The organism is Streptomyces sp. NPDC018833, from assembly GCF_044390825.1.
Classification (GTDB): domain Bacteria; phylum Actinomycetota; class Actinomycetes; order Streptomycetales; family Streptomycetaceae; genus Streptomyces.
In genome coordinates this window covers 1-56,172 of record NZ_JBIRZM010000007.1, presented here as the reverse complement: position 1 = coordinate 56,172, position 56,172 = coordinate 1, and the positions used below count along the sequence as shown (strand labels likewise).

Genomic DNA, 56,172 nt, shown 5'->3' with positions numbered 1-56,172 from the left:
GCTCATCAGGTCCTTGATCATCTGTGTCTGCGGCTCGGTGAGGTCGCGGCGTGCCTTGTCCTGCTCCGATGCGCGGTAGTGGCCGACCAGGTCCTCCAGGCGTTCCTGGTGCACCGCGTGGCGGGCCTTCCAGGTCGCCGGATCGACGTGGGCTCGCAGGAGGTTGAGCTGGTCCAGGGCGGCGATCTGCAGGGGCAGTTGGTGCGGGAGTGCTCGGGCGTTCTCGCACCCCAGACAGGCCAGGAACGATTCCGCACAGGGCCCCGGCTGCGTGGTCGGGTTGTTGAGGTGGTCGACGCATCCCGTCAGTACGGTGTCCTGCTGGCCGGTGATCAGGCGCTGCAGAACCTTCGGGTCCAGGTCTGCCTCGCGGGCCGCTCCGTCCAGATCGGTAGCGGCGCGGGCGACCAGCGAGGCCGGCAGGACGGGGACACTTCGCCGCTCTCGGGCCGTGGCCACCTGGGCGCGCAGTGCGTCGGCGACAACGGTGCGGGACTGGGCGACGACCGCCTTGCTGCGGGCCAAGTAGTGGTCGTTCATGGTGGACCGGGTGTGCGCGACCGGGCGGCGCTTGCGTTCGATTCCGGTCTGCCGAAGCCGTCTGGCCTCCACCGGCTCGATCCCCTCCGCCGTGGGCTCCTTGGTGGGAAAGCCATGCTGAGCGGACCATCGGGCGATGTTCTTGGCATCGGCCCCGCGCGTCCAGCGTCCCTCTCTGGAGGCGCCCGTCGCGCGGAACCCGGCCAGAACCAGGTCATGACCACCGTGGCGGCGCGCCACCTGTGTCAGCTCCAGGAGCAGCTGGTAGACGCGCAGCGGGGAACGGAAGAGCCGAGGTTCTGGATCATCGTCCGCCAGGAGCGCGGCCAGGTCTTCCGGCACGTCTTCCACGGGGGTCACCATGTGCTCGCGCTCCGGGCCGCGCCGGGGCTTGGACGATTCGACCAGGGCAACCCCCGGGATGCCCTCGATCCCGGCGTCCGGCCGGTAGTGCGCCGCGGGCCACGCGGCCACCGTGCCGAAGTTCTCCGCTGTCAGCGCCGTCAGCAGCAGGCAGAACGCGGTCAACTCGTGGGAGTTCAGGCACAGCCACCGGGCAATCTCGCGAATCCCGCCCGCCTGCCTCACCGCCAGCACCGGCCAGCCACTGGCCGTACGCGGAATATCCCCCGTGCGGTCGAAGGCGTCCAGCAGGCTCGCGAGTTGATGATCTGCATCCTCGGGCCGCACCCGGCCAGCGCGAAAGCGCGCCAGGAGACCCTGCCCGGCCCGGACCCGGTCCCGTGCCACTCGAATGTCGTGCCGCACTGCGGTCATGATCCGCTGCATGGCCGCGTCGTCGTACGCGGGCACATCCACGATGTCCGTCACCTCGGGCAGCGGCTGCTCGTACAGGGCCGCCCGCGTCTCGTCCGACAACTGGTCGTCATCGCGCCACAGCAGACGCAGCCGGTAGAGGTGATCCCGTTGCGTGGCGTTGTTGCGCCCCTCCATATGCGTCCACAGCGCCCGCACGTGATCTGCGGTGACGTCGCCCGGCCCCCGGACGGGAGGGCTCTGGGCCGCGAAGAACCGGGCCAGCCAGGACAGCACCGCATAGAGGCCCTCAGCGGCGCCGAGCCGCGTCACCCCCGAACGGTTCGAGGTCCGGGCGGCGAAGGCCGACGCCAACCAGCGTTGCAGGCCCACAGCGATCACCACCCGCCGGCCTTTACGGTCGTGGATATCGGCGAAGTCGAACACCCGCGAACGCGCCCCCGACTGCTCGATGACGCGCACCGCCGTACCGCCCGATGCCTCAAGCATCCGCTCCGGCGGCTGCCACCCCACCGGCGGCATGGCCGCCTGGCGCCCGCCCCGTCCCCCGGCACTCATGCGGGTCCCTCGGCTGACGGCTGGACGCCAGGACGGGCGACACCCGTCAGCGTCCGCCCGCCCCGCTCGGCCACGGTACGGATCAACGCCTCGATACCCTTGGCCTCGTCGCCGTCCAGCAACTCCATCAGATAGTCGACCTGGAGCGCGGTGAACGGCTCCAGATACGTCTCCCGCGTCGTGGCCGGGTCCGCATGCCCCATCAACAGCGACAGCGCGTACCACACGCCGCCGAACATCTCCCGTATGTCCAGCAGTTCCTGCTCGGTGAACCCGTCGAGGTGCGGCTGCCACACCGCCGACAGCAACGAGTACCACTTGAGCGCGAACGAGTGCCGGCACATGTGCGGACGGCACCACAGCGGCACCAGCCCCTCGCCACCTGCTTCTGTCCAGACCAGCTGCACCCGCTCGTTGGCCGCGGTGAAGGTGTCCTCCCAGCCTTCCACTTTCTTCGGCAGGCCGTTCGGCGAGAGCCACACCGCCAGCGGCTCGAGTCCGGACGCGGTCCGACGGAACAGCAGACGCCGCTCGTCGGGGCCCAGCACGTCGACCGACAGCGAGCCCCCGCCCTCCAGATACAGCACCCGGCTTCGGGCGTTGTAGCCGCGGACCACCCGCAGGTACGCGAGCCGCTCGTAGCTGCCCCGCCGCTGGGCCCTGCGTATCGCCTCCGTCCGCGAGCCTTCCAACGGATCGGCGTAACCCTCGACGTCCCGCAGCACCGCACGCGGGATCCGGTACCACCGGCCCTCGTTCGCCCCCTTCAGGCATGCTGCTGCCAGCCAGGCCCGCGAAAGACGCGCAGTCGAAGAGCGCGGCAGCTCCACGTCAAGGACGCTGCCCCACTCCTGAAGACGCAGCCCGGTGCCGTACAGGCCGTTGACGAAAGCCGCGTCGCGATCCTCGTTCGGCCCGCGCCATCCGGCCCGCCGTGCACCGTCGAAGCCGTAACCGCACAAACCGACGTCACGCCACTGCTCGAAGGGCACCCGGAGCATCCACTTCACCTGACGCCGGCGGGAGCCCGACGGCCGGATGCCCTCCCGCCGACGGCCCCCGGGCCCGAGCTCCTGCCTGGACCGGCCGCTGGTACCCGAGGCCGGGGAGATCCCCGTCACCGGGTTGAGCAGCCCGTACTTGCTGGAAGCCCACGTGTAGAAGGTGTTCAGAGCGGCCCGGTCGGCGTCGAAACTCCCTGCCATGATCCGCTCGTTGTTGCGCACGTCCGTGAGCCGCCAGTCCTTGAACGCCTCCACGTCCCGGGCCGTGGCGTCACGCCAGCTTCTGCCGAACACCTGCAGGAAGTTCAGCCACACGACCAAGGTGTACGCGTACCGCCGCCAGGTTCTGATCCCACGTCCCGCCATCGGCGAGACACGAAAGAACAGATTCACGCCCGGATCAGTAAAGCCCGAGACCGTCACCAGCACCGGCGTGCCATGCTGAGCCCCGTTCCGCGACGCCCGCTCATGGAGGTCGCCGAACTCCTCCAGCACACCCCCGCCCAGGGCCGGCGGCGGCTTCAGGAAGTCGTAGAACGCAACACCCCAACGATCCGACACTTCTCCTCCAGAAAGATCCATGAGCAAGGTGGACGACAACTCTGGAGAGCCTAGAGAATGCCCAAGAACTGGATGTGGGACGAGAGCGAACAGCGGCTGCGCATCATCGACTTCGAGCGGACACAGCATGAACCTGCTGCCCGCCGGGACCTGAGCCGACTGCACTACCGGGTCCTGCATCATCGGCCCGATCTGGCCGCAGCCTTCTACAGCGGCTACGGACGACCGCTCACCTGCGAGGAGAAGCAGGCGCGCACGGCATACGCCGCACTCGATGCACTGGACTCCGTGTGCTGGGGCGCGACCCACCACGACATCGACCTGGTTGACGAGGCCCACACCATGATCGCGAACCTGCGGGCCGAGTGCACCCGCCGCTCAGAGGGGTGGTGACGGGCGTGCAGGAGGAAGCCGCCCTCGGCGACAAGATCCTTGCCAAGCTGCTGTCCGACCGCTACAGGGTCGACATCGCAGAGGCCAAGCTGGTTCCGATGGGCACCGAGACCGTCAACCGTCGCGTGGCTCTGACCGATGGGCGCCGTGTCTTCGTCAAGCAGTACCGGGCCTTGGCGGACCTGGAGCACGCCCAAGTGGCGTGGGACATGTCGGAGTTCTGCCGCGCCGCCAGAGTGCCCGTCCCTCAGGTCTGGCCTGACCGAGACGGGGATGTTCTCACCAGGTTCGAGGGTGTGGCCTGGGTGGTGACCGACGAGGCACCCGGACGGGTCGCGACCGAGCCGTTGACCTTGCCGCGCGCCCAGCACATCGGCATGATGCTCGGGCGCACGCATCGCGCCTTGGCCTCCTACCCGCCACCCGCACGCGTCCGCCAGACCCGATGGCGCACTGGGCACGTCGAAGACGCCCTCGTCAAAACCGAGGCGGCACTCGGCCGTGCAGGGGCACAGCACGACCCGCGCCTTGAGCAGCTTCGCGTCGAGCTCGCTCAGCGCCGTGACGATCTGTGCACTCAGGTGCCACGGTTGCGGGCCGGCCTCCCTGAGATTCTGATGGCCCAGGCCGCGCATGCGGACTTCACCCGCACCAACCTCCTGGCCCAGGAGGATGTGATCACCGCGATCCTGGACTTCCAGGGCGAAACTTGCTTGTTGGCCTGGGAGTTGGGGCGGGCCGCTTTTGACCCGCGCACCGTGGCGAACAGCCCGTCCTGGATGCTGTGCGCCCTGCGGATGATCGAGGCCTACCGTGCGGAGAACCCCAACCTGCCGCTCACTGACGTACGAGTCTGTGCCCGGATCGCGCTGCTGTACATGCTGTTCAGCTTCTACGGCGCCACGACGGCCGAGTACGGACTTCCCACCGAGGCGGACGTTGACCTTCAGCGGTACTGGGCCGAGCGCCAGGTCACCATCCGCCGACTCCTCCACCGCCTCGACGACCTTGAGACGGCTCTCAGCACCCTCGGGCAGGGTCGGTGATGCAGACCGTGGGGAGCACCTTCAGGAGTCAGCTGCGTCTCGCCAACGATGCTGCGTTCAGCGAGACCCGCTTCGTAGTGATCGACTTCGAGGGCACCACCCCGAAGGGAGCCTCTCCCGGACCGATTGAGATCGCGGCCCTGGGCCGGAAGCACGAGGCAAGCCGCGGTCCGGTACAAAGCGGCTTCTCGTTCCACGCGGCTGCTCGCCAAACGTCGTTCCGGATCTACGGGCGTATGGCCTCGACGCGCTGCTGGCCCACTACGGAATCCCCCAACCGCCGCATCGACACCGGGCCGTGGACGACGTGATCGTCACCGCCTCACTGTTCCGCACCCTGTTGACCGCATTGGTCCACTGGCCCGCCGCCGCCACACGATGGAGTGGCCATGGCATGAGGGCGAACGTGTGCCCGATCATCTCAAGGTCGTGCAGTCCTGGGGGTGGCTGTTCATCCACGCCGCCCACCCCCACCGCGCCGGCCCTGTTCCTCACTGACATTCGTACCACCGTCGAGGTTCGGGAAGTCCGGGTTCATTAGACGCTCGCGGTACTGACCTTGTTAGGTTGACTGGCCCTCTTCTTCCGAAATCAGAGCCTGAATGATCCACGTCGGAGCCGCCCACTCGCCGGGAACACGCCAAGTGCTCGCGAGATCAGTGCAGATGATCCAGGCTGGGAACATGTCCGGAATCTCGAACGGGTTCTTAGTGGCATCCCACTCACACCACAGGTCCATCGACTCGGACCAGCCGTCCGCGGAGAGTGTGAGGCTGGCGCTCCATCCTCCGTCGTCTGTGTCGGACGTCGTCACGTTCAGTGTGTGATCGCCGAGAAAGACCGTGAGCTCGCCCCCAACTTCAAGGTCCGTCACGGCTTCACTCGTGCCCGGCGCCAGGGCTATCCCAGGCACGAGCAGCAACGCCTCAAGGAATTCCTGAAATGCGGTTTCCGGTTCGTCGAAGGCTTTGTCCTGCTCGCCGAACGCCACGGCTTCGCCTGATTGCGACTGCGCCTTGATGACTGCGCCCCCGCTAAGAGTGAAGTTGATGACGTCGCGGACCACGACGCCCGGGATAGCCCCTGACTGGGGCCAGACAGTGCCGTTTTCCTCAATCAGCAAGCCGCTGTACTCGACCGCCGGGGAGAGGAAGACTTGCGCACTGACCACGCCTGTCAAGTGGTTGATCTTGATCTGATTAAGTCCGACGATGGCCTCCAGGCGCACCAAGTCCACGTCACTGATCTGGTCGACCAATGGGTTGTCGACGAGAGCGGCCGGTTCTTTGATGTCTCCGAGAACGATATCGCCGTCCGGGGTTCGTCCTCCCTCAAGTGGCGAGCCCACGGCGGCGCGGAGGAACCTGGAGATCTTCTCTACGAGGTCGGCGTCCGGCTCATCGAGAACGAACAGCGCCCTTTGGAGGTTCTGCAGTGGAACCATCCTGGGCTTGGCGAGCCCCCACGTCTCGAACGCCTTGTACACGTCGGCGTCGCTACCGACGATGACGAACTTGTCGGGGTCGTTGTTTGCCGTCTTCAGTACCTGCCGGAGCCATGCGCTGTCAGAGGCTCCAGTCTTGACCTTGTCCCTGACCCTGGCCGGCCTGCGCTGCAGCACCTGGTCCTTCAGTGCCTCGATGGCGACATCGCCGTCCAGTCGCAGGACACGCAACGATGGTCCGAGTGCGCGGATCTCGGACTCGACCTTGCGGATGACTTCTTCTCTTGTTGTGTGGGCAGAGCGTGCTTCCACCTCGACGCCAGCGTTGGTCAGGGCCTTGCTGGCCTTCCTCGTGATCGCCTCGAACTCCGTCCATGCACTGGCCGCATGTTCGGCGAGCTCCCAGACAACAGGCTCGGGAAGCCACACCTCAAGGTCCACCAAGTGCGCCCATCGCTCCCATTCCTTGAGCGTGTTCAGACGAAGCGCTCCGTGAGGAAAGGAATTGGCGTCGAACACGATCGCCTCAAGCTTCTCGCGCACCGACTGAGGGAGGAGCCGGGGATCTTCACCTGCGGATGCCATGAGGGAACTCTATGCGCGAGAGGGTGGAGTCAGCGGCCCGCAGATTAGACGGGGGGCTGCAGGGAGTGCGTCCAGACCCGATCTTTGCCCAAGTCGTGAGCTGCCTCCAGGCCCGTGCGCTTCCGCTGCGCGCCGCCGTCGCATTGACCGCCCTAAACATCGACCAGCCACCACACTGGCCGGCACAGCCGCGTTCGCGCCACACCGACAACGAAGAACGGGCCCCCTGCACGACACCCCGGCCGCCGAGACCGCTCCGGCCACCGCCGGGCGCTGAGAGCGACCTCGCCGGCCCGAGCTGAGTGAGACGGCCCTGTGCGCGGGCCCGGGCCGAACAGACTGATGACTGACGATCGCAGCGGGCCCCATCCTCAAAGGCGCCGCCTCTGCCGTCCGCTCCCTGAACCGGTGGAGTACTGATCGTTGCCGACTACAGCTGATGATCAGTATGTTCATCTCGTCGAGGGCTGGGACGTCGGGGACTTCAGGGGGGCCGGTGCTGGACACGCTCGTGACAACGGCCGCAGGTGCACTTTCCGCCACAGCGGGCGTGCTGGTCGGCGGGATCGTTACCCGCCGTGCTCAGGATCGCCAGTGGATACGTGACCAGCAGCTTGCCGCCTATCAGGAGCTGTTCAGCCACTACGCGAAGTTCACGATGGAGCTAAGGCGAGCGCATGGCGAACGGCGCGGCTGGGACTACGACTGGGGCGAGTGGAGCGCGGCCTTGATGCGCGTAAGCCTGGTCGCCCCCACGGAAGTTGCTGGGGAGGTCGACGTTTTCGGCCGCGCCATCGACTCCTTCCTGGACCAGGTGGAACGAGGGGAACGCACTCCCGTACGCAACCCACTGAGCCCGGAGGAGTTCGAGCAAGCCCGGCAGGTCCCCGCCCAGGCACAGGTGAGGCTCGTCAACGCCATACGGCGCTCACTGAGCAATGATCACAAGGGGCTGCTCTTCGGGATCGGCGGATAAGGCCCCATTTCGCCCCCTGGTCCACCGCTCATGGTGCCGAGGAAAACCACCAGCACCCCGGCGTGCCGCCAGACCTTCACCCTCATCGATAGAGCCACATGTTGAAGACTGGCCGAGGCTGACCCTCGACGACCCGCCTCGCCTCAGCGGAGGCCAGGGCCGCGCAGCTGGTCCGCAGCTCCGTCAGGCCGCAGCGTTCGTGGTCATGGACTTGGGTACATCGACATGCCCCATGGCCCGGTCGATCGTGATCTCGATGACCACGCGCTCCGGATCCGGGGCCGGCGTTCGCCCGTACCGCTTGCCGTAGCGCGTCACGGCGTCATCGACAGCGGCTGGGTGCGTGCGGACTACGGCCGTGCCCTCCAGTGTCGCCCAGCGTCCTCCGTCCACTTGGCAGACGGCGACGCGGGCTTGACCGGGCAACGCTGCCTGAAGGTTGGCTACTTTCCTGCTCGATTTGCGAGTGATAACCCGAGCGATACCGGCGTCGGTATCCACGGTGACCCCGACCGGCACGACATGCGGGCGGCCGTCCGGCCGAAGCGTTGTCAGGGTGCACAGGTGGTACTCGTTCCAGAACTCCAGGTAGTCATCGCCTTGGCGGTTTATCTCGGTGCGCATGGCCAGGAAGCCTAATCGCGAATGATGTCCAGGCTGTCTGAAAGTGGCTAGGGCCACACCTCGCCTCTCGGTGCAAGGATCGGGGGATTTAAGCACTGATGGCGATGTTTGCCCCATGTATTAGTGGTGAAAAAATCTCGGATCGGTAACGAACTTAGTGCCCCTCAGGATGCTTGGCGTGGGCGCGTCAGGTGCGAGAAATGCCAGTTCAAAACCATGATCTATATCTGGCTGTGCTGATTTGGTGCGATTTGTTGTGTGGGGGTAGTCGCGGCCTGAGAGGCGACTTCCGGCCAGATCCCGGCGTGAGCTTCACGTAGTGTCCGATGAAGTTCCCAAAGCCTGCCGAAGGCACTTGGTGTCGCGTCATTGCCTGTTCGCGCTAGCGACTTTCGATGGCGGGGAGTCTTGGGCGCGCACCCATGCGGCCCATGGGCCGGGGCGTTCGCAGCCTGGATCGACGTGCCCTCGATGACCGTGATCACTTTCGACTGCGTCGTGCGGCGGGGACTGGACCTGATTCGAAACGGGCGCGGTCGTCGCCCGGCTTCGTGGACGAGCCATCCACGGCTGGTACGAAGGGGATTACTGATGTGGTCGGGAAGAAGTGACCGCGACGCGGCTGAACCCAACGTGCCTGCGCAGGGCGCGGTGAGCCGTCGGCGGTTGGGGCGGTGGCGTACCGCTCAGAAGCGGACGGTGGAACGAGACCTGCACCGTCGGCTACGGCGAGAGCTTCAGGATCTCGGCATCCAGCCCCCTCTGGACGTGAAGGAGCTGTGCCGGGCGCTCGGCGAGAGACGGGGGCGCCCGATCGTCCTGCGGCCTTTTCCGCTGGAGAAGCCCGGACCGTCGGGGCTGTGGGTCGACACGCCGCAGATGGACGTGGTCCTCTTCCAGCAGGAAACGACCCCTCTGCATCAGGATCACATCATCCTGCACGAGGTGTTCCACATCATCGTGGCTGAGGACGAGCCGGCCGAGGAGGAGAAGGAAGCCCCGGACGACTTCGTCGAGGGGTGGGCCAGCATGATCCCGGTGCTCGACCCCGCGCTGATCCGGCGTGTGGCCCGTCGGTGCTCGTACGACGACGGGGAGGAGTGCGCTGTCGAGCTCTCGGCCACGATCATCCTGGAGTGGTCGTCGGTGCTTGATCACGTCACCCCGATGTCCGAGGACCCCTCGGTCCGACGTGTTCAGGCGGCGCTGGGCGACCGGCGAGGGTGGCTCTGACCCGTGACCGGAGTAATTCTCCTGGGCCTCGCCGCTGCCGTCGTCTGGAAGCTGTACCAGTGGTCGCGAGCACCCCATGACGCGCCGCTTCGTTCCGTCACGCTGTGCCTGCTGAGTGCCGCGCTGTCCTATCCGTTGGCCATGCCCGGCGGTGCCTCGGGCGTCGACACCGTGGCCGGGCACGGCACCGCGAAGCTGATCCAGAACGTGCTGCTCCTGCTCACGGTCTACTTCCTGATGTGCTTCTACCTGTACTCGGCCGACGAGCAGACCGGGCGGCTCCGCGCCAGGCGGGAAGCCCTGGTCGTGGCGGCCGTGGCAGCGGCGATCACGGTCGCCGCGCAGTCGGTGCCGCACGACGTGTTCGCCGGTTCCTTCAGCACGGCGGACATGACGATCCCCCAGATAGCCTTCTTCTACGCTGGCGCCGGCCTGTACCTCATGTACGCGCTCGGCGTCGCCGGCCGGTGGACTCGCCGCTATGCCCGCATGTCGCGGCGCCCGCACGCCACGGGCTTGTGGATGGCCGCCATCGGTCTCAGTGCGATGGCGGTGGCCTGCGCCGTCCGCGCGGTCTTCGTCGTCATCCGGTGGAGCGGCAAGACCGTGCCGCAGCAGCTCATGACGGGTGTCGCGTTCCTTCTCGTGGTGTCCATCCTGTTGTTCTTCGTGGGTGTCACCTATCCGGGGGCCCGCGCGAGGGTCACGTCGGTGCGGCTCTGGGTGCGACGTCGCCGTGACCACCGTCGGCTGGCTCCGCTGTGGCAACTGCTCGCCGAGGCCTATCCCGAGAACGTGTTGCAGCCCGCCTCCTCCGAACTGTGGGACCGGTGGCGGGCGCGTGGCGTGCACCGTCGCTACCACCGACGGATAGTGGAGTGTCGTGACGGGCTGGTTGATGTCAGCCCTTACCTGGCCGACGCGTCGGAGGACACCGAAGTGCTCGACCTCCCCCCTGCCGTGCTGGCGGACCGCCTTCGGCACGCCGTGAACACGATCGGAAAGGGAGCCCTTGCGACACGTCCGGCGGTACCGCTGGCCGTGCCCAAGGAGGACAACCGGGAAGCAGACGTCCGTCAGCTGATCGCCGTGTCGGACGCGCTGCGCCTGTCTGCCTAACCACCGAAGTCAAGGAGACCAGATGCTGATCACCGCAGGCCGAGTCCTTGTCGACTCCGGGACGTACCTGGAGGACGGCGCCATCCTCATCGAGGGTGACTCGATCACGGCGGTGGGACCGCGTGCGCGGATCGCGGAGCAGGCAGGCCCGGACGCGGTGCACGTCGCGTTCCCCAAGGGAACGGTCGTGCCGGGCCTCATCGACGCACATGTCCATCTCGCGTTCGATGGAGGCGCGGACCCCGTGGCCACGCTCCACGAGTCCAGCGACGAGACCCTACTGAAGGACATGCGCCGCCGTGCGGAGCAGCTCCTGCTCAGCGGCGTGACCACGGCCCGTGACCTGGGCGACCGAAACGGCCTTGCCCTCCGCTTGGACGAGGAGATCGCCCGCGGCGGCACGCCGGGCCCTCGGATCGTCTCGGCGGGGACGCCCGCGACCCCGCCCGGGGGACACTGCCACTTCCTCGGGGGCGAGGTCTCCGGCGTGGACGAGGTCCGCGACCTCGTACGGCACAACATCACGGCGGGTGCGGGCGCGATCAAGGCGATGGTCACCGGAGGCGGCCTGACCAAGGACGGGCCGAAGAGCTGGCAGAGCCAGTTCACCCCGGAGGAACTCCAGGCCCTGGTGGACGAGGCCCACCAGGCCGGCCTGCCGGTGGCAGCCCACGCGCACGGAACGGACGGCATCACCGCGGCCGTGGAAGCGGGCGTCGACACCATCGAGCACTGCACGTGGATGACGAACGACGGCTTCGACCTTCGCCAGGACGTCCTGAAGCAGATCATCGACCGGGACATCGCCATCTGCCCAGCCGTCAGCCCTCACTGGGAGATGCTCCCCCGTTTCTTCGGCGAGGAGCGGGCGGCGGCCATGTTCGATCTCGTACGGCAGATGGCGGAGGCCGGCGCCAAGCTCATCGCCGGAACCGACGCAGGAGTCCAGCGCGCGGGGTTCGACGGACTCGTGTCCGCCCTGTCGTTCTACGCGCACCTGGGCCTGCCGAACGGCAGGATCCTCGAAATGGCGACCACCGACGCGGCCGATGCGCTCGGGCTGGGCCAGATGACGGGACGGATCGCTCCGGGGTACCGCGCGGACCTGCTGGCAATCGACGGAGACCCCCTGGAAGACCTCAGTGCCCTGAAGACGGTCCGGGCCGTGGTCGCCCACGGGAGCCTGCACGAGCCGGACACGACGGCAGAGCGGCAGTAGCCACGCCGCCTGCCCGCAGCTTTCGAGCTGCGGGCAGGCGCTACTCGCTCGCGTCTGTTTCCTTCTCCTCCAGCTCCGCCACCAGCTCGTTGACGAGTGCCATCGCCTTCGGCGACAGGCCCTGCGCGCCCAGGCCACGGGCCTTCACCCGGCCCACGGACCCCTTCTTGGCGGCTGCCAGCAGCTGGAGCCCTTCGTAGACCTGAGCAGCCACGGCGTCGTCAGGTTCGAAGTACATCCGCGAGACGCCGACGACCGCGGCCAGTGCGTCCAGGACCTCAGGGGACGCGGTCCCGGTGACGCCCGTACGAAGGTCCCGGAAGTCCTCCTCGGTGATGACGTGCGCCCCGGCATGGGCGTTCACCGCGCTCGCCATCTCCGCATCCGAGGGCGGTCCTTGGAGACCGGGGTACGAGCTGTCCAGGAGCAGAGTGATCTTCTCGGCCAGCGATTCGGGAGGGGCGCCAGGAGTCGAGGCATTCCCCGCTCCCGGCGGCGCGGGTTCATCAACCTGCCCACCTTGCGCCTTGGCGATCGACCGGGCTTCCGCTCGCCGCAGTTCCTCCTCGCTGACCCCGTACGCCGCCGCCAGGGCCGGGACGTACTTGTCTTTGAGGCGTCGCTCTCCGCGTTCGGCCGCCGCTACCGGTCCGGCGCTCCTGGTTCCGATCAGTGCGGCCGTCTCGTACTGGTAGTAGCCGGCATCACAACGCATGTCGGTTAGATCGGGCGGCCCGGACCGCGGGAACAGCTCGTCCACATCGCGTCCGAGAGCGTGCGCCAGCGCGGGCAGTTTCTCCGGATCGGGAGTCTGCGCGCCGCTCTCCCAACTGGCCACCGCCGAGTCGGAGACACCCAGAGCCTCGCCCACGGCGGCCTGGTAGATCTCGGCGGCTCGCCGCACCGCACGCAGACGGCTTCGGTCGAAGTGACGAGCAGGCATCTGACCCTCGTTTTTATGCAAGCTGGAGTTGATCCAGTGTGTTGACTTTTTCTTCAGGCGGGAATAGCTTCAGCTTAGCGAAAGTCGAGCGGCGTTGCACGCTCGCTCGATCTTCGTCTTCGCGCTCTGCCGAGGCTCTTGGGCTGAGGGAGGGGGCGATCGGAGTGCAGCCGCGACGTCCTGTGCGCGGAGCGCCCTCAGAAGCAATCGGTGCCGGGGAGTTCGCCTCCCGGGCACAGGGAAGCGTGTGGTTTCGGCCCCGGGCGGGCGCGGAGATCGCACTTCGGTCACTCCGTGCCCCTGAACGGAGCTAGCGAGTGGCTGTCGGGTGAGGAGTGTCGCATGTCTCTGCTTCATCGAACGGCCGTCGGCAAAGCCGCCCGGTTCGAAAGTGCGATGAGTGCAGAGATTCAGTCGTGCATCAGCGCTACGCACCCGCTAATCCTCACGCATTTCAACAGCTTGGAGACGGGGCGGGGACGTCGTGGCCGGCCGAGTCGTGTGCTCTGAAATCCACCGGCCCAGCGATATATGTCGAGTTGGCGTCGAATCGGCTCAGCACCCGCTGTCCGCTGGAGTGTTGACCGCCGTCTGCATATGTTGCTGCTCCCTCGGCGGAACCGCCGAACCTGAACCCTCAAGGGAGAAACGCGAAAGACATATCCAACGTCAAGTCCGCGGTTTCCAAAGGGAAACGAGACGGCGCCCAGGAGTTAGCAGCTCCCGGGCGCCAAGCCCGCCACCCCTAAGGGCGCGGATTCATAACCGGGGCGAGTCGGCTGACCTTTTCGACGAGAACGGCCGTCCCACCCCACCTACGAGTGAGGAATTCTCGCATGCCCGCATCCCGGAGCGGAAGGGCGCTCGCCGCCCAGCCCGCCAAGGCCGTTGCACCCACCGACGGTATCCGCCGGCACCGCCTGGCTGTCCTCCTGACGGACATGGTGCCCGGTGCCCGCATCATCCGCGTCTCGCAGCACCAGCCCAGCCAGACCTGGCCGAGCCCCTACACCCGCGCGTACGACGAGCGGGGGCAACCCATATCCCTCAACCGGACCCAGCGCGTGACCGCCGCCCGCTGGGTGATCCGAGCCTTCCCCGAGACGAACTGGGACGAGGCGCACGACCTCGACCTGACGACCGGGATCCTGCAGCCCGCTGCCGGGGCCTGCGCTCCACCGGACGGGGGCCGCTGACCCGTGGCCCGGATCCGAACGATCAAGCCCGAGGCCTTCGCGTCCGAGTCGCTCGCAGCGGTCTCCCTCACCGCTGAGCGGACCTTCTTCGGTCTTCTCACCCAGGCGGACGACCACGGCCGCTTCCGCGACCAGCCTGCCGTCATCACCGGACTGCTGTGGTCGCTGCGCCCGGAGCACGGCCCCGTGGACGTCGAGGACGACCTGACCCAGCTCGCCGCCGCCCACCTGATCTGCCGCTACGAGGGCGACGACGGCAAGCGGTACCTGCACATCGTCACCTGGCGCCAACACCAGAAGATCAACCGGCCCAGTGGCGTCCGCTTCCCCGCCTGTCCCGACCACGACATCGAGCAGCTCAGCCAGGGCGCACCACAACCTCATGGAGCCGTCATGGAGTCCTCCCTGAAGGCTCACGGAGGACTCAGTGAGGGCTCACGTACCGCGCAGGAATCTTCTGAGCATCGGAAAACAGCAGCTCAGAGCACATTCCATGAGCCCTCGCGGAGCCGTCATGGAGGACTCAGTGAGCCCTCCATGAGCCCTCACGGTCCGGATCTAGGACCTAGGAACTTGGATCTAGGAACTACTTCTCCTTCGGGGAGCGCAGGCGCCCCCGCACCGGAGACCGTCTCGACCCAGCAGCTCATGGCCGAGTACGCCGCCGCCTGTGCCCACCGCCCGCCCAACGGCGTGCTCGGTCACCTCGGACGGGAGACCGCCAAGCTCCTCGCTGAGGGCATCGACCCCGCTCACATCCGCGCGGGGCTGGCCCGCCACCGGGCCAAGGGACTGCACCCGAGCACGCTGCCGAGCCTGGTCCACGAGGCCATGAATGCCACCCCGGCCGGTTTGGTGCGGACGGAATCGCGGCCTAACGTGCCCGGTCACCGGGCCTGGGCCAACCCCGCCGACCCTGCCGCCGCCTACGCCGAGGAGCTGTGATGCGCGACCACGACGCCCAGCCCATCGGCGGCATCGCCCGCCGCCTGGCCAACATCCTCACCGCCCGGGGCATCGATGCCGCCGCCCCGCTCAACGACCCCGCCGAGCCCATCCCCGCCCTTCAGGCGGCGCAGGCCCGCATCCCGGCCCGCTACCAGGCCGCGGTCGCCGACCACCCGGCGGTCGCCGCCTGGGTCCGAGAGGTCGCCGAGGCCGGCCGTCCCGGACCCGAGGGAGCTCCGGGCATCGCCCAGGGCCGCTCGCTGCTGATCGTCGGCACGACCGGCACTGGCAAGACCTACCAGGCGTACGGCGCGATCCGGTCGCTGCTCATCGCCGGAGTCCGGCTGCGCTGGAAGGCGACCACGGCCGCCGACCTGTACGCGGAGCTGCGACCCCGCCCGGGGCACGACGGCGAGCGGGAGCTGATGGACCTGGCCCGCTGCCCGCTGCTGATCATCGACGACCTCGGCGCGGCCAAGAACAGCGAGTGGACCGAGGAGATCACGATGCGGCTGATCAACCGCCGCTACAACGAGATGCTCCCGACGCTGATCACCACCAACCTCGGCATGGCCGACCTGCGCCAGCACATCGGCGACCGGGTCGCCTCCCGGCTGACCGAGATGAGCGACAAGGTCATCCTCGACGGTCCCGACCGCAGACGAGCCCTCGCAGCCGACCGTCGCCGCATCGCTGCCACCTGATCACAGCCACGACCGGCTGCCACCGCTTCCGCCTCCTTCACGCACCAACCCCTGGGCCGCGTATGCCCAAAACGCGCCCGGGGCGACCGGAGACACCCACATGCACAGCACCGAGAACCAGATGCCGCGTACCCTCGGCGACCTCACCTGGCACGAGAGCGCCGCCTGCCGCTCGACGCCCCACCACCAGGTCGACCCGGACCTCTTCTTCCCCGAGCCGGACGAGATGGACCGCATCCGCGCCGCCAAGGCCCTGTGCGCGCAGTGCCCCGTCCGCACCACCTGCCTCGACGCCGCCCTCGAAAACGGCGACCGCGACGGCATCCGGGGCGGCATGACCGAAGAGGAACGCGACCTGCTGCACCGCAAGCTCCAAAGCCGCTTCGACTACGCCCGCGTGAACGCCGTGCTGGCCGGTCGCGACATCCACCTCACCCAGGCGGAGCGCGATGCCGTCGTACGCGCCGCCTACCAGGACGAGATGCCGGCCGAGCGGCTCGCCTGGCTGCTCAAGGTCACCGAGGAGCACGCCGAGAAGCTCTACCGTCGCACCCGCCGGGAGATCCGCAACCGGGCCGTCGGCCAGCAGAAGAAGGCGAACAAGGGGAAGAAGAAGCCCAGGAGCCCTACCAAGGCGGTCAAGGCACCCGCAGCAGAGACACCAGCGCGCAACGACCTCGGGACGGCCGCGTGAGCCACAGCGCGCCCATACCGGCGCGGATCACCGGCTGGGACCGAGCCGCGATCGTCGCCCTCGGCGGCGCCGGGTGCGCGCTTTCGTACGACGCCCTGCAGCAGATGGCCACCGCCATCCACGTCCGCGGACCCCTCACCTTCGTCTTCCCCCTGGTGATCGACGGCTTCATCGCCTACGGGGTACGCGCCCTCCTGGTCCTGCGAACCGCCTCCTTCGCCGCCCGCCTGTACGTGTGGATGCTGTTCGGCACAGCCACGGCCGCCAGCATCTGGGCCAACGCCCTGCACGCCGTACGCCTCAACCAGCAGCGTCCCGAGGGCAGTGGGCTACGGCTGGGCGACGTCACCGTCGGCGCCCTGTCCACCATCGCCCCGCTCGCCCTGGCCGGAGCCGTCCACCTGTACATCCTCATCGCCCGGCGGGTCGCCGACGCCGGTTACCACGGACACTCGGACACCTTCGGCGTCCGCACTGACCGAATCGCCGCTGACCGGCCGGAGACCTCGCTCGCGGCGGACGGACACCGGCCGGTCCCGGTCACTTCCGGACACTCGGCCGCGCTCTCCGCGTCGGAGAGCGGCCGCCCGGCGGTCACCTCCGGCCCGGACGTACCGCGAGCGGCTGACCGGGAGGAGCCGTCCGGACCCCCGGAGAGCGCCCCGGAGCCGGAGCCCGCGCACGGCGGAGAGGCCGCTGACGTGGGCGGACAGCCGGTCAGTAGACCTGCCCCCGTCACCCGCCTGCGGATTGCCGCCCCCTCGGCCACCGAGCCGGAGACCGGCCCGGACACCGCCTCGGAGACCTCGGACGACGGCGGTCCGGACACCGCACCGTCGGCGGACACCCTCCTGCCGATCGCCCGCAAGGCGGTCGCCGACGCGGGCAAGGCCACCCGCGAAGTCGTCGCGGACGCCATCCGCGGACAGGGCAAGACCCTGGCCAACGACCGACTGACCGCCCTGATGCGACAACTCCGCGCCGAGACCGGCCAGGACTCGGTCACCAAGACCGGCTGACCGAACGACCCGGACGGCGGGCGGCCAACGGCAACAGCAGGGCCGCCCGCCCGCACCCCACCAACCCCCGTCCACGCACCGGAGACACACAATGCGCACCACACCGGCCACCCCTGCCGAAGCCGACGCCTGGATCACCGTGCTCCGGCGGTACGGACACCTGCACCGAGCCGAACCCGGCCCGGACGGCATCTGGACCGTGCAGCGAGCCCCCGCCAGCACGCCCCGCACCCTGCACCACCCGGTCCTCGTCCTCGACTTCGTCGCTGAGGTCCTCCACGACGTGCGCCGTACGAAGGCCCAGACGCTCTGATGACACGCGCCGAGTCGGTTGACACCACCTCCGACCTGCAGCAAGACCACTGCCCGGCACGAAGCCGAGCAAGCTGTAGCTTCCGAAACTCCTCCGCAGCCACGGGCTGCGGAGGAGTTTCGGAAGCGCATGCCCCCGCCCCCACGGGGGCGGGGGAGGCCCGGCACCAGGGGGTGCCGGACTCTGGGGCTGCGACCGAGGGCGGATCGCAGCCAGAGGGAGAAGCAGAGCCGAACGCCGCGACGCGTACGCGCCCCCGTCTGCGCCAGAGTGTCCACCGCGATCAAGTCCGCAGCGTCCGCCTGACCCGAGACGAACTCGACGCCGTCAAGCACGCCGCCGAAGCCGTCGGTCTGAAGACCGCCGGATTTCTCGCCGATGCCGCGGTTGCCGTCGCCCAGGCCCAAGGCGGTCCGAAGACATGGCTGTTGGACCAGCGCGGCCGAGTGGAGGAACTGATGGCGGCCAGTGCCCAGCTCGCCCGCGCCGGCAACAACCTCAACCAGATCGCCCGCATCCTGAACTCCGGCGGTCAGGTGGAGCACGTGGACGAGGCGGTCGCCCGAGTTCTGCGTGCCGCCGTCCGAATTGAGGCCGCCGCCGTAGAGATGGCCCGGCGCTGACGGTGGTCCCGGACGTCTCCACCGGCAGCCGTACATACGGACTGCTCAACTACCTCTACGGACCCGGTCGTCGGGAAGAGCACACCGACGCGCATCTTGTCGCCTCCTGGATGCCCGGCCTCGCCCCCGATCCCGGACGCGATCCGGACGCCACGCTCAAACAGCTCGCCGACCGGCTCGACCTGCCCGTCCTCGCCCTGCCGAAGGACCGCCGCCCAGCCCAGCACGTGTGGCACTGCCCGGTGCGCACCGCGCCCGGCGACCGCTACCTCACCGACGCCGAATGGGCCGAGGTCGCCCGACGCGTCGTGCACGCCACCGGCATCGCCGAAGAGGGTGACGACAAGGCATGCCGGTGGATCGCCGTACGCCACGCCGACGACCACATCCACATCGCCGCCACCCTCGTACGCCAGGACGGCCGGCAGGCACGCCACCACAACGACGGCATCCGCGCCCAGGCCGAATGCCGCAAGATCGAGAAGGAGTTCGGCCTGCAGATCCTCAACGGCGGCGACCGCACCGCCGCCCAGCGCCCCACCAGCGCCGAACGCTCCAAGGCCGAGCGATCCGGCCGGACCGAGACACCCCGCGAGACGCTGCGAGAGAGCGTCCGCCACGCCTTGGCCGGAGCTGCCAGCGAGGAGGAGTTCTTCGACCGCCTCGCCGAAGCCGGCCTCCGGATCGAAAAGCGCATCGCCCCGTCCGGCGACGCCATCGGATACAACGTCGCCCTACCCGGCGACCGTAACCGCGACGGCGAACCCATCTGGTTCTCCGGCTCGAAACTCGCCCCGGACCTCTCCCTCCCCAAGATCCGGCAGCGCCTCGACGCCGGGCGACCCGATGACGACGAACCCGTCGCCGGCCGTGCCGACGAACAAGTGAAGCGCCCAGCCCGCGCCCGCCGCGAAGCGGCACCCGTCGTCGAACGGGCGGCAACGATCCTTGACGGGGACGACGACGAGGACTCCGCCGCCCAACTGGTCGGCGTCGGTGAACTCCTCGACGCCATCGCCCAGACCGCCCCGGCCTCGACCCGCAAGGAACTCGCCGAGGCCGCTCGCGCCTTCGAACGCGCCACCCGCTCCCATATCCGCGCCGAGCACGCCGACAACCGCGCCATCCGCTCCGCCGCCCGCAGCATCGTCCGCGCCGGCAACGCCCTCGGCAAGGGCGAGGACGGCGGCGCCACCGCGATGCTCCTGTCCACGATGGTCCTCGTCACCATCGCCACCGTGCACTGGCACTCCGCCCGAGGTCACGCCCAGCAGGCAGCCGCCGCCCAACGAGCCGCTCAACACCTCCGCAGCGCCTACCGATCGGCTTCGGCCGCTCCCATGAACGCGATGCGCGAGCGAGGCCGGCGTCTCCCAGAACCCGTACGAGAGCGATACGCCGGCACCTTCGAAACTGTCCTGCCCGAGCAGGCCGACCACGTCCGCCGTGAACCTGGCTGGGACGCTCTGACCGCCACCCTCGATCAGGCCGAGCGAGCCGGGCACGACCCCGACGCCCTCCTCCAACAGGCCATCGAATGGCGCGAACTGGACACCGCGGACAGCGTCACCGACGTGCTCGTCTGGCGTTTGCGACGGATCGGTGAACTGCCCGCCACCATGGACGCGCCCCGTGCACGTACGAACGCCTGGACAGCGCAGTCGCGGCGCTACCCGTCGGCACCGCAGGCACCCGAGACGCCGGTGAGGCCACACCGTGCTGACCGTCGACCCCCAGGGCCGAGGCGCTGACCGGCACACAAAGCGCTGGACGCCGAGCGCAAGGGCCTGTTAATGCTGATCAGATATGGAGAAGGAGACGATGCGCATGCTCGAAGAAGGCCTCCAGGCCCAGAGAACCGATCTGCCGGAGACCGCCTTCGCCGACGATCCCCTGCTGCGGCTCCAGCAGGAGTCTCAGCTCGGCGACGGCGACATCCGTCTCCGCGCCACCACCCACCCCGAGGAAATCACCATCACCGGGATCCCCATCATGTGCCCCCAGTGTGGCGCCCGGCGCGACTGGATGGTGATCTGCGACCGCGACGAGATCAGCATCCGCTGCCGCTGCGCGCACCAGTGGATCGAGCGCGAGCTGACCCGGGCGGACTACCAGGCGATGATCGACATCGGTGGCCAGGACTACCCTAGCTTGGAGGCCGCGGCCCAGGCCGCAGGCTACGACGGCACGCTCGCCGGCACCTATCTGGCCGAACCCAGGCCCGAATAGGCCCTGCGACGAAGCGCCGTAGGCGCCGTGCGCTGGCGCACGCACTCAGGCCGACGAGGCTCGCTGAGAACGACCACCGTGTACTCGTGGGCGACCTCAGACCTGCTCGGCTTGATTCCCCACGTACAGAGCGCTGACCTGCGGAGGGGTGCCGTAGTCCAGGGCCGCCCGACAGCCCGCCAGGTCTCGGACCGGGTCTGGCTGTCCAGAGTGAGCGAAGCTCAGTAATGCCTTTGATCCTCGGCCGTCCTGTCTCGAACGACCATCTCCCAGAACGAGGCCCTGACCAGGCGAGAGGCAACCTCGCGTGTGACCGATCATCGAAGGACTCTCATGTGACGTTGTCGGCGGGGCAAGGATCCCGGCTGGTATCTCACATCGTGTTGTCCGCCAGGACGTCCTTCTTCCTTCGGGCTGGTTCCGGTGACCAGGGTGTGGGCCACCGCCGCCCCGTCTAGATTGGGCGCACAGGGCACGCAGAGGCGAGCCCACAGTTGAGCGCCCGGAAGGCGCTCTGAGAGGAGCAGCGTGATGCTGTGTCCGATCCTGTTCGTATCGGTCAACCAGTCATTCCGTGACACCTACGACCTGAAGCAGCTTGAGGTTTGGGTAGAACGGGCCTGGGCCATCACCATCAGCAAGGCGAGCGACTGCGAGCGCGTCGTGGCGGTCAAGGACGGCGAGCCAGTAGCGGCTTGGCGGCTGCGCGGCGCGTTCCCAACCGACGAGACCTATGCGGTGTCCGACGGCAGCACACGCAATCGCACCGGCCTGGCATTTGGCGAGGCACTGCCAATCCTGCCCGCATACCGCTCCGAGGTCCCGCCGCTGCGCCGCGGAGTCGCCGTCGCCAACCTCGACCTCACCCCGATGCCCCCAGAGCGATAGCAAGACGCGAGTACTGGCTCCCGTCTGCTGGCGGGGGCCAGTTACGCCCGGCGCGAGCTGGCATCTGCACCGTAACTCCGGCCTGCCCGGCCGCGCCCTCGGGGATCATGCTGGGCCGGGGCTAGTGGTCTGCTCGGTCTGGCGAAGACGATCCCGCAAAGAGCACCACTGCGGCCGGCCATCCGACTTCCACGCCCAGGCCATCGCCCACTACTGCCACGGTGGGCGACACACTCAACTGTCTGTAAGCACGTGAGTCGGCCCCACGGTACGGACGAGTTTTGGTACCACCCTCGAACCGGTGGTCGACGGTTCACCCGGGCCCCTGACGGCCTCTTCTCGCTGGCTGCGCCTGTGCATCAGCCCGTCACCGGCCCGGCAGTCGAACGGCCGTCGGAGCCAAATGAACCCGGTACGGCGGAGCCCAAACACGTGCTTACAAACACTCAACCTACCGGCTTCACGGAAGACGCCAAGCTCGCCGTCACCGTCGTGAAGGTCGCCGAGGAGACTCAGCGGAGGCTCCCGGCCACCTGGCCGCCGCTTGACGGTAGGAGAATGAGCTGGGTGTTTACAGTGCATGCGGCGACCCGTCATTAGTCCCTCCCAGCTACCTCTGCCACCAGCGGGACTTTCTTCTAACGACGGGTTCGGTCGTTCGGTATAGAGCAGCGAATCCCTGGGCCCCACCCTGTTCTTCGGCTGCCATGAATTTCCTGAACGTCTGTTGTGCCTGCGAAATATAACTTGACGTGGCCCCAATCGTAACCCTCTCCATCAAGTCGCACATCGGAGCTACCAGAGGCGAGTACTGGCTGCATGGAAACCCGATTACCTCAAGAGCAGCGGCGGCCATGGCTCGTCCCAAGTGGTATGAGCAGAAGCGTTCCGATGGAAGCATCAGGCACAGGAGCCGCTGCACGTTGAAGGCGTTGCCGCGAGTGCGATCGTCGATTCCTTTCCACTCGTTCAATCCATACCGATTCCAAGTCGATTCGATGGCAGCGTCAAACAAGCGGCCATCAATGATTGGGATTTTCGGTTGGCCGGGGCAACGCGCTTCATTATCCCGATCCACTATGAGGTTTGGGGATATGAAGTCGAATGACCCCCATTCGGGATAAGACATTTCTCTTCTCCCTGCTGGGTTGAGGTGGGCCCTGTCGATAGGCGGTCTGCGGGGCCGCTAGGCAGGTGGCGGAACGGAGGTTCAGGCACTGCCTCTTAATCTACGAAGTAGAATCCTCTTGGCCACTCCCCCCAATCGGATGATTCAATACCGTTCCGGTAAGACCCTTGGAATGCGGAGGCTCCATCGCTAATCACAATGGACACCGTTCCGCCGTCTTGCAGCGTAATCTCTCCTGCGTGAACTCCGGCGGTACAAATCGATGAGTCGTCGGTGTACCTGTCGGTTCCCCACGCGCTCGCCGCAGTTCCCGAGGGTGGGCATTTGAAGGAGAACTTCTTCCCGATCTGATCGCTGTAGTCACTTGCAGTCTGAGACCAGGAGATTGTGGGAATGTAGGGGCGGCGCTCCGAGTCCGCTGTCAGTATTTGGAAGCTCCCGTCCCACTCGGAGTTCCAATCCTGCGACTCTACGCCATTCCTGGCGCTCCCCGAGTACTGGGCCTGCCCTTCGCGGAGGATTATGGTTACCTTCCCGCCCTCCTCGAAGGAGATGGTCCCGGCGTGAACTGCCGCCGAGCATATAGATGAGTCATCTGTGTAGACTTCGGTTCCGTAGACCGTTTCAGGGGTCCCATTGGAAGGGCACAAGAATGTGAGCTTTTGCCCTCTCGGGTTATCTCTGTAGTCTGTCGCAGTCGTTGACCAGGAGATTTGCTGGTCTGTGCTGTGCGGAGTGTCGGGTGGGTTAGTTGGCACAGATGGATTCGGCGAGCTCGGTGTCTCGTCTCCCTGTTGGGTGGCGACGAGAAGCAAGCCACCAGTCAGGAGAACCGCAGCTGAAACAACCAGTATCAGCCACACTCTTACCGGCTTCCGCCTCTCACCTTGAGGGGGATGCCGTCTTCCTGACGAGTGTCGGAGGTGGCTGACTCTCAGCCCGACCTGTTCTCGGATCCTGTCGAGAGGAGTGTGCATTGAACTCTCCGCTCAACTCGCGTCTCAGCGGCGTGATCGCGTCGTTGCGCTACAGACTAATCCGAAGTCGCGCCATCGCCGGGCGAGGAGATGTCGGAGTCGATTGTGTGAACGTCAGTGACAATCGATCCATCGTCCTGGTCATCTGATGGGGGCGAGTTTGTATCGTGCGCTTCAGATTTCTGGTGGCGTAGCTTGGTGAGAAAATCAGCGAAGGCTGTCCCCTCTTCAGTGGTTAGCGGTGGCGTTCTGTTCGTGCCGCACACTGGACAGTCCGGATTAGGTTGTACGCGCACCCAGACGCTTTGCGGCGCGTGCTGATGACTCATACCGTCAAACAGTTTCGGGAAGAACTCCCAATTGGGGACGGTCGATATGAGGCCCAGCGTGCGGTTCTGGGATACCAGCGGCTTGAGATGGGCCCCCGCCGGGGAGTCCGGGCCGGCTAGCAGTCCGATGGAGGCCATAGCGGCTACCTCGGTGACCATGTGGATTGCCGGGCCGAGGGCCGCCTCACCAACAAGCCGTCCGTGCAGGCCATAGTCGCGGTCCGGGCGATACCCAGTGATTGAGCTACGCTCACCGACCGCACACGACCAACACGCGGTATTCGCGGCGGGGACGCTGATCACGACTTCGCCCGCCGCGGCCGCCTTGTACAGCGCGCAAGCGACGAGAGGTATACCAGCGGCGTACGCGTGGTGGGCAAGCAACGCTTGCTCACCCATGTCGTCGGTGGCCCCGACGACAAGGTCGACCTCATCCAGCAGCGCGCGCAGGTCGAGCGCGCCGAGCGCCTCAGCGTGTCCGGCGACGCGAACGGAGGGGTCGACCGCGCGCAGCCGCCGAGCGAGCGCGTCCGGCTTCGCGGTGCCCACGTCTGCGGCGGCGTATACGGTCCGAGCCAGGTTCGGCGGGTCGACGACGTCCGGGTCGATGACGGTGAATGCGCCGACGCCGCAGCGCACCATGTCTTCGGCGATCCGACTGCCAACTGACCCAGCCCCTGCGAGGAGTACTCGGCGCTCGGCCAGCGTGCCGACGAGGGGCCACACACGATCTGTGGCCCCGTCAAGGTGGCGTCCCGCGGCAGCACGGGCGAGGGCGGCAAGCTGTGGGGCAGCCGGGGCGGTCGGATCCCAGGGAGAGGGCAGCGACAGTAGCGACGGCTCATCGCCGTCACTGCTGTCCGTTGAGATGACGGCAAGCGGTCCGACCTGGGGGTAGTCGGGATCGATGAACAACGCAGCGGGGCGCTCCGCCGGCAGCGGGACGACCAGCCGCGGTCGCCGGTTCACCCGGACCACCGTGGGGAGTGGCGTTTCTTGCGGCTTGCGCCGATGCAGCTGGGGCGACAGCCACGTACGCACGTCGGTCGCCGAGGGCAGGGCGACGCCGCCAAAGGAAAGGTCGGCCGCAAGGGGAACGACCTCGCCACGCGCTGGTATCAGCTGGGGCGCACCGTCGTCGGCCTGGCGCAGCACGTGCAGCGACATCCGGTGCTGGCCGCCGACTGGTAGGTCGTCCGCGCGCGGTGGCCCCACGGTGACGACCGCGATCACCAGAGCGTCCAGGTGCGAGTTGCGAGCAAGTGTTTTTCCCGTGGTCGACACGTCCGGGGCAGAGGGGTCGGGGACTCCATCCGGGTGGGTGTGCACGGTGCCAGCAAACGTTCCATGGGCTGCTGCCTCGAGCCTGGCAATTGTTTGCGAGAGCTCGCCGCTGATGTACCAGCTGGCTCCCGTGTACTGGCCGTGGCTGTCCTCGACGAGCAGGTACAGGAGATCGCCAACAGCCAGCAGTGCCCCACCGCGCTCGGGAGGAACACTGGCGAGGCGAGTGGAGATCGCGTCGAGAGCGCTGTCGGTGAAGCGGAGAACCGGCGCAGTCGTCCGCACAGCGTGCCGCTCGGCGGCGATGGCGCTCACCGGCTGAATCCTGGGTCAAGCCCGCACAGCTTGCAGGCGGTGTAGTACATCCACTTCGCCGCCTGGGTGCGTACTGCAGCAAGATCGGCGGCAGGCTCTCCCATCGGGCCGCAGATGATCGGGATTCTCTGTCCGCCGAGGTATATGTCGATCATGTGGGGCAGGTGGCCGTACTCGCTGTCCATGTCCGGATGCAGCACGGAGATCCGGTAGAGCCCCCCATCGGCGGGCGAGCGGAAGGCGAAGAATGAAAACCGGGGCAGGCCCTTGAAGGGTGGTGAGAGCCGGAAGACCCAGCCAGCCATCAGATCGGAGGTGACCGGCTCCCACTCTTCGACATTGTGCGGGTCAAGCTGGCGCAGCAGCCCGACGTCTACGGCAGTGGGGCCAGGGTTCACCGCAGCCATGACCCCCCGCTCCACCTGCGCCAAGGGTTGCGGCGGCTGCTTCGGCTCGACAACCACGAGCTGGCCACCGGGACGCAACTCGACTTCGGCACCGCCTGCGCGGCCATCCTCCCCCGCGCGCAGATGCTTCAAGACGTCCTCCCAGGCGGCACCCGCCATTCTCCCTCGGGACAGCTTCGTCAGGGGGGTGGACTCGGCCGGGCCGTTGTCCGACGTAGGGCCGGCGGGGTAGAGGCGCCCGTCTCGGGCCTCGAGGTCTACGTACACCACCTGACCGGTCTCAGGGTCACGCACGGGGGTCAGTGGTATCGGTTCTCGGGTTCCCATACAAGGCTCCTGCCTGCGCGTCCCCCGCTGGGCGCCCGATGCGGCCACGGAAACGCTGCTCTGTACAGCACCGTAAGTTGTGACAAACCTCTCAATCAAGACTATCTCTGCATCAAGCGCAAACGGAACGCAGTCCGGTCCCTGGTCAGGTCCTTCGCACACCGCAGTGATTCGCAACGGGCGCACCTGCGGAAGTCCTCGCGTCACCCCGGTGACCAGCCGCAGTTGCGGGAGCGGGCAGCTCGTACCTGCCGAGCCGCTGCGCCTTGGGGACGACCCACGCCCGCGAGGACTCGACGTACGCCTCGACGTCGCTGAGCGCGTCTGCGGCGACATAGAACGTCTGCGGCCGCTCCGACCGGGTCACCGCCGCAGCCACCTTGCTCTGGTAGTACCGGCCACCGCCGATCCGCCGTACCGTTAGCGCGAACGTCAGCAGCGATCCGCCCTCGCCCCGCCGCAGCCCGGAGGACGTCAGCAGCCGTACGAAGGCCACGTTCCGGTCCTCCAACCGTCCCACCCAGCCCGGCTGCGGCGCACCGCCCCTCGTGTGTCCGCGCAGGCCGACATTGATCCACCTCCGCCGCGTCCGCGGCGTCAGCCAGTGCACATGCTCGGCCGGACGTCCTTCGGCGTCGCCTCCGGTACAGAGATCACCTCACTGTTGCGGCTCATGAACTGCCGCATGGCGGGGGACTCCGCACCCGGTAGCCCTCACGGACTGTCCGTCGGAACAGGCTGGCGAACGCGGACAGTTCCCGGGACCACTTCGTTCCGCCGACCCGGTTCGGATTTCTCTCAGCTCGCCGGCGCACAAGAACGTCAACAGTAGGGTGATGTCTGTGGCGTAGTTGCGGCGGATCTCCTCCTCGAAGCCGAAAACCACCTGCCGGCTCTCCAGACGTCGCCACGTACACCCTGCCAGTCAGGGCACGGGCTTCGGGCCGCGCCCCGTCCACCCGGACGCCCGTGGTGAGGTCTGATCGCAGCCGTCAACCCGTACGCGAAGCTCTACGATTCGGGTACTCGTGTACGGGTTCCGGTGTCCTGGCGTCCAGGATTGCTGGAACCTGCGCGCCTGCAGCTGCGACGCTCGGTAGCGGGAACACCGCCTCACGAACCGACGGAGGTAGCGCCGGACGCCGTCCCCGTGCATGGCGCGAAGGCCGTGTCTCGCTCGGCATGTTGGCTGTTGGTCAGACATGGGACTGAACCGCTGGCGATGGATCGTTCCGGATGGTCTTTGGGAGATCGCCCGGCCCCTGCTGCCTCCGCCAATCTTGCGTGTTCAGGGCGGTGTAACGCAGAACGTCGCCGATGAGGACGTGTTCGCCGCGATTGTCTATGTGCTGACCAGCGGGTGTCCGTGGCGTCGCCTGCCGAGTTGCTTCGGGATGTCGAAGTCCACCGCGCATCGTCGGTTCCGGATCTGGTCCCGTACTGGGGCATGGGACCAGATCCATCAGACCGTGCTCGACAGCACAGACGTCAGGCACTTGGCCGGCCTCACACGGACACTGCTCGACGCCGCTCGTGCGCGAGCGGACGAGCGGACGAATTCTCTGACCCCTGCCCCCGGGGGTAGAGCGCACCCGACACCGAACTGCCCATCGTGTCCTCTGCAACTGGGCTGTCCATCATCCCCGGCGCTGGCTTCGACGTCCGGGAGCGGCCCGGGTTCACCGTGCTCCGGAGCACCTGCGAACTGCTGATGGTCACCTGGCTCGCGCAGAACGCCGGCGAGAACCGCGCGCCGCCGAAGAAGTCGAGAAGCGTGTTGAGACGCTGCGGTCAGGTGGCTCCCGGCGGACTTGGGCGCCGTTCGAACGGCCCGTGACGCGACCCCGGAACTCCCTCAGTACTACAGGCAGTACTGGCCCACCCAGGGCAAGAAAGCACTTGGCCATCCGAGACAGGAGTGCGATGTCTCAACGCCACGAGGGGCTGCCCGAATCTTGGGGCAGCCCTCGGCGTTTGCATCGATTGGATTGTCAGCGAGCGGCCAGGTGGTTGGCGAGGCGCAGCGCGTCGGTGGCCACGGACAGAGCGGCGTGAAGGCCGAAGACCTCGTACACCGTGGGGTGTACGACGTGGGTCCAGTCGCCGTGAAGGCCCGGCCAGTTGGCGAGGAGGACATCCCCCGAGGTCAGTCCGAGGTGGGCGGAAACATCCATTCCGTCACCGAGGCCGGGCTTCCAGCTCAGCAGGATGGAGCCGGGGTGTAGCCGGCCGGGCTTCGCGTTGGATATCCACACCGTGTGGATCGGTTGGGCGGGACGCGGAGGCACGCGGCGCAGGAGGGCGCCGCGTACGGATCGTGGCATCGGGTGACGGACCAGGTCACCGAGGACCAAATGAGGCGAGGAGCCGGTCGACGACGGGGGCTGCGCACGGGGGCGGCAGGTCATACGTCGGACCAGTCCAACTGGTTGCGGACGGCGCGCGGCAGCACGCCCTCCTGGCCGTTCTCGGCGATGTAGACGGCTCCGTTCGATCCGGTGATCTCCACGATGCGGCCGATGCGGTGGGCTTGCGGCCAGTCCGGGTTGATGGCGAAGTACGCGGGCAGGTCGGGATCGAAGGTTTGGAGCTGATGGACCAGCTGGCCAACGGTCATCTCGTAGGGCAAGACAGCCTCCTGAGTGGTGAGGGTGTGCGAAGTGGGGCGTGGCGGGCGGTATCAGACGTCCGCGTCGAGTCGAAGCAGTTCGCGCAGCACGGCGGGGCCGTTCGGCGGCGCGGCGGACTCTGCTCGCTGCTGTGCGGCGCGATGCCGCCTGCCGTCTTCGGCGGCGTAGTTCTTCGTGGACGAGCGGCTGCTCGTCCACGCGGTGCAGCTGCACGATGCGATGAAGTGGTCGCGTCCCGTGCAACCTTCGGTGAGTGGTTTACGGCTTCTGGTGTGCTGGTGTTCCGAGGGGCAGACGGTGTTGTCGGCGTGATACGAGGTCACGGTGATCGAGTGGCGGGGCATGAGGTGAGCTCCGGATGAGGGTCGGGCCTGGCCTGCGGTGGCTGACGGGCGGTGTCAGACGCACGTGCAGTAACGGGCGGGAACGGCGATCAAAGCGGCGAGGAACCCGGCGACGGCCTGTGCCGGGGTGTCCGGCCCGAGGGCCTGGTGCCAGGCCGTGGTGCCGTCCTTGGCCGTGACGTGGATGTGCCACAGCTCGCCGCGCGCCGCCTCCCGGCTTTCGGGGAGGAAGCCCACATACACACGCCGATCGGGGCTGGAGCAGTGGACGTTGCAGTCCAGATCGGTGACGACGTCCCATCCCTGGTCCTTGAGGAGGTCGGTGACGGGTCTTGCACAGTGGCATTCGAGGAGCCACTCACGCTCGCCGAGGGCGGGAAGAGAAAGTTCGGTGGGGGGTTGGAACGAGGTGGTGGCGGTGAGCGTCACGAGCAGAGAACCCTTCGTTGACCTGCGGTTTTTCCGGGCTCCCGTACGTTGACATGGTCTTGGGTGGGCTCTCCAGTCATTGCCCGAGGGTGTGTGTCTGCCGTGGGCGAACTGGCTGCGGATGCGACGGCTGATGTCCGTCCAAGACGGAATGAATCGGCCGCTCCCTCAGCTGTTGCGGGAGCGGCCGTTCGTAGAGCCGGGCGGAGACCGGGGGAGGAGCTGGCTTGGGCGGCGAGGAGATCCGCGCGTACGACGAGTCCGTCGATGACGTCGAGGCGGCGTCGTTGGGCAGGTCCCGGATGGCTGATGGGCGACGGGTCGAGCTGACCGTGGAGGAGCTGGCGCGGCTTATGGATGCCGAGACCGATAGAGCGCTGTGAGCGGACCCGCATGAATGGGCCGGCATCGGCTAACGCCGCGCAGGGCGAACCCTGTTGCGTGGAGCGCCGGGGTACACCGGGACCTCGGCGCTCGGCGGCGAGGCCATCGTTGGTTCGCGACGACGGCTGGCTACCCGCTATTGGAGGCTTGAGTTGCCTTGTGCAGGGGTGGTGTTGCCCATGGCGGGGGTCGCTCCCGTTGTGTCGGCAGTCGGCCTGTCCGGCGGTGGAGTCCCCGTGTACGGGCCCGCGTCATGTTCTGCTCAGTGGTCGCGAACGGTGTCACCGTCGTGCTTGGCGGTGAACCGAGCGTCGTCAGGGTCACCTTCCTCACCGGTTCGCCATACGCACAAGCGGGCTCCGCTGCGGGCGAGGGAGTGGTCGAGACGTTCACCGAGTATCTGGTCGGCGACACTGGCGGCGGACTCGGTGGCGCAGAGGGTTCCGGACTCGATTGGTTCCCACGTGTTGTCGCCGGTCGCGCGGTACATGGTCCATACCGCGTCCCACGGGTTGTTACGCAGGATCCTGTGAACGTACGACGCGGTCACGCCTAGCTCCGCAGCGATCTCGGCGGCCGTCCACCCATCGACACGAGCTCCGACGATCACGCTCGGTAGGGCGCCCTCGACGGCCTTCGCGGTGCGGCGGATGACACCAGCCTCGGTGAGGGAGAGGGACGGACCGACCCGCTTGGCGAGGGCGGCGCGCGCCGTGGCGGTGGTCGCTCGGGTGTACTCCTGGGCGAGGCGTTCGAGGCCGGACGATTCGGCTGGCTCGTACTGGCGCTGCTCGGCCTCGCGCTCCTTCTCGAACTGGTCGAAAGCGGCAAGCAGTTGGGTGCGCAGCCTCCCTACGGCCGTCTCGTCGGGCAGCTCGTTCCTCATGGTTCCTGCTCCTGGTGACGCGGTCGGGTCCAGTCTCAGGCGAGGCTGGGTGGGGCGGTCAGGCGGCGAACAACGCGTTTTGCTTGTGCGGGAGTGGCACGGGGTCTAGGGCGACCTGCTCGGTGCGCGCGATCCGGGCGGCGGAGGTCGACCAACAGCGGGGCATGATCCTCGTCGGCGGGGAGCGCCGTCACGACCACGGGGAAGAACTCGACGAACATCGGGCGCCCCTCGGTAAGGGCGTTTGCGCGGGCGCCCTCGCGTGGTGGGTCAGTCGCGGGCGTCGAGGACGTGGGCGCGGGCGGCGAGGGCGGCCGTCTCGACGAACCGCCACTCGCCGTCGAGGTCGTCGAACCCACCCCCCTCGGCCCTCGCGACGGACACCTCGACGGGGCGACCAGGGTAGATGTGGGCGCGTACCTCCCCGTTCTCGAACAGTACGGCGTACCCCTCGGTAGGCCAGGCGCAGACCCACCCGTCGGCGGCCACCTGTGGGTACTCCTCGGCCTCGCGCTCCTCGCGAGGGTCTAGGAACGAGTTGGAGTGGGGCGGCATGAACGTGATCAGGCGGGTGGGGCGCAATTTCTCGACGGCGAGGGCGAACGCGTTGTCGCGGGTCGAGGCGCCCGCGAGCAGGCAGTCGCGGCTCGGCAGGGCCGGGCCCTCGGTCGGGACTTTGGCGACGGCCCAATCCTCGTCAACGGCCTTGTCCGTGGTGTTGAACACGGCGTACTCGGCACCGTCGAACTGGAACGTGGATCGGCCCTTGTCGTCGGCGTCGGAGAGCTGAGGCTCGGCGGCCGCCTCGCGACGGTGCTCGCCGTCGCACTTCTCGCCGCGCTCGGCGCAATCGCACGGGCACCCGCAGTCCTCGACGGCCTGCACGAAGAAGACGAACACGTCGATGTGGTGCTCGCCGACGATCTCGGCATCGTCGAGGATGTCGAGGAACGCGTCAAACGGGCTCGGATCCTCGACGTCCTCGGCGACGGCTTCGACGTCGGCGCGCAACCACTCGCGGGCCTCGTCGAGGGTGCCGATGCACTCGACGCGGTACTCGACGTCGAGGCCGATCTCGCGGTTTCCGACGTGGTACCGCGTGCGCTCTGTGCTCGTCACAGGAGGGCGCTCCCTTGGTCTGGCCGGGTGGAGTCCGGCGCCGCGGCTCTCAGGATAGGCGGAATGAACTCAGTACACAAATTCGATTGTACTGAGTCCTCTCCGGTGTGGGGGCGGTGATTTCGACCCTGTGCGGACGGCGGATGCTCGGCTGACATCCAGCGGGGTCGGTACCGGCGGTGTGGCCGGCATGGAGCGGGAGAACACTGAGGCGGCTCGCAGGCCGGCCGTGTCCACCGCCGCCGACGAGCTTCCTTGCTGGGCGCTGCGGTCATCGGCGCCGGGGTGCGCGGACGGGAAGGGTGGCGCCAGGGCCGACTGCCGTCGCCATCGCTGAGGCACGCACGACGGCCCGGGGAATGCTGGTGCGAGCGCGGGCGGCAGCGGCTCGGCGGACATCCAGTGGAGTCGGTACCGGCGGTGTGACTGGAGTGATCTGGGCCGCCCCGTGGTTTCGGGACGGGACCTCGGGCGCGTACCGCAGCACGGGTGCCGGGTCGGCAAGGCGCGCGGTGGTCGCCGCGATCAGATGGATGGGCGTGCGGGAGGTGAAGGAGGCGTACCAGCGTGAGCTGTAACCATCCTGGCCACCCCACAGAAGCCATCGGTGCGTGTCGGTGTGCAGCTCAGCCCCCGAGTCGGGGAGCCGGCGCGAGTAGGTGAGCCCGGCAAGCTGGTCGGGGGCGGTGCACAGGGTCGCGGCCCACGTGTCCGTGCGCTTCCACCCTGCTCGCGTCAGAGGCCGCAGGGCCTGGTCGACCGGATGAGCCGTACCGGACAGGTAGTCGTCCGGCCCCTTCGTGTAACTGCTGGCGAGGGCGGTGGTGAAGGCGGTCACGAGCTCGGTGGGGGTGGGCGTGTCGAAGGTGGCCATCCAGTGCGGAGGGCCGAAGGGATCGGCGTGGACGGCGACTTTCCACAGCGTTTTGTCCGCCCCCTCGGGCAGATAGCCGAGGCGGATGTGTCGCTGTGGAGAGGAGACGTACACGTTCGCCAGCTCGTCGTCGTGGAGGGCAAAGCCGTGGTCGAGGAGGGGTGCAAGGGCGGGGTCGCCGGTGAAGGTGCAGCCAGCGAGGTAGAGGGGGGAGACGTACAGGTCCCCGTCAGGGGCGGTGGTCGGCACGGTGGGACTCCAGGGCTGAGGGTGAGGGTTAGCGCTGCCGTCGGGAACCGGCGTGTCCGGCGAGCGAGATCGGCGCGGCCGGGGGCGGAGGTACGTGCGTCCCCTGGGCTTGGGTGCTGCGGGCGAGCGCCGCTGTGGCCCGCGCGTTGGGCCTGGCCGTTTCCGCGCGGGTGACCGAGACCAGTGAGCGGTGGCGGTCGGGAATGTGGTCCAGGGCGCGCGGCACGGGGGTGGGGTCCGTGAACACGGCGGTGGAGGCCGTAATGAGGTGCTGCGGGGTATACCGGCTGAAGAAGGCCTGCCAGCTCGGCGTGTACACCGGGTCGGTGCCGGCGGACATGCGCCACGTCGACTTCTCGGGCGTGAGCAGCTCGTCGTACTCGGGCAGCCAGCCGACGCCCATCTGGTAGGCGGCGTGGCCGTCGGGCGAGACCGTACGGAACGGCCGGGAGCCGTGTACCGGCTCCCACCGGTGCCGCGCGGTCAGGGACGCGGGGCTGGTGCCCGTGAAGTGCCGGCCGCCGCTGAGGTAGTCGGCGAAGTTGTTGTGCAGTCCGTCGACGAGGGGCTTGGTGAAGGCGGCCACGATCTCGTGGGGTGTGTTCCGGTCGAACGTGGTGATCCAGTCGGGGACGCCGAGTGGGTCCTCGGCGTAGGCGATGGTCCACCCGCCGTAGAAGCTCTCCATGGGGTTGGCGACGCGTACGCGCTGGCACGGGCTGGTGTAGTAGGTGTCGGTGCCGAAGGCGATGGTCTTGGTCCAACTGGGAGCGAGATCAAGGGCGTTGAAGATGCTGCGGCTGTCGCCAGGGCCGGCGAGGTAGCCGGGGCTGACCAGGACATCCGCATGCGGGTCGGGGGCGAGGGGATCCGGGCTGGGCATGAGAGGGCCTTCGGGTGGTGGGGCACGGCCGGTTGAGCGGCTCGTATGGGGGCACGAGGGCGCGGTCGCGCGGCGGAATCTGGCTGTCGGCACTGGAGTCACCTGGTCCGGGACGGATGGGAGCGTGCGGTGACGTACGCCGGGACGCGCGGCTGAGGGGCGACGACGTGCGAGAACAGCTCGGAAGAAGCCGCAGGACTGCGGCGCACGGCCGCGCCCGCCCGTACGGCCTGCTGAGCTGTCGCGCCGTGCTGGTCCGGGCGAGTCGCCGCTGCGTGTGCCTTGCGGGCGAACTCCGCGAGCTCGGCGTACACGGGCGTGAGTCCGCGGGCCGCGGACGTCAGGGTGTACTCGGAGCCTCGGCCGGAGAAGGGGCTCGTGCGGGTGACGAGCTGGTCGGTCTGGAGCTGCGTGATGCGGTAGTGGAAGGAGCCGGTGGCGAGCGCGGCTTCGTCTCGGAGCGCACCGTTGGGAAGAGGGCCGTACTGCGCGAGGGCACGGAGGAGTGGGATCGTGCCCTTCCCGCGTAGCCGGCCGAGTGCGTCTTCCGAGCGTTCCGCCTCAGCGAGCGACGCCGTGCCGTCAGCGAGGTGGGTACGGTGCCAGGCCGAGAGCGCACGGTGGACGTGTCGCGTGTCGCGGCCGAGCGGCGTGAGGTCGTACACCCCGAACTGAGGCCGGTCCAGGAGACCGCTCCTCTGCATGCGGCGCATGATCTGGGCCATGGCATGGACGCCTACCCACGGAAGCGTGGAGTTGATATCCGCAAGGCGCATGGGGCCGTGGTGATGGATGGTCTGCAGGGTCCAGGTGGTCCAACGGGGCGAGAGACGGGTGACGGCCTGGTCAACGAGTTCGGTGTGACGGGTGGCGGAGGGAGAGAGGTCGGGCACTGTGTGGTTCTCCGGAGGGTGGTTGAGCGCCGTCAGCGGGACCGCGCGGCGCGTTCCGACGTGGTGCGGTTCGTGGCGGTGGTCGTTGCCGCGGGGTGCTGGGTAGCGGTGACTGGTTGCCCGCCGCGGTGCTGAGGAGAGCGGGCCCTGGCGGCTTGGGCACGCCGGTCGTGCGGGGACGTGGCGGTGGCTGCCCGTTCGCGCTCCAACCGAAGGGCCGCGGTGCGGTAGGCGGCCTGGTCCTGGCGCTCGCCGACCGCGAGGAGGTAGATCTCCCGTTTGTGCTGGGAGGAGGCGGGAGCGTCCCGGTACTGGATGACCAGCCGCCAGCGGGTTTCCGGGTCGACGTAGACCTTGTGGCAGCCCGCCAGTTCGCGCTGGAGGGCGGCGCCGCGTTCATTGCCGTGGACCAGGTGCTGCAGTTCGAGCAGGGCCAGGTCGCGGATGTTCTCCGGTACGGCGCGCAGGTCGGCGAGGGCCTCGGGATGGGCGGCGAACGCGTACCGTGCCCGGCTCATCGTGCGCTCCCACGGGAGTGAGTCGGGGCAGGTCCTGCTGCTGACCGCGGCGGCGATACGGGTGCCGGAGCCACGGCGAGGCCGTTGCCCGTGACCGTGGAGCGAGCGCGGGCGGCTGTCGCCCGGCGGCCGACGGCGCCTGGTGGATCAGGTGCCAGGGGGAGCGGCGACTCCCGCTCCACAGCCCACGTATCGGCCTCTTCGGCGCTGGTGAAGGCGCCTTCCCGCACGGTGTACGAGCGCAGATCCTTGGTCGTCTCTTCGAGGAAGAGGCGATACGGCGCATCCGCGGAGTCGGGGTGGCTGTCGTGGACGAGGGTGCGGACTTCGACGCCGATGTCGAAGGAGCACGGGTTGTCGGTGTAGTGGTCGAGGACCTCGTACCGGTTGCCGGGGTTGGTCCGGAGCAGGTCCTCAAGGCGTGCCGTGACCGCGTCGGCGGGACGGGGCCCGTGGTGGTGGGATCCCTCGGCGGCTTCCCGCGGGCAGCCCCGGCGGATCAGCCAGTTCTGCGCCAGCGGAACGACGGGGTGGCGCTCGGACGTGAAGTCGAACGTGCGCTGCTCGACGTCGCGACTGATGTGCAGCGTGACGTACTCCGCCGTCCCCGGGATGTCCCAGATCGCGGACCGGTCGTACAGCAGTTGGTAGCTGTCGCGGCCATCGGCGCTGTGGTGTTCGGAGAAGGGGACGAACAGGTCGTCCGAGAGCGTGACGGAGAAGAAGTCGTCCTCAATTTTCTCGGTGGCCGCTTGGAAGCCGTCGAGTCGGTAGTCCGGCGTAGGGGGTTCGTACGCGTGGGCCATCTCAGACTCCGGCGGGCTCGGGGGAGGCCAGCAGCCGGTGGTGGGGTCGGGCCGCACTGGTGGTGCAGGCACCGAACGGCCCGTCCGGAGTGCGGAGTTGGAGCAGGGCCGGGTCGAGGTGGTCGCGGTGCCAGGTGGAGGGACCGGTGAGGCCGGCCTGGACGTCGGTGAGTTGCTGCCAGGCGAGCCAGAGGGCGTGCAGCCGGGCGACGGCCTCGGGGTGCTCCTTCCACTGCCGGCACCACGGGCGGCCGGTGGTGATCTCCCGTCCGTAGACCGGCAGGAGCAGGTTGTGCACCCAGTTGGTCAGCGCGGCCAGTTCTTCGGCGTACGCCGTGGCGCCGAGCGCCAGGATGAAGACGGAGGCCGGCCCGTCGTTGGCATTGCCTTCGGCCGGGGCGGAGGCTGATGCCGGGCTGTCAGGGTGCACGGGATCGGCCGGTTCGCCGTCTTCCTGGGACGGCTGGTCGTCGGTGAGTCGGGCGAGGGTCTCGCCCTGCTTGCGGCTCTCGGCGACGAGCCGGGTGACCGTGGCGACGAGGTCGTCCAGGTCGTGGTCCGGTATGCGCACCGGCTCGCTCTCGTGGGCGGGTTCGGACATGGCTACCCCTGGTGCGAGTTCTGGTGGGTGGGGTGTCGAGGTTCCGGAGAAGCGGGGGTTTGGCTCGGCCGGGAAACGGGTGTAGAAGGCGCGGGTCAGCGCGGCGCGCGATGGCGGCATGCGGTCCTGGGCGGGGCCAGGATCTGCAGGGCGCGGGCGGCCTGCTGGGGCACAACTCCGTTGCCCAGAGCGGTCAGTTGGGCGGGGCGTCCCAGCCCAGGTGTGCCGGTCACCCAGCCAGGAGGAAGGCCCTGCATCCACTCCACGAACCGCAGACTGAGGCGGCCGGCGTCGTCGGTTGGCCGAGGTGCGGGACGGGTGGCGCGTTCCCAGCGGGTGATCGCGGCGGCGTACGGCCCCCAGATCTCGGCCCGTCCTGCACGGCCGACGGATCCCCGAACAGCGGCAGCGACTGCGTGCGCGGGGTCCTGCTCGTGGCGTCCTTCCGCCGCCCTGTCGTGCGTGTGGGCGTGGCATCCGGGGTGGGCCGCGGGCGTGCTGCCGCCGAGGGCAGGGTCAAGTCCCCATTGCCGTGGCGCTGGTTGGGCGAGTCCTTGGTGCGGTCGGAGGCCTTCGGGGTGGGCAGGAGCCATTCGACCTCGTCCGCCAGGTTCGGGCCGTGGCCGCCCTGCTTGCGTTTCGCCGGGTGCTGGCTGCCACCGTTGGCCCCCAGGTTGCTGGTCGGGGTCTTGAGCAGCGGTGATCCGCCCGGATGGCCAGGCGGCGAGAAAGATCCGCTCTCGGTGGTGCGGGGCTCCGACGGCGGAGGCGCGAAGCACGCACCAGCGCGCATCGAACCGGATGTCGGCCAGGGAGCCGAGTACGGCACCGAGTGCGCGCACAGGAGGCTGGCCTGCGGTGTCTCCCAGACACCACGGGCAGAGTTCCACGTCGCCAGGGGAACCGGCGGGCGAGGTGAGGAGCCCTCGGACATTCTCGATCACCACCAGGCAGGGGTTGAGGGCTTCGATGGCACGGACGACGTGGTGCCACAGACCGGACCGGGTGCCATCAGCCAGTCCGGCCCGGCGGCCGGCGACCGAAACGTCTTTGGCACGGGAAGCCGGCCGTCACGACACACACCTCCGGGACCTCGGCCCAGTTCACGGCCGTGATGTCGCCGAGATTGGGCACGGTGGGCCAGTGGCGGGCCAGGATCCGGGCGGCACCCGGATCGACCTCGGCGTGCCAGGCGAGCGTGCCTCCGAGGGCGGCCTGGACACCGAGGTCCAGGCCGCCGTAGCCGGAGCACAGGCTCCCGATCAACGGCGGCACAGCCACCGAGGCCAGGTCAGCGGCCATGGCGGGGCGCCGGAGTGTAGGCGAGCCGGACCGGACCCGGAGCGGGCGGCTCCGCGGGCAGGCGGTAAATCGAGTTCGTCGGCCGTGCCGACCGGCTCAACGCCGCGAGCACGCGCGGTGGCGTGCCGTCCAGCCGGTCCGCCGCGCCCCGCAAGGTCTCGCTCACCTCTTGGAGATCGTCGCGTACGAGCTCCATCCGCTCCTGGACGACGCGGAACGCCGCCGCACGGGCGTCGCGCAGATCCGCCGAGTCGGGGGCCTCGGCGAAGCGGCGCAGGAAGCCGAACTGGGCATACGCCTCGGTGTAGTTCTCCATCGCGCGTCCCGCGGGCGCCGCTGCCGAGGTGTACGCGTCGATGACCGGCCCGAAGTCGAGCCCGGGGTCCTCGTCGACGGCCCGGAAGAGGACCTCGTCTGACAGTTCCTTGACCAGCCCCGTCAGCGTGGCCAGTTGCTGGGACGCGGTGACGAGATCGAGGAGATCGCTCGGGACTTGGGGGACGCTGATCTGAGCGCGCAGCTGGTCGAACTCCCGGGCAACGGCGTACAGCTCGTCCTTCTCCAGGCCGGCGCGACCGGTGTGATCTGTCATGACGGGCTCCGGCGGGTGGCACGGTCGGGGGCAGGAGAGCGCGGGGCTGCGGTGGTTGCCGGGGCCGAGGCGGTGGTGGCGTGGGGGCGGCTGCGGGATCGGGCCGCGTCGATGCGAGTCTCCGGCGGGGTGGCGGCCGCCAGGCTGCCTGTACGGGGTGGCGCGGGCTCGGTGCCGGAGGCGGTTCGTAGGCGGCGCCGGACCTCGTCCAGCGGGCCCAGGGCGTGCAGGGCGTAGCCGATCAGCCGTCCCGGGGCCAGGGACTCGTCGTCGGCCAGTGCCCGCACCTGCCGGGCGGAGGCCGCGGCCGTGCGGACGAGCGAGGCCTGGACGACCTGTTCGCCGAAGTGCTCGGCCACACCGGAGAAGGACAGCGGATCGCAGACACGCAGGACGCGTTCGCCGTCGAGAGTCCCGTCGGACAGCGCACCCCGGCGCTGCGTTTCCCACAGCACGGTCAGCTGATCGATGGGTTCGCCCCGGTGATGCAGGGCGCCCAGGGCGCGGTAGATCTGCTGATGGCCGATGTCCGCGAAGTCGCCGGGACGCAGCCAGTCGACGACGTTGAGCAGCTGCTCGGGCCTGGCGCTGATGCAGCCGAGGAGGAACTCTTCGTCGGCGAGGACCTGTTCGTCGACCGACTGTGGCTGCTGCGAGGTCGGCGTGATCGAGGCCGGGGGCGTTAGCGGTCGTGGCTCGGTGCCCCACCGGTGGGCGAGATCGGCGAGGACCTCGGTCAGGATCTGGGCGTGGCGGACCGTCTCTTCGACTCCGCCGCGGACGGCGTCGGCACGCGCCGCTTGGTGGAGGCGGATCGCGTGTTGGGTGACGCCGCGGTGGATGGCGCCCTCCAGGACCATCCGCCCGTAGACGGGCGCATGGGTGGGCCGCGGACACGCGGAGATCAAGGAGTGGGCGTACGACGCGGTGAGCCCACGGGTCCGGGTGCTGGCCTCCCGCACGGTGTCCGTCACCCAGGACAGCGGGATCGGGTCTCCGCTCTTCCCCATTGTGGCCGGGTGGCCGTCGGCGCGGAGCTTGAGCATCGCGGCGTAGAGAGCGGCGTGTGCCGGACGGGAGAAGTGTTCGGACCGCAGCCAGGGCGAGAGATGGTCGAGCTGAGTGGGGTCGAGGAAGACCGAACCCAGGACCGCCTGCTCGGCCTGGACGAGCGGCGTCACCGCCGGTCCTTCCGCGCGACCGTGCGCTCGGTGCGCAGCTTCGCGACGGCACGGTCGGCGGCGGCCATGTCGGCGGCGAAGAGGTCCAGTTCGCCGGTGAAGACGGGGTCCGAGGCGGAAATGGTGCCGGTCGGGGCGACCAGCCACCATGCGCCGCCGCGGCGTACGGCGGGAGTGCCGGCAAGCCGCTCGGACGGGCGGACGGATGCCCAGGTCGGTACGGGGTGGGACATGGGGGCACCTCAAGAAGAACTAAGGGGAGGGTGAGCAGCGGCTCGGGGACGCGATGGGGTCGTAAATCCGCGCGTCTCGTGCGGGCGTCGCGTCGGGCCGGGGTGCTCATGCCGCCGGGCCGAAGTTGTCGCGGTGCGGCTGCTTGGCCAGCGCGCGCTCGGTGATGGCCGCGGTCGCCTGGGCGGAGGCGGCGCCGAGCCGGTCCGCGTCCGGCTCGCGGTACCAGGGCTTGAGGTTCAGAAGGGCGGGGCGCACGCCGGTGGCCAGCAGCAGTGCGGAGCCCTTGGGCATAGCCCGGATCGCGTCGGCCGGCAGTACACGCTCCTGACGCATCGACACCGACGTCGACTTGCCCGACTCGCTGGTGGACACGGACACCGTGCGTACGTCGTGGTCGCCGACGAGACGGGAGAGCTTGTCCGCGAAGTCGGCGTCGTCGATGCCGGAACCGACCAGCTTGATCGTCGCGGCGGACCACAGGGCGTCCATGCCGGCCTCGCCCCACACCCGTACGCCCTGGCGGTAGGACTGCAGGATCGTGATCGGGATGACGCCACGGGACCCGAGGTGGGAGTAGAGGTCTGGGAGGTCCGAGATCTTGCAGACGTTGGCGGCCTCGTCGAGGATCGCGAGCAGCGGGGCGTCGAGGCGCCCGCCGTCGCGTTCGGCCTGGATGACGGCCGCGCGCATCACCGCGTCGGCGGCTGCGGCGATGATCGCCGAGGCGGAGCCGCCGCCGTCCTTCGACAGCAGGAACAGGGTGTCCTTGTTGGTCGCGAACTCCTCCGGCTTGAACTCCCGTACCTTCTCCAGTCCGTCGGGAGGCGTGACCCAGGCGGCGATGGTCGGGTCGAGGAGGCAGCTGGCGTACTGCCGGGCGGTCTCGAAGATGCCGTCGCGGGTCTCGACGGCTCCGGCCACGGTGCCCTGGAGCTGGGCGGCGACGGCGTCCAGGCCGGCGTCCTGCAGGAGGTCGATGGGAGTGCGGTCGGCGGGGGAGGCGAGCCAGGCCAGCACGTCGGTGATGGGCCGGTGATCGCGGGCCGCGGCGAGGAACAAGGCGGTGAGGGTGTTGGCGGCGGCGGTGGACCAGAAGTCGCCCGCGCTGGACTCGTCCACGGAGGCGGTCACGAAGTGCCCGGCCAGCCGCCGGGCCCCGGCGAGATCGTGGGCATCGGCGAGGATGTCCCACCACATGGTCTGCTGGGCGTGGGCGATCTGCTGCGGGTCCAGCGTCCACACCGTGCCCACTTGGGAGCGCTCGTCGAGCGTCGCCGTGTAGGCGTCGCGTGCCGCCTTGTTCGAGGTCAGCAGTACCGGGCCGGGGGCGCGCAGAATCGCGGGTATCGCAAGTCCCGAGGTCTTCCCGGAGCGGGGCGCCATGATCGCGAGGAGGACGTCCTCCCAGGAGGAGCGGACCTCGGTGGCACCCGGCTTCAGCGTGCCGAGCAGTACGCCGCGGTCGTCCGGTGCGATGTCCTTGGGCTTGGTGCCCTTCAGGCTGGGCCGCAGGTCGATGGCCTTTGTGGCGATCTTCTTGGGCAGCAGGTCGGCCAAGTCCCGCTGATCGGCCAGCCCGCTGGGATTACGGCGAACGCGCAGCCACAGCCGGCCGCCGAGGACGGCCGCCGCGGTGAGCACGGCGGCGGGCAGCAGGTAGCAGCTGGTGAGGACGGCGGGTTGGGCGAGATGCGGCCAGACGCGTTCGGGGTGCAGGAGAGCGTCGGTCGGTTGGAAGGCGGCCCACGGATCGGAGCCGGCCACGGCGTTGGCGAGATTGCCGAACAGCCAGGCCAGCGAACCTCCCGCCATGCCGAGACCGGCGATGGCGATCAGGAGGTAGAGGAGGAAGTCGGTGCCGGTGGTGGTCGAGGGCGTGCTGGTGCGCGGAGATGGCAAGGCGGGATCCAGAGGGGTGCGGACCTACGGGTGGTGGCAGGGCAGTGGGTTGCTCTGGCGATCACGAGCGGGCTCCTGGCGGCTGTGGCGGTGAGCAGGGGAGTCGGACGAAACGGCGGGGGAGCGGTCAGCGAGACCGGCCGGGCCGGGGCGTGGTGGGTGGTGTGGCGGAGGGCTCTTCGGCGGCGGGCGCGGCTCCGGTGTGAGGGCGCGGGGCCGTCGCGTAGTAGTTGGCGACGCCTTCCTGCCAGCTCCGCTTCTGGGGCGGTCCGAGCCTCCGCGTCTGGTGGCCGGCGCCGCGCAAGTCCTCGGCGAGAGAGGTGAGCGTGGCAGCGGCGTCCTCGAAGAGGTGGGACAGGTCCCAGCCGTCATCGGTGTCGGCGACGTTGGCCTGCACGGCTGCGGCCTCGAAGAACTCGCCGAGGCGGACGAGGACACCGTCGTCCGGGTCCACGACGTGCTCGATGAGGTCGGCCGCCTTCGCGTACGTCTCGGATCCGTTGAGCTGGTCGGTCAGGGACAGGATCTGCTGCCCGTAGACGCGCATTCCGAGGGGATCGGTGGGCGTGGTGATCCGGGTGACGTCCAGGCCGGGATCGAGTTCGACCCGGTAACCGACCGCGGTGAGCATCCGGGCGGCATGGCTGGCCATCTGGTTCTCGCGCTCCTCACCCATATCCCAGGGCAGGCGGTACCAGAAGGAGAGCGGGGTGGTCTCGATGGCGAAGCCGGCGCGCTTGAGGAGGGTGACGGCCAATTCGTCCCCGCCTTCGGCGGTGACGTTGCCGGTCGGCTCGCGGATGATGACGACATCGGGCGTGGTGGACATGGAGGCCTCCGCGGGCGGGTCAGAAGTGGGGGTTCTCGGTGGGCCGGTCGCCCCCGGTGGCGGCTGCCAGAAGCTCGGGCAGGTCGGCGGGGTCGGCGTCGCGCTGGTCCAGCCACCACCCGGCACGCGTCAGGGGCCGCGCGGTGTCCTCGATGGCCGCCCACTCCGCCTCGCTGGTGGTGCCTTCGAGTACCAGGGCGGTGTACGCGGCGGCCATGAGCTGGTGGCGGCAGCGGGTGCCCCAGGCGATGGCGCGGTCGGTGCCCTCCAGCGGAGGCATCCGATACCGCGTCGACCATTCCTCGGCCTCGGCCTGCTCGGCGGCCCGCTTCTTCGCCAGCCACTCGGCCTTGGACTCGGTGGCCTTGCCTTGGGCGGCACGCCAGCAGTCGGTGCAGTCGCGCTCGGCGAGCCAACGGGCGTAGCCGGCACGCCGGTCGGCCGGACGGTCGGAGAGATCGGCCTGAGTGCTGTCTCCACAGGCATGGTTGATCGTCCAGATTTTCTTTACGGCCATGAGCAGGGCTCCTTGTGGGATCGAGAGGAAGGTCAGCGCGTACGGCGAGGGCTGGGCGGGGAGGCCTGTGCGTGGGCTGCTTCGTCCGGGGAAGTGGACTGGGCGGCCGGGCGGGTCGGGGAGGACGCGAGAGCGGCGCGGGCACGGGCGGTGTGCGTGACCGACGGGACGTCGTGCCGGGGGAGCAGCGGCACCTCGGACAGGGACGGGGCGTTGCCCGGCGTTATGTCCGGCATGACCGCCAGGTCGAGCTGGGCGGTGACGAGCTGGTCGCCGAGGAACGCGACGTGGTGGGCGATGGTGCGCAGGTGCCGGCCCAGCTCGCGGCCGTTGGCGGTGTCGAGCCGATCGCACCAGGCGGCGGTCGTGTCGATGAACTCCTCCAAGTCGCCGACGACGCCGTGGTGTTCGTCGAGGATCTGGTCCAGGACGTCGGCGACATCGGCCGAGCGGCGCAGCTCGTGCAGTTCTCCGGTCAGGGCGGTCAGTGACTGTCCGGGCAACGCCTGGCGTACGGGCACCCCGTCCGGCGTGGGGATCGGGGGCGGCAGCATGATGCGGGGGTCGGCGGCGACCGAGAGGCCGACGTCCTGGAACTCGCGGCTGGCGCGGGCCACGGCCCGCACCGCCGTGTTGTGCGGGGTGTCGCCAGGCAGCAGGTAGAGATCGAGGGCGCTGCTGAAGCGGAAGTGGTACTTGCGCAGCACTTCGTCGAGGAACGGGTGGTCGTCCGACACGGCGGCGACCACACCGAGGTCGGGGTGGACACCGAAGGCGACGTCGGGCTCGAGTCGCAGTTTCATGGTGAAGACTCCCTTTGGGTTCGGATGACCTAGCGGGCGCGGACCGGCTGCCGGGCGGCCGGGGCCGGGCCGTAGGCGACGGTGACGTCGGGCCGCTGCGGCACCGAAGTGCCCGCGCGGGCCGGGGAGATGGCGATGGCAGCCTGGGCCCGGCGCTGCCAGGTCGCGGGAGTCGGATCGGGACGTCCGTTGCCGCGGATGTAGGAGAACGCGTCGAACGCGAGGGCCGTGCTGTCCAACCGCGTCTCGACGTACCGCAGATCGCCTTCGCCGTGCAGCAACACGCCCTCACCTGTGCGCATGTCGGTGCCGACCGCGCGCAGCGTGCCGTCGGGATCGCGGACCTGGTCGTGCACGACGATCCGGGCGGCCCGGATGTCGGCAGCGAGCGCCTGGGAAGCGGTGAAGACCGCCTCCTCGCCGCCGAGGCCCTCCTGGACGGGGTTGTTCGACGACCCGTCGAAGAGGCCTCGGCCGGGGGAGGGCCGGGTGGCGGGCTTGAGGTCGTACTCGGCGTCGGAGGTGACGCTGTACTGCGCGGCGCGCAGCGACTGGACGGCCTGCTGCCCGCGCCGCGTCAGGTCGCGGTCCGGCTCGGTCAGGGCATACATGCGGCTGTCGGCCAGCCGCTCGAAGCCGACCCGCCGCAGCATGTGATCGGCGACGTGGTTGGCGTGCGACATCGCGGCCACGACGCCGTACTGGGCGTGGTGGGCGACGGTGATGTGCGGGGGTATTTCCGCCACGAGAGGTGCACCTCGCAGAGGTCGGGGCCATGCGGAGGACGAGGATGTGGCCCGAAGACGGATTTGGCGGGGCCGGGGAATCTGCGCTAGCGCGATCGGCGCACCCGGTCGTGCGGGACGAGGCCGGGCGGCGCCGCGGCGGACACCGCAGCCGTCGCGACGCCCTGGCGGGTCGCGTGCGGGGACCGGGCGTGGGCGGCCTGGACCTGCGCGGACTGCTGTGGCCTGTGCGGATGGCCGCGCAGGGCTTGCTCGGCTCGTGCCATCTCGACGAGCGCGCCGCCGTTCTCCATCCAGGTCAGGGAGTAGTGCCAGCCCTCGGCATTGCGCTCGACGACGGCCTTGGCGAACGCGGCCTCGGCGCGAGAGTGACCCGGCAGGAGCACACCGGTGACGGCTTCGAAGTCGGCCTGAACACGCGCGCCGCCCTCCAGGGCCTCGCTCAGCACCCGAAGCCGGTACGGCCACCGCCCATCCGCACGGTCCTTCGGATCCAGGAACGGGAGCGTCTCCTCGGCGTGCGCGACCAGGGCAGGGCCGTGGTCGAGGAAGGGAGCGAACTGTGCCCACATCTCCGCATCCCGCTGCTGTTGGCGCAGGTCGTAGCGCTCGTCGAGGGGCCAGTGGTCGGCGTCGCACAGGCTGTCGGAGATCGCGTCCCACTCGGCGAGAACCCGCTCGCCGGCATCTACCGCCATGGCGACGTGTTCAATGCGTGCCTCACGCACGGCCTGCTCGTAGCGGGGAAGCAGGCGGCTGGCCACCGCCGACGCCGCGCGCACCGGGTCCGCGTCGACGACGATGCCGTTGGGTGCCTTCACCCGGTCCGCGACGTCACTGCCGCTCGGCTGCAAGGCGGCGACCAGAAACTCACGTTTGCGTCGCGGGCGGTCGACGACGACCAACTCGCGACCGGCGTCGCTGGCCAGCACAGCGACCCGGGACAGCACGAACTGATCGAAGGCCCAGTTCACTTGCCCGAGGTCCCAGACCCGCTGCGCGAGCGGGAACTGATCGGAGTACGCGGCGTGCTCCTGGGCGACGACTGTCCATGAGCCGGGCAGCCGGGCGGCGAGTCCCTCGGCGAACGCCACAAGGTCCGGGCGGTTGCTGGGCCTGCGGGCAGCGGAGGCGACCTGGCGCTCTGAGGCCGACGCGGTGAAGCGAGATACGGGGAGGCTGCCACCGCGAGAGGTCGGTATCGGGTCAGCCATGACGGAGCACCGCTTCGTTGGGCGGCGGAGCCTGTCGGGCGTCGAGCCGCCGGGATTCGTCAAGGACGCCGAACGGGCCCGTGGCCAGAGGGATATAGCTGTGAGAGGCGTTGGCCGCGATTGCGCGGATGTAGCGCTGGACGAGCCGATGCGTCACGCGGAGGGATCGTGTACGGCTGAGGCATGAAGGCGGACTTCCTAGGAACGTTCGGGGCGGGAAGAGTTGGGGGCCGGGATGTGGTGCCGGCCCCTGAGCGGTGGGATTGATCAAGGACGAGTGATCGCCGCCATCCGGGCGTCCGTGTCGAACAACTCGCGCTCCCGCGGATGCAAAAGATGTTGAGTAATGAACGATCGGCCTGCGACCTTCCACAGGCCGCGCCCCTTGGTGAGAGCGGAGACGGCCTGGGTCTCGACGCCGGTGAGCCCCAACAGGGAAGCAGCGGAGGCGAGTTGGTCGGCTTCCTGGCGGTAGATGATCCGGGTGGAGCAGTCGGTGAGCAGGCCCTCGGCCAGGGCACGTCCTCGGGAGCCGGCATCGCCTGCGGCGAGCAGGTCGCTGAGGCGGTGGATGACCATCAGGTTCGCGATGCCGAGGCCGCGGGAGAGCTTCCACTGGCTCTGCATCCGTTCCAGCAGGGCGACGTGGCGCATCACGCGCCACGCCTCGTCGTAGATCACCCAGCGGCGTCCTCCGGCGGGGTCGGCGAGTGCGGACTCCATCCAGGCGGAGGCGCAGGTCATGGCCAGGACGAGCGCGGTGTCGTCGCCCGCGCCGCCGAGGCGGGAGAGATCGATGGACAGCATCGGCGCGCTCGGGTCGAAGGCCACGGTGCTCGGTGCGTCGAACATCCCGGCCAGGTCGCCGTGTACGAGCCGGCGTAGCGCGTGGGCGAGGTCCTCGGCGGCATGCCCGAGACGGCCGGAGAGCTCGCCGAGCGCGGCGTCGAGCTGCTCGGGGGAGCCGAGGACGTAGGCGACCTCGCCCAGCAGCGGGGTGGTGCCGCGGGCCTCGGCGTGGGCGACGACCTGGTCGAGCGCCACATCAAGGGCGGTGTGTTCCATCGGGTGCAGCTCGCGCCCCAGGACCGTCTTCGCGAGCGAGCCGAGCAGCAGAAGGCGCCGCTTGCGGACCTCGCTGGTCCAGTCCTCCTCGCTGACGCCATACGGCCGGACGGGCGCGTCCAAGGGGTTCAGGCGCCCCGGCAGACCGGGACCGAGCGCGATGGTCTGCCCTCCCAGTTCCTGGGCTACGACGGTCCACTCGCCCTTCGGGTCGCAGGGCACGTAGATCCGGTAGCCGAAGGCCACGGCGCGCACCGCGAGGGACTTGGCCAGGGCGGACTTGCCCATGCCGATGATCCCGGCCAGCAGGATGTTCGGATTGGTGAAGCCGTCGAGTCGCCCGTAGAGGGCGAACGGGTCGTAGGTGAAGGCCGCCTCCGCGTGGACGTCACGGCCGATGTAGATCCCCTGCGCGCCCAGGCCGCCCTCCGCGAGAAAGGGGTAGGCCCCGGAGGCCGTAGCCGTCGTCATCCGGTGGGCGGGGAGCTTGAGACGGCCGCCGCGGGCGGAGGCCGGGCCGGGCCGGCCGACGACCGGGTAGGTGGCCCGCAGCTCGGGGTCGAGACCGGGCGCGGTCGGGCGCGCTTCGGGACGTACGGCGTGGCGGGCTTGGTCGCGGGCGGCGGCGAACTGGGTGCGGGCGGTGCGTGCCGTGCGGCGGTCGCTCTTGCGGGGGACGAACAGCGGGCTGGCGCTGGCGCGGGTACGAGAGGGCATGAGGGGGGTGCTCCTGGCGGTCAGTGGCGGGTGAGGCCGGTGAAGGGGTCGCGCAGATCGGCCGGGGTGTGGTCACGGCGGACGCGGGTGGCGGTGGCCAGATGGCGTTGGCACACGGTGAGTTCGGGCGCTCCCTCGGGCAGCCGGGCCCGGCACGCCTCCCGGGTGGGGAGGCGGCCGGAGCTGGGGTGCGGGGAGGCGTGGAACGCGGCGTGGAGGTGCTCGGCTGCCTGCCACAGCCGGATCCGGCACGCCCGCAGATGGTCGCCCTCCGCCTTGGCCACGGGGGTGGTGCGGGCGGTGTGGGCGTCGAGCAGCCCGTACAGCGCGACGATGTGGGCGTGCAGGGAGTCGAGTTCGGCACGGCCGGCGGCGACCGGGGCGACCGGCATGTTGATCGCCTGGTGGAAGTCGAGCGCGGCGGTGGCGAACGGGACGAAGTCCGGAGCCAGTTCGGGCAGGGGCTCGGTCGGCATGAGGGTGCCCTTCGGTAGAGCGCGAGATGGTGGTGCGGGTGCGCTACGGGCGGGCGAGGGGCAGGGCGGCGTTGGTGAAGGCCTCGGCCTGCTGCCAGGTCAGAAGGCGCAGGTCGACGAGGGCGGCGACGGCGGCCGTCTCGATCGCCGCGCAGGCGGCGTTGAGCTGTTCGTCGGTGTCGGCGCTGACGGTGAGCAGGCCGGTGAGGGCGACGTCGGCGTGTCCGGCGATCAGCTGGCGCTCGCGCTGCTTGATGTCGGCGTACTCGACCGAGTCCTCCTCGGAGTCGACCTGCCCCTTGCGCTGCCGCTCGGCGGCGTCCGCGATCACGGTGGCCTTGCGGCGCTGGACGTCCTTGAGCGCGGAGTCCAGCCCCTTGGGCTCGTAGGTCAGCGAGAGCGTGCGGCGCACGCCGGAGGTGAACAGGAGCTGGTGCAGGAAGCCGGGTGAGGTTTCGATGCGGGGCCAGTTCTCGATCCAGAACGTGGCGTGGTGGGCCGAGTCGGTCTGGATCCGGTCGGCCTTCTCGACCAGGACGACGGGCCCGGCGGCAGCGGGCTCGGCCTGCGCGCGGCCGGAGGAGGACCACTGGTCCAGCGCGGCCGACGCCTTCGGGTCGTACGCGGTACGGATCACGGCGGCGATCTCGGCAGCGTCCAGCCAGCCGCTGGGGGTGAGACCGGAGTTGCGGGCGGCCTGGTCGAAGGTGGCGGTGAGCTGGGCCAGGACCGTGAAGCCGCCGGTGAGTCCGCCTCCGGCCTGGTTGATCAGGCGGCGGGCTTCTTTGAGATCGAGGGCGAGTGCGACGTACGCCTCGTGCGGGGCGGCGGCGGGGCCGGCGGCGGCCAGCAGGTCGTTGTAGATGGGCCCGGCGAGGTGCGCCTGGGCGTTGCCGTGCTCGTGCCAGTAGCGGTTGAGCGCGTCGCCGGAGTCGGGCACCGTGCGCTCCAGGACCTGGACCCGGGCGATGTGCCCGGTGCGCGCCAGAGCGGCCAGCGTGCGCCCCCAGCCTGCGACGTTGCTGCTCTGGGTGGCCGGGTCGAGCAGGGCGAAGGCACGCGAGGAGACCTTCACGACTGTGGTGAGGGTGCCGTGGTGCGGGTCGTGCACCGCGCCGAAGCTGCCGCGGGGGGCGGTGACCACCCGCAGGGACGCCGCGGTGCCCGGGAGATGGAGCAGGCCCTCGCGGCGCGGCCGGGTGGACGGCCGGGCCAGCCAGACCAGCTGACCCCGGAAGCGGCGGAGCGCGTATCGGGCGGCGATGGGCGCCCAGTCGGCGAGGGACCGTCCGCGATGGCGGATGAACACCGCCGCCAGGATGACCGCCCACAGCGGTATGAGCTTGAGCGCCCCGGTGACGCCGGAGGTGAGCAGCACCGCGAGCAGCAGCAGCCCGGTGAGGGTGACGACGATCAGCTGAGGAGCCGACAGGCCGAGCAGCACGCCGCGCCGCGAGCGATGCGGGAACTTCACGGTGGCCGGGCTATCGGGCTGAGAGGTGTCGGAAAGCATGGCGAAGCCGTCCTTGGAACGTGGAGAGCAAGAAAGAAGAGGGGAGGAAACGGGGCGGGCGGCGCCGGAGGCGACCTGCGCAGCCCGCCCCGTCAGGCGAGGGCTACGAACCCGATCCACCCGGCGGCTGGGGGTAGACCCACCGCTGCGGCGTGGCACCGCCCTGCGGAGAAGGCCCGCTCCCCGGAGACGGCCCGGTGCGTCGGGGTGCCGGCGGATCCAGGTGCGTGACCTGCGGCTGCGCCACCGCCGCGCCCTGGGGCGTCGGCCCTGAGGAGACCGGTGCCGTGTCGGCCGCCGCCCCCTCGCTGGGACGCTGGATCAGCGGCTGACCCTGGTCACCATCGGTGGGAGGCCGCCGGATCAGCGCACGGCCCTTGTCGCCGGTGGCGTTCGGGTCCTCGCCGAAGCGGAAGTGGGTCTGCTTCGGCTTGTCGTCCCCGGCCGCTCCGCCGGTCGGGTCGATGCCGGAGGCGACACCGCCCCAGCCCTGGCCCGGGACCTTCGAGGGACCCTGCGGAGCCCGCATGCCGGTGCTGGCCTGCATCGCGAGCTGACCCGCGGTCTTCGTCGCGCCGGCGGCCACCGCGAGTCCGGCGACGCCGGTACGGTGCAGGTCGTCCTGGCCGCCGCCGTCCGCCGCCCAGTGCACGAACTTGTACGTGGCGTAGGGGCACAGCATCACCAGGACCATGACGACGATGCCCGCCATGGCGTCGGAAAGGGCGGCGAGCCCGTCGGAGGCGTCGCTCTTGCCCATGGCCGAGACGCCCAGCAGGAACACGATCGTCATCAGCAGCTTGCTGACGATCAGGGTCGCGGTTGCCTCGATCCAGCCGCGCCGCCAGCGCTTGGCGACTTCCCAGCCGCCTCCCGCGCCGGCGAACACCGCCAGCGTCACCAGGACCAGGATGCCGACCTTGCGGGCGACCATCACCGCCCAGTACAGGAACGCGCCGATGGCACACCCCAGGCCGACCATGGCGGGGATCGTCCAGCCCAACGCATACATCGGGCCCAGGTTGTTGACCTCGATGACGCGGCGGATCGCATCGTCGACCGAGCTGTTCGCGGCCTTGAACAGCCCGGCGGAGAGCGCGTCGACCACGGTCAGCGCGACGGTGGTGCAGGCGATGGCGGCGAACGCGAACAGGACACCCGCCACCGTCCCGGTCACCGCCTGCGCGAGAGCGCGTTCGTCACGGCGCCAGGCGGCACGCATCAGCTGCAGACAGAACGTGCCGACGGTCAGGATCAGACCGATGGGCAGCAGCAGCTCGTAATTGTCGCGGAACCACTCGGCGTTGAGATCGACGGCCGTGGTCTTGTCGACGGCGGTCGAGGCGAGGTCCGCGGCGGACTGGGCCAGCTCGCCCATCGACTTGGCGATCCAGGCACCGATGCCATCGGTGATCGCCTCGCCGGTCGAACCGACGACGCCGCCGACGGTGTTGCAGACCGTCTGCATCAGGGGAAGGTCACATGCCCCCATGAGGGCACCTCCTTTCGGGGATTGGGGGCGATCAGGGCGCGACGCTCGGCAGCACGCCGACCAGGGCACAGGCCTTGTCGGGGCGGCACTGGACGGCGAGCGTCGTGGAGCGGGACTCGGCTCCGGCCCCGGAGCCCTTCCAGGCGATGGACTGCTTGCCGGTGACCGTGACGGCGTAGACGTACGCCTCGGTGATCGCGCCGGGGTCCTGGGCCAGGGCGGTCTTGAACGCCTGCGGGAAGTGGCCCTCCCCGACCTTCGCGGTCGCGTGCTGGCTGTTGTCGTGCATCCGCGACCACAGCACCGGGCTGGGCACCTGATCGGACACGGACTCCCAGTCGGCGTACTTCTTCTCGCCGGTCATCCATCGCTTGAGCCCGGCGACGTGCTCGGCCCGGGAGGAGGAGCGGGTGTCGTACGTCCACAGGACCTTGGTGGCCGCCTTCGCGAACTCGATCGGATCGCTCGTCCGGGGCGGCGACGCGACGGCCTCACCCTTGCCGTCGGTCGCCTCCGGAGAAGCAGCCCGCGGCGTGGACTTCGCAGGCGGGGAGGGCTTCGCCGGGGTGGGGCTCTCCGCGCGGGTCAGATACGCGAGGAGACCGGCGACGGCCAGCAGCACCGCGAGTACGAGGCCGCCCATCAGGGCACGCCGCAGGACCGAGGAGGGCGCCCCGTACGTGCGCTCCTGAGCGGTGAGGGAACGTTTCTTCGGCATCAGTGGACCTGCGTCCCCATCGCCGAGAAGAACGCGACGATGCCGTTGGCCGCGCCGAGCAGCAACGCGCACCCGGCGGCGATGACCGTGCCCTTCTTCCCGTTCGCCTCGGCCTGGTGGCCGCCGCTGTGGTGGCCCCAGGCCCAGACGATGGCGGAGATCGCCAGGGCGCCGACCACCGCGATGATCCCGAAGAGGTTGATCGAGGAGACGACGTTCTTCAGCACGTTGAGGCCGGGGAGACCGCCCTCCTTCGGTGTGATGCCGGGGTTGTACGCCAGGTACTGGGCGTGCTGCATGAGCTTCACTTGGAACTCCAGTGCGATTTTTGGGCGCGCGAGGGCCCGAGAGGAGATGGAGCGGGGGAGGGGGGAGAAGAAGCCGGTCAGACGACTCGGCGGGCGGCGAGGATGTCTGCGCGCCAGTCGGCGAGGGTCGAGATCTTGACCACGTCGCCGGTCTTGGGGGCCTGCAGGATCAGCCCCTGGCCTATGAACATCCCGACGTGTTCCGGCACCTTGGCCGTGCCGCGGGTGAACAGGAGGTCACCCGGCTTCAGGGCATCGACGTTGACCGCCTTGCCCTCCCTGACCTGCGTGTAGGTCGTCCGGGAGAGCGTGATGCCGCCGGCCTTGTACGACGCCTGCATCAGGGACGAGCAGTCGCACCGGCCCATCGGGTCCTGGCCGTGTGGAGCGGAACACGAGCCGCCCCACTGATACGGCGTACCGAGCTGACCAAGGCCCCAACGGATCGCCGTACGCACCGACTTGGGCGCAGTGGCCGGGATCTTGTAGCCCTCGGGTACGGATCCTGCGGGAATCGCGCCGAACGAGGATCCGTCCTCGCCGGTGCCGCATTCGGTGGTCGCCGAGGAGCCCGTCTGCTCGACCTCGCTGCTCGTGTCGCTGCTCGTGCCGGAACTCCCGTTCTGGCCCAGCGACTTGGCGATGGCCTTCTGAAGGGCTGTGGCCAGCGGCTCCCACTTCGCGTAGGCATCGGGGAAACCGCTTTTCTGGACCGCCTGTGCGGCCTGGGTGATGGTCATCGACTGCCAGCCCGAGACCTTTAGGAGGGCCTCGTAGAACTTCGTCGAGGCGTGCACCGGATCACGAACCTCCGCGGCCGTACCCCAGCCCTGGCTGGGACGCTGCTGGAAGAGGCCGAGCGAATCCCGATCGCCGTAATCCAGATTCCGCAGCCGCGACTCCTGCAGTGCCGTGGCCAGGGCAACGATCTGCCCCCGCGCCGGCACCTTCATCGCGACGCCGGTGGCCTGGATCGTCGCGGCGTTCGGTATCTGCTTCTCGGGTTCGTCCAGCCCCGAAACGGACACGGACTTCTTCCCGTGCCCCTTGAGGATCGACTCCACCTGCTTCGCGACCGCCGCGCTGTCCACAGCCTGTGCACCGCCCGCGGTACAGGAGGCCTGGGCGCCGTTGGAACCAGCGACAGCGACGGCGACCGGTGCGATCAACAACGTCGGGCCGAGCGCCACGGCCCCCGCTATGGCAACGACCTTCTTCACGGGCGCTGCCCGAACGCCAAGTGGCGAGAGAGGGAATCTGGCCCGGGGGAGGGGCGCGCCTGGGCATGCTGCATCGACAGCTCCTTGCTCGTAGGCAGCGCGGCGCAGGCGTTCTCGTCGAAAAGGCCACCGGCACCGCGCCGGATATGAATTCGCAACCCCTGGGGGAAGCTGAGAAACCAGGGCCGGGAGCTGCTAACTCCCGGCCGCTGGACCCTTACTGGAAAGCGGCAGCCAGCCGCGCTCGTAATCTCACTCGCCACATGGGGGAGTCCCCTTCGCCGATTAGGAAGCCAGTCGGTGGGATGCCCGGCGTGCTGCCGTTCGGACGGAACAGCACGCATCGGCACAGCTCAGCAGGGGTGGAACCAGGTCCCGTCCTGCGAACACGGCGAGACTGTAGGGACGAAATCCGGCCGCGCCAAACGGCCCGTGCTTCGGGCGGTTTCGGGTCGCTGAGCAGAGATCCGACTCATTGGGTGCGGCCGGAATTTGGAGCTAACCTCCAGCGCATTGCTCCCCGCCGCAGCTGCTTCTGCCGTTCCGCGGAGCGACCCATGCCGACGTGCGCAGCCCTCCGTGAGTGGAGAAATATGCGCACGACCGCCTCCCCGAAAGAGAGAACCGCGCAATGCCGTACACCCTGTACCGAGGCGACGCGCTGACCGCCCTCGCCGGCATCCCCGACAACAGCGTCGATGCCGTGATCACTGACCCGCCCTACAACAGCGGCGGCCGAACGAGCAGCGAGCGCACCGGCCGCTCCGCGCGCGCGAAGTACACCTCGGCCGACGCCGAGCACGACCTCGCCAACTTCCCCGGAGAGAACCGCGACCAGCGCTCGTACGGCTTCTGGCTCACCCTCCTGCTCACCGAGTCCTATCGCGCGACCGTCGAGTCCGGCACCGCGCTCGTCTTCACCGACTGGCGGCAGTTGCCGACGACGACGGACGCGTTGCAGGCCGCCGGGTGGACCTGGCGGGGGATCGCGTCGTGGCACAAGCCGGTCTCCCGGCCGCAGAAGGGCCGACTCAAGCAGTCATGCGAGTACATCGTCTGGGGAACCAAGGGGCCCGTCGACGCCAACCGCAACCCCGTCTACCTGCCCGGCCTCTACACAGCGAGCCAGCCGAGGAAGGACCGCGTACACATCACGCAGAAACCCGTGGAAGTGATGCAGGAACTGGTAAAGATCTGCCCGCCGGGCGGAACGGTCCTTGACCCCTTCACCGGCTCAGGCACGACCGGCGTCGCCGCCTTGCGTGAAGGCCGGCAGTTCATAGGTGCCGAACTCTCCGAGCACTACGCCGACATCGCGGAACAGCGGCTTCGAGGTGCGCTGATCCAAGATGACTTCGAACTCGCCGGGCCCGAAGAGTGAGACCGAGAAGCCCAGGCAGCAGGGCCATGACGCAGAAACGGGCGGTTGTTCCACCAGAGTGGTGGAACAACCGCCCGTTGTCATAAGGGGGACTTACGCCGCCTCGACGCTCCGCTGGATCAGGTCGGTCGCTCGTGCGAGGTCTTCACGCGAGCCGATCCGCACCTCGACGCCGTCACGGATTCCGAGGGCCCCGAGACCGCGCATATCCCGGGAGAAGCCCACCTCCAGCTCGACCGTTTCCGGATCCAGCCTCAGATTGACCACGAGTACGCGGTTGCGTGGCTGCACGCGCACCGTGGCCACGTTCACGATCCGCCGGTAGGCGACGTAGTGGAGCTGGGGCTCCTTGAGCACGTCCCGGTGGGACGACAGCAGCTCGTCGAGGTCCGCGTACAGCTCCTTCAGATCCTCGGGCGACTCGTCGAGATACTGCTGGACCGACTTCGGCGCCGGAGACGCTGCGCGGGTCGATCCCGACGTTCTGCCCCGCGCGGAGGTGCGGCTGCCGCCGGCCGACGCGATGAGCTGCAGCGTGAGCACATCCTCGAAGACCCGGTACGTCACCAGGTCGATCCGGTGGCCGATCATCTCCACAGCCACCGTGTCGTGGTGGGTGAAGGCGCCAGCGACGCAGACGATCCGCGGAGCGCTCCAGTCGATCTCCGCGGCAGCCTGGTCGCCGAGCTTCTCCCGGGCCCGACTCTCGAACTCGTGGTGGTGGTCGTGGAGCCACCACAGGTATGAGAGCCCCTGGCTGATGACGTTCTGGTCGCGGCTGCGCTTGTACTCGACGATGACCGGCGTGCCGTTCTCGTCCAGCCCGAGGGAGTCGATCCGACCTCCGTGAAATCCCCGCGAGTTCACGATTTCTGAAGGTATCGAAATCTGAACTGTAGGCGCTGCTGGGGGATTCGGAGGCTCTCTGGCCGTGGGTTCGCGGGT

At 69.0% G+C, this 56,172-nt stretch carries 61 protein-coding genes (1 of these 61 only partly in view); 21 read left to right on the top strand and 40 right to left on the bottom strand.

Annotated features, from left to right (window positions below):
- Positions 1–1,875 carry the 5' portion of a hypothetical protein gene (locus tag ACH5AF_RS16435; protein ID WP_398902347.1) on the bottom strand. It extends 21 nt beyond the left edge of the window, so only the first 1,875 of its 1,896 coding nucleotides appear in the window; it begins with the start codon at positions 1,873–1,875; the stop codon falls past the left edge of the window.
- Positions 1,872–3,440, bottom strand: a complete 1,569-nt coding sequence (locus ACH5AF_RS16430; RefSeq protein ID WP_398902346.1) for an integrase — start codon at positions 3,438–3,440, stop codon at positions 1,872–1,874. The genes ACH5AF_RS16435 and ACH5AF_RS16430 overlap by 4 nt, the downstream gene beginning before the upstream one ends.
- A 57-nt stretch (positions 3,441–3,497) precedes the next feature.
- Between ACH5AF_RS16430 and ACH5AF_RS16425 the strand changes: the two genes are divergently transcribed.
- The 3 genes from ACH5AF_RS16425 to ACH5AF_RS16415 are packed head-to-tail and all read left to right on the top strand — an operon-like array spanning position 3,498 to position 5,190.
- Complete coding sequence (locus ACH5AF_RS16425; protein ID WP_398902345.1) at positions 3,498–3,833, top strand: hypothetical protein; 336 nt, start codon at positions 3,498–3,500, stop codon at positions 3,831–3,833.
- Positions 3,834–3,838: 5 nt separating this feature from the next.
- Positions 3,839–4,879: a phosphotransferase enzyme family protein gene (locus tag ACH5AF_RS16420; RefSeq protein WP_398902344.1), complete on the top strand. Its 1,041-nt coding sequence runs from the start codon at positions 3,839–3,841 to the stop codon at positions 4,877–4,879.
- Entirely contained in the window at positions 4,876–5,190 is a 315-nt protein-coding gene (locus ACH5AF_RS16415; protein ID WP_398902343.1) for a hypothetical protein, read from the top strand. Before ACH5AF_RS16420 ends, ACH5AF_RS16415 begins: the two co-directional genes overlap by 4 nt.
- A 251-nt stretch (positions 5,191–5,441) precedes the next feature.
- Here the strand turns inward: ACH5AF_RS16415 and ACH5AF_RS16410 are convergent, their stop codons facing one another.
- A complete protein-coding gene (locus ACH5AF_RS16410; protein WP_398902342.1) occupies positions 5,442–6,908 on the bottom strand; it encodes a hypothetical protein in 1,467 nt (488 codons plus the stop codon).
- Positions 6,909–7,404: 496 nt separating this feature from the next.
- Here ACH5AF_RS16410 and ACH5AF_RS16405 point away from each other — a divergent pair, with 496 nt between their 5' ends.
- Complete coding sequence (locus ACH5AF_RS16405) at positions 7,405–7,884, top strand: hypothetical protein (protein WP_398902341.1); 480 nt, start codon at positions 7,405–7,407, stop codon at positions 7,882–7,884.
- 183 nt (positions 7,885–8,067) lie between these two features.
- On the opposite strand, the gene ACH5AF_RS16400 is transcribed toward ACH5AF_RS16405, so the two are convergent.
- Positions 8,068–8,508, bottom strand: coding sequence for a pyridoxamine 5'-phosphate oxidase family protein (locus tag ACH5AF_RS16400; RefSeq protein WP_398902340.1), 441 nt, complete (start codon positions 8,506–8,508; stop codon positions 8,068–8,070).
- 471 nt (positions 8,509–8,979) lie between these two features.
- Between ACH5AF_RS16400 and ACH5AF_RS16395 the strand changes: the two genes are divergently transcribed.
- Genes ACH5AF_RS16395 through ACH5AF_RS16385 form a run of 3 tightly spaced genes read left to right on the top strand, consistent with a single transcriptional unit; the run spans position 8,980 to position 12,079 of the window.
- Positions 8,980–9,741: a hypothetical protein gene (locus tag ACH5AF_RS16395; protein WP_398902339.1), complete on the top strand. Its 762-nt coding sequence runs from the start codon at positions 8,980–8,982 to the stop codon at positions 9,739–9,741.
- A 3-nt stretch (positions 9,742–9,744) separates the two neighbouring features.
- Positions 9,745–10,860, top strand: coding sequence for an MAB_1171c family putative transporter (locus ACH5AF_RS16390; RefSeq protein ID WP_398902338.1), 1,116 nt, complete (start codon positions 9,745–9,747; stop codon positions 10,858–10,860).
- Between the two features lie 22 nt (positions 10,861–10,882).
- On the top strand, positions 10,883–12,079 hold the full coding sequence (locus ACH5AF_RS16385) for an amidohydrolase family protein (protein ID WP_398902337.1): 1,197 nt from the start codon (positions 10,883–10,885) through the stop codon (positions 12,077–12,079).
- Between the two features lie 40 nt (positions 12,080–12,119).
- Here ACH5AF_RS16385 and ACH5AF_RS16380 read toward each other — a convergent pair whose 3' ends face one another.
- Positions 12,120–13,022: a helix-turn-helix domain-containing protein gene (locus ACH5AF_RS16380; RefSeq protein ID WP_398902336.1), complete on the bottom strand. Its 903-nt coding sequence runs from the start codon at positions 13,020–13,022 to the stop codon at positions 12,120–12,122.
- Positions 13,023–13,858: 836 nt separating this feature from the next.
- On the opposite strand from ACH5AF_RS16380, the gene ACH5AF_RS16375 reads away from it, so the two are divergent.
- From ACH5AF_RS16375 to ACH5AF_RS16330, 10 genes are all read left to right on the top strand, one after another.
- The gene (locus ACH5AF_RS16375; RefSeq protein WP_398902335.1) at positions 13,859–14,218 is read left to right on the top strand and encodes a hypothetical protein; all 360 of its coding nucleotides are present in this window, start codon (positions 13,859–13,861) and stop codon (positions 14,216–14,218) included.
- Between the two features lie 3 nt (positions 14,219–14,221).
- Positions 14,222–15,163, top strand: a complete 942-nt coding sequence (locus ACH5AF_RS16370; protein WP_398902334.1) for a hypothetical protein — start codon at positions 14,222–14,224, stop codon at positions 15,161–15,163.
- Positions 15,163–15,870, top strand: coding sequence for an ATP-binding protein (locus tag ACH5AF_RS16365; RefSeq protein ID WP_398902333.1), 708 nt, complete (start codon positions 15,163–15,165; stop codon positions 15,868–15,870). The genes ACH5AF_RS16370 and ACH5AF_RS16365 overlap by 1 nt, the downstream gene beginning before the upstream one ends.
- A gap of 100 nt (positions 15,871–15,970) precedes the next feature.
- On the top strand, positions 15,971–16,564 hold the full coding sequence (locus tag ACH5AF_RS16360; RefSeq protein ID WP_398902332.1) for a WhiB family transcriptional regulator: 594 nt from the start codon (positions 15,971–15,973) through the stop codon (positions 16,562–16,564).
- Positions 16,561–17,583: a DUF2637 domain-containing protein gene (locus ACH5AF_RS16355; protein ID WP_398902331.1), complete on the top strand. Its 1,023-nt coding sequence runs from the start codon at positions 16,561–16,563 to the stop codon at positions 17,581–17,583. The genes ACH5AF_RS16360 and ACH5AF_RS16355 overlap by 4 nt, the downstream gene beginning before the upstream one ends.
- Before the next feature lie 91 nt (positions 17,584–17,674).
- Positions 17,675–17,896 carry a hypothetical protein gene (locus ACH5AF_RS16350; protein ID WP_398902330.1) on the top strand — a complete coding sequence of 74 codons (222 nt, stop codon included), beginning with the start codon at positions 17,675–17,677 and terminating at the stop codon, positions 17,894–17,896.
- Positions 17,897–18,069: 173 nt separating this feature from the next.
- Positions 18,070–18,519, top strand: coding sequence for a plasmid mobilization protein (locus ACH5AF_RS16345; protein WP_398902329.1), 450 nt, complete (start codon positions 18,070–18,072; stop codon positions 18,517–18,519).
- A 2-nt stretch (positions 18,520–18,521) separates the two neighbouring features.
- A complete protein-coding gene (locus ACH5AF_RS16340; RefSeq protein WP_398902328.1) occupies positions 18,522–20,270 on the top strand; it encodes a relaxase/mobilization nuclease domain-containing protein in 1,749 nt (582 codons plus the stop codon).
- A 55-nt stretch (positions 20,271–20,325) separates the two neighbouring features.
- A complete protein-coding gene (locus ACH5AF_RS16335; RefSeq protein ID WP_398902327.1) occupies positions 20,326–20,748 on the top strand; it encodes a hypothetical protein in 423 nt (140 codons plus the stop codon).
- 531 nt (positions 20,749–21,279) lie between these two features.
- Complete coding sequence (locus tag ACH5AF_RS16330) at positions 21,280–21,636, top strand: hypothetical protein (RefSeq protein WP_398902326.1); 357 nt, start codon at positions 21,280–21,282, stop codon at positions 21,634–21,636.
- 1,224 nt (positions 21,637–22,860) lie between these two features.
- Here the strand turns inward: ACH5AF_RS16330 and ACH5AF_RS16325 are convergent.
- The 4 genes from ACH5AF_RS16325 to ACH5AF_RS16310 form a co-directional block, all read right to left on the bottom strand.
- Positions 22,861–23,628, bottom strand: coding sequence for an LCCL domain-containing protein (locus tag ACH5AF_RS16325; protein ID WP_398902325.1), 768 nt, complete (start codon positions 23,626–23,628; stop codon positions 22,861–22,863).
- A 170-nt stretch (positions 23,629–23,798) separates the two neighbouring features.
- Positions 23,799–25,670 (bottom strand): HesA/MoeB/ThiF family protein, encoded by a 1,872-nt coding sequence (locus ACH5AF_RS16320; RefSeq protein ID WP_398902324.1) that lies wholly within the window; start codon positions 25,668–25,670, stop codon positions 23,799–23,801.
- A complete protein-coding gene (locus tag ACH5AF_RS16315; protein ID WP_398902323.1) occupies positions 25,667–26,209 on the bottom strand; it encodes a hypothetical protein in 543 nt (180 codons plus the stop codon). The genes ACH5AF_RS16320 and ACH5AF_RS16315 overlap by 4 nt, the downstream gene beginning before the upstream one ends.
- Positions 26,210–26,549: 340 nt before the next feature.
- Positions 26,550–26,900, bottom strand: coding sequence for a hypothetical protein (locus tag ACH5AF_RS16310; RefSeq protein WP_398902322.1), 351 nt, complete (start codon positions 26,898–26,900; stop codon positions 26,550–26,552).
- Between the two features lie 658 nt (positions 26,901–27,558).
- Here ACH5AF_RS16310 and ACH5AF_RS16305 point away from each other — a divergent pair.
- On the top strand, positions 27,559–28,116 hold the full coding sequence (locus tag ACH5AF_RS16305) for a transposase (RefSeq protein WP_398902321.1): 558 nt from the start codon (positions 27,559–27,561) through the stop codon (positions 28,114–28,116).
- Positions 28,017–28,241 carry a hypothetical protein gene (locus ACH5AF_RS16300; protein ID WP_398902558.1) on the top strand — a complete coding sequence of 75 codons (225 nt, stop codon included), beginning with the start codon at positions 28,017–28,019 and terminating at the stop codon, positions 28,239–28,241. The genes ACH5AF_RS16305 and ACH5AF_RS16300 overlap by 100 nt, the downstream gene beginning before the upstream one ends.
- 154 nt (positions 28,242–28,395) lie before the next feature.
- Here the strand turns inward: ACH5AF_RS16300 and ACH5AF_RS16295 are convergent, their stop codons facing one another.
- From ACH5AF_RS16295 to ACH5AF_RS16280, 4 genes are all read right to left on the bottom strand, one after another.
- A complete protein-coding gene (locus tag ACH5AF_RS16295) occupies positions 28,396–28,728 on the bottom strand; it encodes an esterase (RefSeq protein ID WP_398902320.1) in 333 nt (110 codons plus the stop codon).
- Between the two features lie 80 nt (positions 28,729–28,808).
- Positions 28,809–29,033 carry a hypothetical protein gene (locus ACH5AF_RS16290; RefSeq protein ID WP_398902319.1) on the bottom strand — a complete coding sequence of 75 codons (225 nt, stop codon included), beginning with the start codon at positions 29,031–29,033 and terminating at the stop codon, positions 28,809–28,811.
- A 51-nt stretch (positions 29,034–29,084) separates the two neighbouring features.
- The gene (locus tag ACH5AF_RS16285) at positions 29,085–29,378 is read right to left on the bottom strand and encodes a hypothetical protein (RefSeq protein WP_398902318.1); all 294 of its coding nucleotides are present in this window, start codon (positions 29,376–29,378) and stop codon (positions 29,085–29,087) included.
- Positions 29,379–29,432: 54 nt separating this feature from the next.
- A complete protein-coding gene (locus tag ACH5AF_RS16280) occupies positions 29,433–29,807 on the bottom strand; it encodes a DUF317 domain-containing protein (protein WP_398902317.1) in 375 nt (124 codons plus the stop codon).
- 227 nt (positions 29,808–30,034) lie between these two features.
- Between ACH5AF_RS16280 and ACH5AF_RS16275 the strand changes: the two genes are divergently transcribed.
- A complete protein-coding gene (locus ACH5AF_RS16275) occupies positions 30,035–30,190 on the top strand; it encodes a hypothetical protein (protein ID WP_398902316.1) in 156 nt (51 codons plus the stop codon).
- Between the two features lie 263 nt (positions 30,191–30,453).
- Here the strand turns inward: ACH5AF_RS16275 and ACH5AF_RS16270 are convergent, their stop codons facing one another.
- The 26 genes from ACH5AF_RS16270 to ACH5AF_RS16145 form a co-directional block, all read right to left on the bottom strand.
- Positions 30,454–31,077 (bottom strand): hypothetical protein, encoded by a 624-nt coding sequence (locus ACH5AF_RS16270; protein ID WP_398902315.1) that lies wholly within the window; start codon positions 31,075–31,077, stop codon positions 30,454–30,456.
- Positions 31,078–31,347: 270 nt separating this feature from the next.
- On the bottom strand, positions 31,348–32,196 hold the full coding sequence (locus ACH5AF_RS16265; RefSeq protein ID WP_398902314.1) for a hypothetical protein: 849 nt from the start codon (positions 32,194–32,196) through the stop codon (positions 31,348–31,350).
- Between the two features lie 271 nt (positions 32,197–32,467).
- Complete coding sequence (locus ACH5AF_RS16260) at positions 32,468–33,319, bottom strand: DUF317 domain-containing protein (protein ID WP_398902313.1); 852 nt, start codon at positions 33,317–33,319, stop codon at positions 32,468–32,470.
- 28 nt (positions 33,320–33,347) lie between these two features.
- Positions 33,348–34,202 (bottom strand): DUF317 domain-containing protein, encoded by an 855-nt coding sequence (locus ACH5AF_RS16255; protein WP_398902312.1) that lies wholly within the window; start codon positions 34,200–34,202, stop codon positions 33,348–33,350.
- Positions 34,203–34,300: 98 nt separating this feature from the next.
- A complete protein-coding gene (locus tag ACH5AF_RS16250) occupies positions 34,301–35,095 on the bottom strand; it encodes a winged helix-turn-helix transcriptional regulator (protein WP_398902311.1) in 795 nt (264 codons plus the stop codon).
- Positions 35,096–35,127: 32 nt separating this feature from the next.
- Complete coding sequence (locus tag ACH5AF_RS16245) at positions 35,128–35,613, bottom strand: type II toxin-antitoxin system RelE/ParE family toxin (protein ID WP_201053851.1); 486 nt, start codon at positions 35,611–35,613, stop codon at positions 35,128–35,130.
- Positions 35,610–36,419, bottom strand: coding sequence for a hypothetical protein (locus ACH5AF_RS16240; RefSeq protein WP_398902310.1), 810 nt, complete (start codon positions 36,417–36,419; stop codon positions 35,610–35,612). The genes ACH5AF_RS16245 and ACH5AF_RS16240 overlap by 4 nt, the downstream gene beginning before the upstream one ends.
- A gap of 1 nt (position 36,420) precedes the next feature.
- Complete coding sequence (locus ACH5AF_RS16235; protein WP_398902309.1) at positions 36,421–37,020, bottom strand: DUF4913 domain-containing protein; 600 nt, start codon at positions 37,018–37,020, stop codon at positions 36,421–36,423.
- Between the two features lie 95 nt (positions 37,021–37,115).
- On the bottom strand, positions 37,116–38,015 hold the full coding sequence (locus tag ACH5AF_RS16230; RefSeq protein ID WP_398902536.1) for a DNA cytosine methyltransferase: 900 nt from the start codon (positions 38,013–38,015) through the stop codon (positions 37,116–37,118).
- Between the two features lie 16 nt (positions 38,016–38,031).
- Positions 38,032–38,322 carry a DNA cytosine methyltransferase gene (locus ACH5AF_RS16225; protein ID WP_398902308.1) on the bottom strand — a complete coding sequence of 97 codons (291 nt, stop codon included), beginning with the start codon at positions 38,320–38,322 and terminating at the stop codon, positions 38,032–38,034.
- Positions 38,312–38,914 carry a hypothetical protein gene (locus ACH5AF_RS16220; protein WP_398902307.1) on the bottom strand — a complete coding sequence of 201 codons (603 nt, stop codon included), beginning with the start codon at positions 38,912–38,914 and terminating at the stop codon, positions 38,312–38,314. The genes ACH5AF_RS16225 and ACH5AF_RS16220 overlap by 11 nt, the downstream gene beginning before the upstream one ends.
- The gene (locus ACH5AF_RS16215; RefSeq protein ID WP_398902306.1) at positions 38,911–40,095 is read right to left on the bottom strand and encodes a DnaB-like helicase N-terminal domain-containing protein; all 1,185 of its coding nucleotides are present in this window, start codon (positions 40,093–40,095) and stop codon (positions 38,911–38,913) included. The genes ACH5AF_RS16220 and ACH5AF_RS16215 overlap by 4 nt, the downstream gene beginning before the upstream one ends.
- Positions 40,092–40,328 (bottom strand): hypothetical protein, encoded by a 237-nt coding sequence (locus ACH5AF_RS16210; RefSeq protein ID WP_398902305.1) that lies wholly within the window; start codon positions 40,326–40,328, stop codon positions 40,092–40,094. Before ACH5AF_RS16210 ends, ACH5AF_RS16215 begins: the two co-directional genes overlap by 4 nt.
- 106 nt (positions 40,329–40,434) lie before the next feature.
- Positions 40,435–42,228 (bottom strand): type IV secretory system conjugative DNA transfer family protein, encoded by a 1,794-nt coding sequence (locus ACH5AF_RS16205; RefSeq protein ID WP_398902304.1) that lies wholly within the window; start codon positions 42,226–42,228, stop codon positions 40,435–40,437.
- Between the two features lie 127 nt (positions 42,229–42,355).
- On the bottom strand, positions 42,356–43,057 hold the full coding sequence (locus ACH5AF_RS16200) for a hypothetical protein (RefSeq protein WP_398902303.1): 702 nt from the start codon (positions 43,055–43,057) through the stop codon (positions 42,356–42,358).
- Positions 43,058–43,076: 19 nt separating this feature from the next.
- Positions 43,077–43,574: a hypothetical protein gene (locus tag ACH5AF_RS16195; RefSeq protein WP_398902302.1), complete on the bottom strand. Its 498-nt coding sequence runs from the start codon at positions 43,572–43,574 to the stop codon at positions 43,077–43,079.
- Between the two features lie 32 nt (positions 43,575–43,606).
- Positions 43,607–44,377, bottom strand: coding sequence for a hypothetical protein (locus ACH5AF_RS16190; RefSeq protein WP_398902301.1), 771 nt, complete (start codon positions 44,375–44,377; stop codon positions 43,607–43,609).
- A gap of 29 nt (positions 44,378–44,406) precedes the next feature.
- On the bottom strand, positions 44,407–45,123 hold the full coding sequence (locus ACH5AF_RS16185) for a hypothetical protein (protein WP_398902300.1): 717 nt from the start codon (positions 45,121–45,123) through the stop codon (positions 44,407–44,409).
- 86 nt (positions 45,124–45,209) lie between these two features.
- On the bottom strand, positions 45,210–46,337 hold the full coding sequence (locus ACH5AF_RS16180; RefSeq protein WP_398902299.1) for a hypothetical protein: 1,128 nt from the start codon (positions 46,335–46,337) through the stop codon (positions 45,210–45,212).
- Positions 46,338–46,604: 267 nt separating this feature from the next.
- On the bottom strand, positions 46,605–48,119 hold the full coding sequence (locus tag ACH5AF_RS16175) for an ATP-binding protein (protein ID WP_398902298.1): 1,515 nt from the start codon (positions 48,117–48,119) through the stop codon (positions 46,605–46,607).
- 20 nt (positions 48,120–48,139) lie between these two features.
- Positions 48,140–48,595: a DUF6238 family protein gene (locus tag ACH5AF_RS16170; RefSeq protein WP_398902297.1), complete on the bottom strand. Its 456-nt coding sequence runs from the start codon at positions 48,593–48,595 to the stop codon at positions 48,140–48,142.
- A 43-nt stretch (positions 48,596–48,638) separates the two neighbouring features.
- Complete coding sequence (locus tag ACH5AF_RS16165) at positions 48,639–50,108, bottom strand: SCO6880 family protein (RefSeq protein ID WP_398902296.1); 1,470 nt, start codon at positions 50,106–50,108, stop codon at positions 48,639–48,641.
- 103 nt (positions 50,109–50,211) lie between these two features.
- The gene (locus ACH5AF_RS16160; RefSeq protein ID WP_398902295.1) at positions 50,212–51,600 is read right to left on the bottom strand and encodes an ATP-binding protein; all 1,389 of its coding nucleotides are present in this window, start codon (positions 51,598–51,600) and stop codon (positions 50,212–50,214) included.
- 31 nt (positions 51,601–51,631) lie between these two features.
- Positions 51,632–52,318, bottom strand: a complete 687-nt coding sequence (locus ACH5AF_RS16155) for a hypothetical protein (protein ID WP_398902294.1) — start codon at positions 52,316–52,318, stop codon at positions 51,632–51,634.
- Positions 52,318–52,617, bottom strand: a complete 300-nt coding sequence (locus ACH5AF_RS16150; RefSeq protein ID WP_398902535.1) for a DUF6112 family protein — start codon at positions 52,615–52,617, stop codon at positions 52,318–52,320. The genes ACH5AF_RS16155 and ACH5AF_RS16150 overlap by 1 nt, the downstream gene beginning before the upstream one ends.
- 86 nt (positions 52,618–52,703) lie before the next feature.
- Positions 52,704–53,846, bottom strand: coding sequence for a C40 family peptidase (locus tag ACH5AF_RS16145; RefSeq protein WP_398902293.1), 1,143 nt, complete (start codon positions 53,844–53,846; stop codon positions 52,704–52,706).
- A gap of 631 nt (positions 53,847–54,477) precedes the next feature.
- Here ACH5AF_RS16145 and ACH5AF_RS16140 point away from each other — a divergent pair.
- Entirely contained in the window at positions 54,478–55,227 is a 750-nt protein-coding gene (locus tag ACH5AF_RS16140; RefSeq protein ID WP_398902292.1) for a DNA-methyltransferase, read from the top strand.
- A 93-nt stretch (positions 55,228–55,320) separates the two neighbouring features.
- Here ACH5AF_RS16140 and ACH5AF_RS16135 read toward each other — a convergent pair whose 3' ends face one another.
- Positions 55,321–56,094 carry a transporter gene (locus ACH5AF_RS16135; protein ID WP_398902291.1) on the bottom strand — a complete coding sequence of 258 codons (774 nt, stop codon included), beginning with the start codon at positions 56,092–56,094 and terminating at the stop codon, positions 55,321–55,323.
- Positions 56,095–56,172 lie beyond the last annotated feature (78 nt).

Coding starts and splice junctions, on each gene's coding strand:
- ACH5AF_RS16425 (WP_398902345.1), top strand. CDS start 3,498: ATGCCCAAGAACTGGATGTGGGACGAGAGCGAACAGCGGCTGCGCATC.
- ACH5AF_RS16410 (WP_398902342.1), bottom strand. CDS start 6,908: ATGGCATCCGCAGGTGAAGATCCCCGGCTCCTCCCTCAGTCGGTGCGC.
- ACH5AF_RS16400 (WP_398902340.1), bottom strand. CDS start 8,508: ATGCGCACCGAGATAAACCGCCAAGGCGATGACTACCTGGAGTTCTGG.
- ACH5AF_RS16395 (WP_398902339.1), top strand. CDS start 8,980: ATGACCGTGATCACTTTCGACTGCGTCGTGCGGCGGGGACTGGACCTG.
- ACH5AF_RS16385 (WP_398902337.1), top strand. CDS start 10,883: ATGCTGATCACCGCAGGCCGAGTCCTTGTCGACTCCGGGACGTACCTG.
- ACH5AF_RS16380 (WP_398902336.1), bottom strand. CDS start 13,022: ATGCCTGCTCGTCACTTCGACCGAAGCCGTCTGCGTGCGGTGCGGCGA.
- ACH5AF_RS16375 (WP_398902335.1), top strand. CDS start 13,859: ATGCCCGCATCCCGGAGCGGAAGGGCGCTCGCCGCCCAGCCCGCCAAG.
- ACH5AF_RS16365 (WP_398902333.1), top strand. CDS start 15,163: ATGCGCGACCACGACGCCCAGCCCATCGGCGGCATCGCCCGCCGCCTG.
- ACH5AF_RS16360 (WP_398902332.1), top strand. CDS start 15,971: ATGCACAGCACCGAGAACCAGATGCCGCGTACCCTCGGCGACCTCACC.
- ACH5AF_RS16350 (WP_398902330.1), top strand. CDS start 17,675: ATGCGCACCACACCGGCCACCCCTGCCGAAGCCGACGCCTGGATCACC.
- ACH5AF_RS16335 (WP_398902327.1), top strand. CDS start 20,326: ATGGAGAAGGAGACGATGCGCATGCTCGAAGAAGGCCTCCAGGCCCAG.
- ACH5AF_RS16330 (WP_398902326.1), top strand. CDS start 21,280: ATGCTGTGTCCGATCCTGTTCGTATCGGTCAACCAGTCATTCCGTGAC.
- ACH5AF_RS16305 (WP_398902321.1), top strand. CDS start 27,559: ATGGCGCGAAGGCCGTGTCTCGCTCGGCATGTTGGCTGTTGGTCAGAC.
- ACH5AF_RS16295 (WP_398902320.1), bottom strand. CDS start 28,728: ATGCCACGATCCGTACGCGGCGCCCTCCTGCGCCGCGTGCCTCCGCGT.
- ACH5AF_RS16285 (WP_398902318.1), bottom strand. CDS start 29,378: ATGCCCCGCCACTCGATCACCGTGACCTCGTATCACGCCGACAACACC.
- ACH5AF_RS16270 (WP_398902315.1), bottom strand. CDS start 31,077: ATGAGGAACGAGCTGCCCGACGAGACGGCCGTAGGGAGGCTGCGCACC.
- ACH5AF_RS16255 (WP_398902312.1), bottom strand. CDS start 34,202: ATGCCCAGCCCGGATCCCCTCGCCCCCGACCCGCATGCGGATGTCCTG.
- ACH5AF_RS16245 (WP_201053851.1), bottom strand. CDS start 35,613: ATGAGCCGGGCACGGTACGCGTTCGCCGCCCATCCCGAGGCCCTCGCC.
- ACH5AF_RS16240 (WP_398902310.1), bottom strand. CDS start 36,419: ATGGCCCACGCGTACGAACCCCCTACGCCGGACTACCGACTCGACGGC.
- ACH5AF_RS16235 (WP_398902309.1), bottom strand. CDS start 37,020: ATGTCCGAACCCGCCCACGAGAGCGAGCCGGTGCGCATACCGGACCAC.
- ACH5AF_RS16225 (WP_398902308.1), bottom strand. CDS start 38,322: ATGGCCGCTGACCTGGCCTCGGTGGCTGTGCCGCCGTTGATCGGGAGC.
- ACH5AF_RS16220 (WP_398902307.1), bottom strand. CDS start 38,914: ATGACAGATCACACCGGTCGCGCCGGCCTGGAGAAGGACGAGCTGTAC.
- ACH5AF_RS16210 (WP_398902305.1), bottom strand. CDS start 40,328: ATGTCCCACCCCGTACCGACCTGGGCATCCGTCCGCCCGTCCGAGCGG.
- ACH5AF_RS16200 (WP_398902303.1), bottom strand. CDS start 43,057: ATGTCCACCACGCCCGATGTCGTCATCATCCGCGAGCCGACCGGCAAC.
- ACH5AF_RS16195 (WP_398902302.1), bottom strand. CDS start 43,574: ATGGCCGTAAAGAAAATCTGGACGATCAACCATGCCTGTGGAGACAGC.
- ACH5AF_RS16190 (WP_398902301.1), bottom strand. CDS start 44,377: ATGAAACTGCGACTCGAGCCCGACGTCGCCTTCGGTGTCCACCCCGAC.
- ACH5AF_RS16180 (WP_398902299.1), bottom strand. CDS start 46,337: ATGGCTGACCCGATACCGACCTCTCGCGGTGGCAGCCTCCCCGTATCT.
- ACH5AF_RS16175 (WP_398902298.1), bottom strand. CDS start 48,119: ATGCCCTCTCGTACCCGCGCCAGCGCCAGCCCGCTGTTCGTCCCCCGC.
- ACH5AF_RS16170 (WP_398902297.1), bottom strand. CDS start 48,595: ATGCCGACCGAGCCCCTGCCCGAACTGGCTCCGGACTTCGTCCCGTTC.
- ACH5AF_RS16165 (WP_398902296.1), bottom strand. CDS start 50,108: ATGCTTTCCGACACCTCTCAGCCCGATAGCCCGGCCACCGTGAAGTTC.
- ACH5AF_RS16160 (WP_398902295.1), bottom strand. CDS start 51,600: ATGGGGGCATGTGACCTTCCCCTGATGCAGACGGTCTGCAACACCGTC.
- ACH5AF_RS16155 (WP_398902294.1), bottom strand. CDS start 52,318: ATGCCGAAGAAACGTTCCCTCACCGCTCAGGAGCGCACGTACGGGGCG.
- ACH5AF_RS16150 (WP_398902535.1), bottom strand. CDS start 52,617: ATGCAGCACGCCCAGTACCTGGCGTACAACCCCGGCATCACACCGAAG.
- ACH5AF_RS16140 (WP_398902292.1), top strand. CDS start 54,478: ATGCCGTACACCCTGTACCGAGGCGACGCGCTGACCGCCCTCGCCGGC.